This window comes from Halobacteriovorax sp., assembly GCF_048381875.1.
Classification (GTDB): Bacteria; Bdellovibrionota; Bacteriovoracia; order Bacteriovoracales; family Bacteriovoracaceae; genus Halobacteriovorax_A; species Halobacteriovorax_A vibrionivorans.
In genome coordinates, this window is record NZ_JBLXBP010000005.1 from 57672 (window position 1) to 115342 (window position 57671).

The 57671-nt window shown below is 36.2% G+C and carries 54 protein-coding genes (2 of these 54 cut by a window edge); 29 read left to right on the forward strand and 25 right to left on the reverse strand.

Annotation, left to right across the window (positions count from 1 at the left end):
• The 3 genes in view from ACN5L8_RS13780 to ACN5L8_RS13790 are tightly spaced (at most 11 nt apart) and all read left to right on the forward strand, a layout consistent with a single transcriptional unit that may run on beyond the window.
• Positions 1-539: the 3' portion of a L,D-transpeptidase family protein gene (locus ACN5L8_RS13780; protein ID WP_419173311.1), read on the forward strand. The gene continues 523 nt to the left of window position 1, outside the view; the window shows 539 of its 1062 coding nt (coding positions 524-1062); its start codon lies beyond the left edge, outside the window; the stop codon is at positions 537-539.
• An 11-nt stretch (positions 540-550) separates the two neighbouring features.
• Positions 551-1285 carry a hypothetical protein gene (locus ACN5L8_RS13785; protein ID WP_114706306.1) on the forward strand — a complete coding sequence of 245 codons (735 nt, stop codon included), beginning with the start codon at positions 551-553 and terminating at the stop codon, positions 1283-1285.
• Positions 1285-1629: a bactofilin family protein gene (locus ACN5L8_RS13790; RefSeq protein ID WP_114706307.1), complete on the forward strand. Its 345-nt coding sequence runs from the start codon at positions 1285-1287 to the stop codon at positions 1627-1629. Before ACN5L8_RS13785 ends, ACN5L8_RS13790 begins: the two co-directional genes overlap by 1 nt.
• 64 nt (positions 1630-1693) lie before the next feature.
• Here the strand turns inward: ACN5L8_RS13790 and ACN5L8_RS13795 are convergent, their stop codons facing one another.
• Together ACN5L8_RS13795 and ACN5L8_RS13800 are read right to left on the reverse strand one after the other, a co-directional pair.
• Entirely contained in the window at positions 1694-3082 is a 1389-nt protein-coding gene (locus ACN5L8_RS13795; RefSeq protein ID WP_419173312.1) for a M16 family metallopeptidase, read from the reverse strand.
• Positions 3083-3087: 5 nt separating this feature from the next.
• Positions 3088-4479 (reverse strand): M16 family metallopeptidase, encoded by a 1392-nt coding sequence (locus ACN5L8_RS13800; protein WP_158536814.1) that lies wholly within the window; start codon positions 4477-4479, stop codon positions 3088-3090.
• Between the two features lie 66 nt (positions 4480-4545).
• Here ACN5L8_RS13800 and ACN5L8_RS13805 point away from each other — a divergent pair, with 66 nt between their 5' ends.
• The 8 genes from ACN5L8_RS13805 (at position 4546) to ACN5L8_RS13840 (ending at position 13898) form a co-directional block, all read left to right on the forward strand.
• Positions 4546-5334, forward strand: coding sequence for an MBL fold metallo-hydrolase (locus ACN5L8_RS13805; RefSeq protein ID WP_419173313.1), 789 nt, complete (start codon positions 4546-4548; stop codon positions 5332-5334).
• 87 nt (positions 5335-5421) lie between these two features.
• Positions 5422-6531: an alanine dehydrogenase gene (ald, locus tag ACN5L8_RS13810; protein WP_334679201.1), complete on the forward strand. Its 1110-nt coding sequence runs from the start codon at positions 5422-5424 to the stop codon at positions 6529-6531.
• Between the two features lie 357 nt (positions 6532-6888).
• Positions 6889-8127: a hypothetical protein gene (locus ACN5L8_RS13815; RefSeq protein ID WP_419173314.1), complete on the forward strand. Its 1239-nt coding sequence runs from the start codon at positions 6889-6891 to the stop codon at positions 8125-8127.
• Between the two features lie 286 nt (positions 8128-8413).
• Positions 8414-10015 (forward strand): ABC transporter substrate-binding protein, encoded by a 1602-nt coding sequence (locus ACN5L8_RS13820; RefSeq protein ID WP_419173315.1) that lies wholly within the window; start codon positions 8414-8416, stop codon positions 10013-10015.
• A 13-nt stretch (positions 10016-10028) separates the two neighbouring features.
• Complete coding sequence (locus ACN5L8_RS13825) at positions 10029-11054, forward strand: ABC transporter permease (protein WP_419173316.1); 1026 nt, start codon at positions 10029-10031, stop codon at positions 11052-11054.
• Positions 11054-11953: an ABC transporter permease gene (locus tag ACN5L8_RS13830; RefSeq protein WP_412474407.1), complete on the forward strand. Its 900-nt coding sequence runs from the start codon at positions 11054-11056 to the stop codon at positions 11951-11953. The genes ACN5L8_RS13825 and ACN5L8_RS13830 overlap by 1 nt, the downstream gene beginning before the upstream one ends.
• A gap of 18 nt (positions 11954-11971) precedes the next feature.
• Positions 11972-12937 carry an ABC transporter ATP-binding protein gene (locus tag ACN5L8_RS13835; RefSeq protein WP_419173317.1) on the forward strand — a complete coding sequence of 322 codons (966 nt, stop codon included), beginning with the start codon at positions 11972-11974 and terminating at the stop codon, positions 12935-12937.
• A gap of 19 nt (positions 12938-12956) precedes the next feature.
• Positions 12957-13898 carry an ABC transporter ATP-binding protein gene (locus ACN5L8_RS13840; RefSeq protein WP_419173318.1) on the forward strand — a complete coding sequence of 314 codons (942 nt, stop codon included), beginning with the start codon at positions 12957-12959 and terminating at the stop codon, positions 13896-13898.
• Between the two features lie 52 nt (positions 13899-13950).
• Here the strand turns inward: ACN5L8_RS13840 and rpmG are convergent, their stop codons facing one another.
• Positions 13951-14127, reverse strand: a complete 177-nt coding sequence (gene rpmG / locus ACN5L8_RS13845) for a 50S ribosomal protein L33 (RefSeq protein WP_120404605.1) — start codon at positions 14125-14127, stop codon at positions 13951-13953.
• Between the two features lie 115 nt (positions 14128-14242).
• Between rpmG and ACN5L8_RS13850 the strand changes: the two genes are divergently transcribed.
• From ACN5L8_RS13850 to ACN5L8_RS13865, 4 genes are all read left to right on the forward strand, one after another.
• A complete protein-coding gene (locus ACN5L8_RS13850) occupies positions 14243-14539 on the forward strand; it encodes a hypothetical protein (RefSeq protein WP_120404604.1) in 297 nt (98 codons plus the stop codon).
• 131 nt (positions 14540-14670) lie between these two features.
• Positions 14671-14940: a type B 50S ribosomal protein L31 gene (locus ACN5L8_RS13855; protein WP_120404603.1), complete on the forward strand. Its 270-nt coding sequence runs from the start codon at positions 14671-14673 to the stop codon at positions 14938-14940.
• Positions 14941-15007: 67 nt separating this feature from the next.
• Positions 15008-15427 carry a hypothetical protein gene (locus ACN5L8_RS13860; RefSeq protein ID WP_120404602.1) on the forward strand — a complete coding sequence of 140 codons (420 nt, stop codon included), beginning with the start codon at positions 15008-15010 and terminating at the stop codon, positions 15425-15427.
• Between the two features lie 193 nt (positions 15428-15620).
• Positions 15621-16130, forward strand: a complete 510-nt coding sequence (locus ACN5L8_RS13865; protein ID WP_419173319.1) for a hypothetical protein — start codon at positions 15621-15623, stop codon at positions 16128-16130.
• A 65-nt stretch (positions 16131-16195) separates the two neighbouring features.
• On the opposite strand, the gene ACN5L8_RS13870 is transcribed toward ACN5L8_RS13865, so the two are convergent.
• The 3 genes from ACN5L8_RS13870 to pyrE all read right to left on the reverse strand — a co-directional run bounded on the left by ACN5L8_RS13870 (position 16196) and on the right by pyrE (position 19338).
• A complete protein-coding gene (locus tag ACN5L8_RS13870) occupies positions 16196-17224 on the reverse strand; it encodes a small ribosomal subunit Rsm22 family protein (RefSeq protein WP_419173320.1) in 1029 nt (342 codons plus the stop codon).
• A gap of 70 nt (positions 17225-17294) precedes the next feature.
• Positions 17295-18566, reverse strand: coding sequence for a citrate synthase (locus ACN5L8_RS13875; RefSeq protein ID WP_120404599.1), 1272 nt, complete (start codon positions 18564-18566; stop codon positions 17295-17297).
• A gap of 139 nt (positions 18567-18705) precedes the next feature.
• On the reverse strand, positions 18706-19338 hold the full coding sequence (gene pyrE, locus ACN5L8_RS13880) for an orotate phosphoribosyltransferase (RefSeq protein WP_412474401.1): 633 nt from the start codon (positions 19336-19338) through the stop codon (positions 18706-18708).
• 178 nt (positions 19339-19516) lie between these two features.
• Here pyrE and ACN5L8_RS13885 point away from each other — a divergent pair, with 178 nt between their 5' ends.
• The 3 genes from ACN5L8_RS13885 (at position 19517) to ACN5L8_RS13895 (ending at position 23370) form a co-directional block, all read left to right on the forward strand.
• Positions 19517-20884, forward strand: coding sequence for a hypothetical protein (locus ACN5L8_RS13885; protein ID WP_419173321.1), 1368 nt, complete (start codon positions 19517-19519; stop codon positions 20882-20884).
• A gap of 128 nt (positions 20885-21012) precedes the next feature.
• Positions 21013-21444 carry a DUF3015 family protein gene (locus ACN5L8_RS13890; RefSeq protein ID WP_419173322.1) on the forward strand — a complete coding sequence of 144 codons (432 nt, stop codon included), beginning with the start codon at positions 21013-21015 and terminating at the stop codon, positions 21442-21444.
• A 63-nt stretch (positions 21445-21507) separates the two neighbouring features.
• On the forward strand, positions 21508-23370 hold the full coding sequence (locus tag ACN5L8_RS13895) for a DUF4105 domain-containing protein (protein WP_419173323.1): 1863 nt from the start codon (positions 21508-21510) through the stop codon (positions 23368-23370).
• Positions 23371-23409: 39 nt separating this feature from the next.
• Here the strand turns inward: ACN5L8_RS13895 and ACN5L8_RS13900 are convergent, their stop codons facing one another.
• Positions 23410-24762, reverse strand: a complete 1353-nt coding sequence (locus ACN5L8_RS13900) for a hypothetical protein (protein WP_419173324.1) — start codon at positions 24760-24762, stop codon at positions 23410-23412.
• 83 nt (positions 24763-24845) lie between these two features.
• Between ACN5L8_RS13900 and sfsA the strand changes: the two genes are divergently transcribed.
• Positions 24846-25598, forward strand: a complete 753-nt coding sequence (gene sfsA, locus ACN5L8_RS13905) for a DNA/RNA nuclease SfsA (protein ID WP_419173325.1) — start codon at positions 24846-24848, stop codon at positions 25596-25598.
• Here the strand turns inward: sfsA and ACN5L8_RS13910 are convergent.
• The 6 genes from ACN5L8_RS13910 to ACN5L8_RS13935 all read right to left on the reverse strand — a co-directional run bounded on the left by ACN5L8_RS13910 (position 25593) and on the right by ACN5L8_RS13935 (position 34090).
• The gene (locus tag ACN5L8_RS13910) at positions 25593-26414 is read right to left on the reverse strand and encodes a hypothetical protein (RefSeq protein ID WP_419173326.1); all 822 of its coding nucleotides are present in this window, start codon (positions 26412-26414) and stop codon (positions 25593-25595) included. The two genes, sfsA and ACN5L8_RS13910, sit on opposite strands and share 6 nt — an antisense overlap.
• A gap of 95 nt (positions 26415-26509) precedes the next feature.
• Entirely contained in the window at positions 26510-27556 is a 1047-nt protein-coding gene (locus ACN5L8_RS13915) for a quinone-dependent dihydroorotate dehydrogenase (RefSeq protein WP_419173327.1), read from the reverse strand.
• Positions 27556-28479 carry a hypothetical protein gene (locus tag ACN5L8_RS13920; RefSeq protein ID WP_114706339.1) on the reverse strand — a complete coding sequence of 308 codons (924 nt, stop codon included), beginning with the start codon at positions 28477-28479 and terminating at the stop codon, positions 27556-27558. The genes ACN5L8_RS13915 and ACN5L8_RS13920 overlap by 1 nt, the downstream gene beginning before the upstream one ends.
• 15 nt (positions 28480-28494) lie before the next feature.
• Positions 28495-29886, reverse strand: a complete 1392-nt coding sequence (locus ACN5L8_RS13925; RefSeq protein WP_419173328.1) for a hypothetical protein — start codon at positions 29884-29886, stop codon at positions 28495-28497.
• 47 nt (positions 29887-29933) lie between these two features.
• Entirely contained in the window at positions 29934-33575 is a 3642-nt protein-coding gene (gene dnaE / locus ACN5L8_RS13930; protein ID WP_114706341.1) for a DNA polymerase III subunit alpha, read from the reverse strand.
• Between the two features lie 77 nt (positions 33576-33652).
• Positions 33653-34090 carry a YqaA family protein gene (locus tag ACN5L8_RS13935; RefSeq protein WP_120404590.1) on the reverse strand — a complete coding sequence of 146 codons (438 nt, stop codon included), beginning with the start codon at positions 34088-34090 and terminating at the stop codon, positions 33653-33655.
• Positions 34091-34197: 107 nt separating this feature from the next.
• On the opposite strand from ACN5L8_RS13935, the gene ACN5L8_RS13940 reads away from it, so the two are divergent.
• The 3 genes from ACN5L8_RS13940 to ACN5L8_RS13950 all read left to right on the forward strand — a co-directional run bounded on the left by ACN5L8_RS13940 (position 34198) and on the right by ACN5L8_RS13950 (position 36358).
• Complete coding sequence (locus ACN5L8_RS13940; RefSeq protein WP_162929574.1) at positions 34198-34671, forward strand: CBS domain-containing protein; 474 nt, start codon at positions 34198-34200, stop codon at positions 34669-34671.
• A 111-nt stretch (positions 34672-34782) separates the two neighbouring features.
• Positions 34783-35703 (forward strand): hypothetical protein, encoded by a 921-nt coding sequence (locus tag ACN5L8_RS13945; protein ID WP_114706350.1) that lies wholly within the window; start codon positions 34783-34785, stop codon positions 35701-35703.
• Between the two features lie 307 nt (positions 35704-36010).
• Positions 36011-36358, forward strand: coding sequence for a hypothetical protein (locus ACN5L8_RS13950; protein ID WP_114706351.1), 348 nt, complete (start codon positions 36011-36013; stop codon positions 36356-36358).
• Here the strand turns inward: ACN5L8_RS13950 and soxR are convergent.
• Positions 36341-36790: a redox-sensitive transcriptional activator SoxR gene (gene soxR, locus ACN5L8_RS13955; protein WP_240406492.1), complete on the reverse strand. Its 450-nt coding sequence runs from the start codon at positions 36788-36790 to the stop codon at positions 36341-36343. The two genes, ACN5L8_RS13950 and soxR, sit on opposite strands and share 18 nt — an antisense overlap.
• A 92-nt stretch (positions 36791-36882) precedes the next feature.
• Between soxR and ACN5L8_RS13960 the strand changes: the two genes are divergently transcribed.
• Complete coding sequence (locus ACN5L8_RS13960; RefSeq protein ID WP_419173329.1) at positions 36883-37623, forward strand: SDR family NAD(P)-dependent oxidoreductase; 741 nt, start codon at positions 36883-36885, stop codon at positions 37621-37623.
• 213 nt (positions 37624-37836) lie between these two features.
• On the opposite strand, the gene guaA is transcribed toward ACN5L8_RS13960, so the two are convergent.
• The 4 genes from guaA to ACN5L8_RS13980 form a co-directional block, all read right to left on the reverse strand.
• The gene (guaA, locus tag ACN5L8_RS13965; RefSeq protein ID WP_334679224.1) at positions 37837-39390 is read right to left on the reverse strand and encodes a glutamine-hydrolyzing GMP synthase; all 1554 of its coding nucleotides are present in this window, start codon (positions 39388-39390) and stop codon (positions 37837-37839) included.
• 14 nt (positions 39391-39404) lie between these two features.
• Positions 39405-40883 (reverse strand): IMP dehydrogenase, encoded by a 1479-nt coding sequence (gene guaB, locus ACN5L8_RS13970; protein WP_114706353.1) that lies wholly within the window; start codon positions 40881-40883, stop codon positions 39405-39407.
• Positions 40884-40974: 91 nt separating this feature from the next.
• Positions 40975-42288, reverse strand: coding sequence for a hypothetical protein (locus ACN5L8_RS13975; protein WP_419173330.1), 1314 nt, complete (start codon positions 42286-42288; stop codon positions 40975-40977).
• Positions 42254-42973: a hypothetical protein gene (locus tag ACN5L8_RS13980; RefSeq protein WP_120404584.1), complete on the reverse strand. Its 720-nt coding sequence runs from the start codon at positions 42971-42973 to the stop codon at positions 42254-42256. The genes ACN5L8_RS13975 and ACN5L8_RS13980 overlap by 35 nt, the downstream gene beginning before the upstream one ends.
• A 234-nt stretch (positions 42974-43207) precedes the next feature.
• Here ACN5L8_RS13980 and ACN5L8_RS13985 point away from each other — a divergent pair, with 234 nt between their 5' ends.
• Entirely contained in the window at positions 43208-45409 is a 2202-nt protein-coding gene (locus ACN5L8_RS13985) for a protein-disulfide reductase DsbD family protein (RefSeq protein ID WP_419173331.1), read from the forward strand.
• On the opposite strand, the gene ACN5L8_RS13990 is transcribed toward ACN5L8_RS13985, so the two are convergent.
• Complete coding sequence (locus ACN5L8_RS13990; protein WP_120404582.1) at positions 45406-46227, reverse strand: flagellin; 822 nt, start codon at positions 46225-46227, stop codon at positions 45406-45408. The genes ACN5L8_RS13985 and ACN5L8_RS13990 overlap by 4 nt on opposite strands.
• Positions 46228-46396: 169 nt before the next feature.
• The gene (locus tag ACN5L8_RS13995; RefSeq protein ID WP_120404581.1) at positions 46397-46675 is read right to left on the reverse strand and encodes an HPF/RaiA family ribosome-associated protein; all 279 of its coding nucleotides are present in this window, start codon (positions 46673-46675) and stop codon (positions 46397-46399) included.
• 217 nt (positions 46676-46892) lie between these two features.
• Here ACN5L8_RS13995 and ACN5L8_RS14000 point away from each other — a divergent pair, with 217 nt between their 5' ends.
• On the forward strand, positions 46893-47408 hold the full coding sequence (locus ACN5L8_RS14000) for a MotA/TolQ/ExbB proton channel family protein (RefSeq protein ID WP_114706359.1): 516 nt from the start codon (positions 46893-46895) through the stop codon (positions 47406-47408).
• Positions 47405-47806, forward strand: a complete 402-nt coding sequence (locus ACN5L8_RS14005; protein WP_114706360.1) for an ExbD/TolR family protein — start codon at positions 47405-47407, stop codon at positions 47804-47806. Before ACN5L8_RS14000 ends, ACN5L8_RS14005 begins: the two co-directional genes overlap by 4 nt.
• An 11-nt stretch (positions 47807-47817) precedes the next feature.
• Here the strand turns inward: ACN5L8_RS14005 and ACN5L8_RS14010 are convergent, their stop codons facing one another.
• The 3 genes from ACN5L8_RS14010 to ACN5L8_RS14020 all read right to left on the reverse strand — a co-directional run bounded on the left by ACN5L8_RS14010 (position 47818) and on the right by ACN5L8_RS14020 (position 51560).
• A complete protein-coding gene (locus tag ACN5L8_RS14010) occupies positions 47818-48948 on the reverse strand; it encodes a glycosyltransferase family 4 protein (protein ID WP_120404580.1) in 1131 nt (376 codons plus the stop codon).
• Between the two features lie 44 nt (positions 48949-48992).
• Entirely contained in the window at positions 48993-50465 is a 1473-nt protein-coding gene (locus tag ACN5L8_RS14015) for a lytic transglycosylase (RefSeq protein ID WP_114706362.1), read from the reverse strand.
• 96 nt (positions 50466-50561) lie between these two features.
• Entirely contained in the window at positions 50562-51560 is a 999-nt protein-coding gene (locus ACN5L8_RS14020; RefSeq protein WP_120404579.1) for an enolase C-terminal domain-like protein, read from the reverse strand.
• Positions 51561-51616: 56 nt separating this feature from the next.
• Between ACN5L8_RS14020 and ACN5L8_RS14025 the strand changes: the two genes are divergently transcribed.
• From ACN5L8_RS14025 to ACN5L8_RS14035, 3 genes are all read left to right on the forward strand, one after another.
• Complete coding sequence (locus ACN5L8_RS14025; RefSeq protein WP_419173332.1) at positions 51617-52549, forward strand: hypothetical protein; 933 nt, start codon at positions 51617-51619, stop codon at positions 52547-52549.
• Between the two features lie 14 nt (positions 52550-52563).
• A complete protein-coding gene (locus ACN5L8_RS14030) occupies positions 52564-54207 on the forward strand; it encodes a hypothetical protein (RefSeq protein ID WP_114706365.1) in 1644 nt (547 codons plus the stop codon).
• Positions 54208-54307: 100 nt separating this feature from the next.
• The gene (locus ACN5L8_RS14035; protein ID WP_114706366.1) at positions 54308-55408 is read left to right on the forward strand and encodes a type IV pilus twitching motility protein PilT; all 1101 of its coding nucleotides are present in this window, start codon (positions 54308-54310) and stop codon (positions 55406-55408) included.
• 234 nt (positions 55409-55642) lie between these two features.
• Here the strand turns inward: ACN5L8_RS14035 and ACN5L8_RS14040 are convergent, their stop codons facing one another.
• Positions 55643-55888 carry a hypothetical protein gene (locus ACN5L8_RS14040; RefSeq protein ID WP_114706367.1) on the reverse strand — a complete coding sequence of 82 codons (246 nt, stop codon included), beginning with the start codon at positions 55886-55888 and terminating at the stop codon, positions 55643-55645.
• A 20-nt stretch (positions 55889-55908) separates the two neighbouring features.
• Positions 55909-57671, reverse strand: the 3' portion of a protein-coding gene (locus ACN5L8_RS14045; protein ID WP_120404576.1) for a carboxy terminal-processing peptidase. The gene runs 436 nt beyond the window's last position; 1763 of the gene's 2199 nt are visible here — the last part of the coding sequence; its start codon lies off the right edge, out of view; its stop codon occupies positions 55909-55911.

Genomic DNA, 57671 nt, shown 5'->3' on the forward strand with positions numbered 1-57671 from the left:
TCAATAAAACGAATATCGTTGTTGTCCATAATTTAAAATTCTTCAGTGAAGAAACATGGAAAAGAGAAAAGAACGAAGTCATTGATACTTTTAATAGTTGGCTAGATGCTTGGTCTAAGGAAGATACTGATAAGTACCTTTCTCACTACTCTCGTACAGACTTTGAGGACCCATTTAGAGGTCGCTACAATACATTCGCTCAATATAAGAGAGCAGTCTTTTCTAATCCAGGAAAGCCAGAGATTAAAATCTCAAACCTTACAGTATTAAAAGCTGATGACTATGTTGTTGTTACATTTAAGCAAGACTATAAGAGTAACACTGTAAACGATATAGGAAAGAAGACTCTCTATCTAAAGCGTGATCCATATTATAAGTGGAAAATCGTCGCTGAGAGATGGCAGAGAATTCCAATGGATATTACAAATGAGAGGGAGCACTTAAGTTTTGAGCCATCACAAAGGTTCTTTACTTCACAAGACCCAAAACAAATTTTCACATTGAACCTAACTCTAACTAGGCCATATAGCGAAAATTAAAAGGGAAACGGATGTCTTCAAATACCAAGGAAGCGGCAAAGAATAATCTTTCATTTATTCTTTATGAAAATAATAAGGTGCCAAGATACCTTCAATTAACACCTCGAGAATATAAGGCCATTCTTTATGTGCCTGTTGTCTTAACAGTATTTTCAATCTTTGCTTTGGCCGGTTCATACTTTTATACAAAGAATATCGAAAACCTAATTAAGGCAAAAGAGCCGTTAATTATCAAAAATCTTCGCGACGAGAATTCTGGGCTTACTCAAAAGAACTCAGAACTTACAACACTAAACCTTGATCTAACAAACCGACTTGCCAATGAAACGATTAGTGGAGCTTCTGCAAGTTCACTTAATATCATTGCCCCAGTAAAGGGACAAAAAGACTTAACAAGTCCTGCAAGTATCAAGATTGAAGATATTAAGGTTAACAAAGGAAATGAGAAGGTTGAGTTAAGCTTTAATCTTATCAATATTACACAAGATAATAATCGCGTTTCTGGCTATATTCACATCTTCTTATTTGATGGGAATAATTACTTTCACTACCCTGAAGGTGGAGATTCAATCAGAAACTTCTCTCTTAATTACACAAAGGGTGAGTCATTTGCCACTTCACGCTTTCGTCCTGTAACAGCTAAGTTTGATCTTCCAAAGACCAGTACAGCAATGTTTAAGGTTTTTATCTTTAATCGTCTTGGTGATATAGTTCATCAACAATTATTCAGAGAAGAGATCAAATAATGGACTTAAGAGATCAAAACTTCACATTTGTAGGAATTGGATCCGTTATAAAGGGCGATATTGTTCTTAAAGGGCCATCACATATTTGCTCAACAATTGAAGGCGATATTCAAATTGATGAGAGCTTTACTCTCACAATTGAGCCACAGGGAATTGTGGAAGGTCGAATTCGCTGCGGAGACCTTAATATCTATGGAGAAGTCTCAGGAGATATCACGGCCCAAGGTAAGGTAAAGGTTTTCCCTACAGGTGTGGTTAAAGGTCAGATCGTTGCTAAGAATATTAATATTGCTCCAGGAGCAACTGTTAATATGCAAGGGCATACTCTCGAATCACAATCATAAATTTAATATCTTAAATATTTAGAAAAATATTAAGGGTAGGAAGCGAAGTCCTACCCTTTTTTATTTATAGAAAGTTTTTGTAGTTATAGACTTTAACCTTACCAATCTTACGTAAGGCCTTCTTCATTGACTTGTCACCAAGAACAACAATCTTAACTTTATCATATGGGAAAGCTGCATATACTGTTTTTGCGACATCTTCTTGAGAGATTTTATCAACAGAGCTTGTGTATTCAAGAAAGCGCTTAATATCGACATTTGCATTATCAAGGTTAACTAATTGTCTCATAAAGCTTGATGGCTTTTGGAATTGAAAAGCAAAACCACCCTTTACGGCCTTTCTTACCTTTTCAATTTCACTCATTGCTATATTCTTTGCTTCAGAATTATCTTTAAGAATCTTTATTACTTCTTGAACCATCTGCCCTACTGTTTCTTCTTTTGTAAAAGTAGAAAGAATTGAGCGTCCATAGTCTTTTTGCATGCCAGCAGTTGCCCAAGCAGAATAAGTTAAGCCTCTTTTTGTTCTAAGCTCTTTAACAAGAATAGAAGTGAATCCGCCACCAAGATATTGGGACATAAATTCAAGGTTCTCAAATCCTGGATCTTTATCTTTTGCCATAAAGATTCCGGCCCTAACTTGTGCTTGATTAGCCTTAGGTACTTCAACAAAATGGATAACAGGCTTTTGTGGGTCAAATGGCCTAAGCTCCTTAACTTTTGAATCAAGAGTTCTTGTGAAGCTTGCTTTTGAATTAAATCCACATTCATTTGTAATAATATTTTTAATATTTAAAACTGTTCTTGGCCCAGTTATATAGACTTTCTTTTTCACATCTTCTCTAAAGTACTTTAGACGATCTAGAAGGTAGCTTCTTTTCATGCGCTTAAGATCACTAAGTCTTCCTTTTACATCAGAGACGTAAGGAGTTCCTCTTAAGCTAATATCGCGAAAAGCCGTTGAAGCAAGGGCCCCAGGATTTGAAACTAAGTTTTGTCTTTGAGCACGTAATAGCTTCTTTGCCTTTGCAAGTTCCTTTTTTGGATAAACAGCATCTCTAAAAATATGACAGATCTTCTTTGTTGTAGGAATGATATCTTTAGTTAGGCCATTATACGAATAACTTGAATACTCATGAGTAACATTTGAAGATGTTGAAACACCATAGAATTCGAGATTATCTGCGATCTCATTTAAGCTAAATCGATTAGTACCACTCTCCAAAAGATCAAACATCATATTTGTTACACCTTTTGTGCGGCCATCTTTCATTGCTCCATCTGCAAAGAAAATTGTTACATTATAAGTTGGAAACTTATCATCTTGAATATAAGTGACATCGATATTTTCCCACTTCATTTTCTCAATGCGATCAACTAACTCATTTGCATAGAGTTGCCCTGCCCCAAAAAGAAGAGATGTGATTAGAACTTTATTTAAAATATTTTTCATATAAATTACCTTTTATTACGATCCCAAATTGATAAGAAGGCATAGTTATTACCCGAGATATAACGCTTACATACGTCTCTCACCTTCTCCACAGTCATTTCATCATAGCTCTTTAGTTGTTTCTTATACTCACGATAATCACCAAAGTAGAATTCAGTTGAGCCTAAGAAGCTTGCAAGGCCATCATTTGTAGAAATTGCTTGGAAGTATTGCTTTAATAGTAAGTTCTTAGTTTTTTGTACTGAACGAGGTGTAATGGCCTTTGAGCATGAACGACGTAAACTTTTTAAAAGCTTATTACGACTTGTGCGAATACTAAATTTTGGAAGAATCTCTCCTCCAATAACAAAAACACCACCATTCTTTAGGCCGTAATTGAAAGCATAAACGCTTGAAAGACGAGGTCTTTTAGAAACGACAAAGTTTTTAACAAGATAAGAGCTTGTACCAGTTCCTAAAATATCAGCTAAGAAGTCCAGGGCAAGTGCATCTTCATGAGTTATTGAAACAGCAGGAAATGCTAAACGAAACATTGGATTCTTTGCCTGTCCATTAAGGCCTTTAATATAAGGAAGCTTTGAAGTGCGCTTATAATTATCAACGTTATCAAGCTTCTCTTTTTTCTTATCAAGGTCACTATTTGTTTTAATCTTTCCAATTGTATCCTTAACTTTATCTAGTACCGAAGAAGGATCGATATCACCAACAATGATCATCGTCGCATTATTTGGTGCGTAGAAGTTATGATAAAACTCCATCATCTGATCTCTTTTAAGTGCCTTTACGTCTTTTGCATCGCCAATAACAGAGCCTCCATATGGAGTTCCTTTAAAGATCGCCTTCATCATTGCAAGATGAATTTTTCCATTTGGCTTATTTTCATAACGCATTTTTCTTTCTTCAAGAACGACTTGTCTTTCTTTTTCAAAAGGAACTTCTTCAAGAACAAGATTTTGCATTCTCTCCGCTTCAAGCTCAATCATCTTCTCAACAGTAGAGGCCGCAATATTTTCATAATAAACAGTGTTATCAAATGTCGTATATGCGTTTGAATCACCACCGTAAGTTTCAATATAATCTGAGAAATACTCCGCTGGATAATTCTTCGTCTTCTTAAACATCATATGCTCTAGAAAGTGAGTCGCACCAGTCGTGCCTACTTTCTCATATCTTCCACCAACATCGTAGAATGTATAAATTGATGCAATAGGAAGTTTAGAGTCCCGTACTAGAAGTAACTTCAGTCCATTATCTAACGTATGTTTTTGAATATCGATATTTAACTCTAAGTCACCAAGTCCAATATCTTTATGATTTGTGCCCTGATCCTGCGTCGATGAACACGAGACAAGAAATAAAAATACCAGGCAGGCAAAGTACTTTGTCGTTTTAAACATTAAATCTCCAATAAAAGTTAACATAAGTAGTTTAAAAGCTTATAATTTTCATGGCAATATATACTTATGAATTTATCAATCACATTTCTAGGAACAGGAACAAGTACAGGCATCCCAATGTTAGGATGTAATTGCAAAGTATGTACAAGTTCAAATCCATTTAATAAGCGTCTTCGCACTTCTTTTCTCTTGCAAACGAAAAAGACGACTATCGTCTTTGACACTGGTCCCGACCTAAGGACTCAACTATTAAGAGAGAACGTCCAAGATGTTAATGGTGTTATTATATCTCACCCTCATGCTGATCACCTCAACGGGATTGATGATATAAGGCCATTCACATTCAATCATCCAATTAACCTCTACACATCAAGTGATTGTGCAAGAGTTATCCATGAACGATTTGGCTATATCTTTGGAAGTAATAAGGGGCATATCGGCTCAAGTCCCAGACTCTTAATGAATGAGATCAATATTAATGAAAAGTTGAAAATTTGTGAGCTAGAATGTGAATTCCTTCAGCTTCCCCACGGAAATGGAACTTCATTAGGTTTATTAACGGATAAGCTTGCTATAATTTCAGATTGTCATGAGATTGCGGACCAGACACTTTTAAAGCTTAAAAACTCAAACCTTGATGCGCTTATTATAGATTGTGTTCGAGAAGAGCCTCACCGCAGCCACCTAAACGTGGACAAGTGCTTTTCATATATCAAAGAAATTGGCGCAAAGCAGAGTTTTCTTACACATATGGGCCACGAATTGGAACATGACTCGTTGCAATCTAAGTGCAATGAGCACTTTCCTGCTAAAAATGTCAAAGTCGCTTATGACGGCATGAAATTCGATGTTTAAATTATTGTAATTGCACGTTAAAAACATTATATATTCTTAACAATTTTAAGATATTTTATTACGCCTTTAGCTTTGATGGAGTTTAGTATGATTATTGGTGTTCCAAAGGAAATTAAAAATAATGAAAATCGCGTTGGTCTAGTTCCAGGCGGTGTTAGACAACTAGTTCACGACGGTCACGAAGTGTATGTAGAAACAAATGCTGGTTATGGAATTGGTATTAGCGATGAAGACTTCATCCAAGCAGGTGCTAAGATTCTTGGCTCACTTGAAGAAGTTTTTGAAAAGTCGACAATGATCATCAAAGTAAAAGAGCCACAAGCTAGAGAGATTGCTCTTTTAAAGCCACACCATATTCTTTATACATACCTTCACCTTGCAGCAGATGAGCCGCAAACAACTGGTTTAATGGAGTCTGGATCAACTTCTATTGCATACGAGACAATCCAACCAGCAGATGGTTCACTACCTCTTCTAACTCCTATGTCAGAAGTTGCAGGAAGAATGGCAACTCAAATTGGTGCTTCTTACCTACAAATTGACCACGGTGGAAAAGGTGTTCTTCTAGGTGGTGTACCAGGAACAAGAAGAGCAAAAGTAACAGTTATTGGTTGTGGTGTTGCAGGTACTAACGCAATAAAAATGGCCATGGGTATGGGTGCTGACGTAACAGCAATTGACCTATCGACTAAGCGTCTTGCTGAGCTTGATGACCTATTTGATAACAGAATCACGACTCTATTTTCAAATATTGAAAATATCGAAAAGTCTGTTCAAGAATCAGATCTTGTTATTGGTGCGGTACTTGTACCAGGTGCTAAAGCTCCAAAGCTTGTAACAAGAGAGATGATTTCTAAAATGGAAAAGGGATCTGTCGTAGTTGATATCGCAGTTGACCAAGGTGGTTGTATTGAAACATGTAAGCCAACAACTCACCAAAACCCTACTTTCCTAGTAGATGGTGTTGTTCACTACTGTGTTGCTAATATGCCAGGTGCTGTTGCTCAAACTTCAACTTTTGCACTTACTAACGTAACTCTTAAGTATGCTCGTATGATTGCAAAATATGGTGTTGAAGAAGCAGCGAGAATGGATGCAGCATTCAAAAAAGGTATCAATATCTACAAAGGTAAACTCGTTTACAAGCAAGTAGCTGATGACCTTAACCTTGAATACACTCCACTAAATATTGATTAATATAAGAAAAGGGCCTACAAAGGCCCTTTTTATTATTTTCTAGATAAGTTTGAACAAGAGTTCTGACCTAAAATAATAAAGTGATCACCAAAGAAAAGCATGATATTAAATTCTTAATCACTTAGCTTCGTAATTCAACTCACCCCATCATTCCTCTCAAGATAACCTATCAAATTTACAACTGGGGTCATTTTTTAACCAAAATGCTCAACTTTCTCGATAATTCAATGATTTAAAGTGTTAGTTTTCTCAAAATATCTTACATTTAGGGAGTTAACATAAATTAACTTCAATATATTTTTCATTTTTACCTCAATCTCGCTAAAAGTTATTCATTAATTCTTTTAAGGGGGAGAAATGTCTAAGTTTATTAAGAGCATAATACTTGTTCTAATCACTCTCACTGCTTTTGCCAGTGATAACCAATTAAACTTCTCATTCAATGGTGGACAAAATGATGTTCAAATTCTTGCCAAAGAAATTGAGGTAACAAAGTACAAACAAGAAGAATACGAAGGTACTTGTTACAATCAAATTCCATACCAAGACGAAGAATGTGGATACGAAACGAAGTATCGTCAATCTTGTCGCTACCGCTCAGGAAGAAATGTTTGCCACACAGACTACGAGCGTCAGTGTCGCTATGAAACAAAATATCGTGAAAGATGTACAACTGGCCCATCAAGACAAGTTTGTCGAAATGTACCAGGGCAAAGAATATGTCGTGATGTTAATGGACGTCGCGAATGTAAGCAAAGACCAGGTCGTCGTGTTTGTGAAACAAAGCCAGGTCGTCGTACATGTAGCCGTGAACCATACCAAGACCGTGTTTGTCGCTCACGCCCAGTTCAACGTTGTCACTGGGAGCCAGGAAGAAATATTTGTACAGATGAGCCATACCAAGACTACGTTTGTCGTACAGTAACAAAGTATCGTTCAGAGCCATACGCTTGTACAAAGACACGTACAGTACCTTACAAAGATACTGAAAAAGTAACTCACAAAGTAAAAGTTGAATATATTGGTGCAATCGAGAAAGCCGATGCAAACTTCACGCTAAACTTTGCAAACGAAATGAAGAGTTTCCAAACTGAAGTTGAAAACTTAAATGAAGAATCAACTCAGATTAACTTCCAAGTTGCAGACTTTAACGAGGTTCAAGATTATAACTATGAATCGACTCTAAAAGTTGAATTCTTTGACCTAGATAAAGCACGTGCTCCTATTCAAGTAACTCCTGCTAAAGTTGATATTAGTAAGCGAGGAAAGTTTGAATTAGAAGTATCTAATCTAGAAGGTGTTGAAGCGCTAAAGACAGAAATCGTAATCTACGATCGTGAAAAGAAGAGACTTCACTTTAAGAAGACTATTGATCTTTTAACTTTCAACAAAACTCTTCTTGATAATGGAAACGTTCTTCTTACAGGAGAACTAAAAGAGCACGGTTTTGAAAAAATCAAAAAAGGCTTCTTTGGTCCATTTGAAAAAGAGCGTAAGCTTAAAGTTACTCTTACTTTCTTTCCACTGGATTCAACTGTTCCAGGGCAAGAGCTAAAGCCAGTAACACATACGCTAAAAGCAGAAGCTGAACTTTAGAAAAAAGACCTTAAGCACACACTTAAGGTCTTCATTCAATTTTAGGGAATTGTTTGAAGGCCATGAAAATATAAATTGAACAAGAAGGCCTCTGTTTAGTTACAGGGGCCTTCTTTTCTCACTTCATTTCTACCTTTATCAATTGTGGTCATCACAATCTCTAGTACTTGAATAGTTAAGAAATTAAAGATTAAGCAATGCAACGCGTGGTGCTATTTACGTTATAGCAAATGCTACGTACCATTTTATAAATAAAAAATAAATAAATCATTAAGGGAGCTTAGTAATGATTAAAAACCTAATGGCCATTTTAATTGTGGCCCTACTCGTTGTGTCTTGTTCAGGAAAGAACGGAGCAAATAAGAGTACTTTTGTATACTGTTCAGAAGGTTCACCTTCAGGATTTAATCCTCAATTTCTAACTGATGGCCCATCTCACAATGCGGCAGCTTACCCACTCTTTAATCGACTTGTAAGTTTTCAAACTGGAAGCACTAATATCATTCCTTCCATTGCTGAGAGTTGGACTGTATCTCAAGACCAACTAACTTATACGTTTAATATAAGAAAAGGTGTTAAATTTCATACAACAAAATATTTCAAACCAACAAGACAGCTTGATGCAAGTGATGTTGTGTGGTCCCTAAACCGTATGTTTAAAAAGGACCATCCATATAATAAAGTAAGTGGTGGTATCTATGAATATTGGGATGGAATGGGAATGTCTAATATTATCAAAGATATTAAACAAACTGATAAGTACCAAGTTCAAATTGAACTTCATCATCCAGAAGCTCCCCTACTTGCAAACTTTGCAATGGCCTTCACAAGTATCCTTTCGCGTGAGTATGGTGAAAAAATGCTAGCGGCCAAAACTCCTGAAGATTTTGATCGTAAACCAGTTGGAACAGGCCCATTTATTTTTGGATCATATCAGAAAGATACAATGATCCGTTATACAGCTAATAAAGACTATTTTAAAGGTGCTCCAAAAATTAAGAGAATGGTTTTTTCTATTATTCCTGATCCTTCAGTTAGAACGCAGAAACTTGTTGCAGGAGAATGCCACCTTGCGACTCAGCCTGCACCAACAGATATTGCAGCACTAAAAGCAAATAAAGATATAACAGTATTAGATGGTGCCGGTCTCAATGTTGCATACCTTGCTATGAACACTGAAAAGAAGCCTTTTGATAATATCCACGTAAGACGAGCAATAAACTATGCCCTAAATCGTGACTCTTATATTGATCCTATCTATCTTGGGTTTGCAAATGTTGCAAAGAACCCAATGCCACCAACAATCTGGGGTTATAACGACAATATCACTCCATATGAATATAATATTCAAAAGGCAAAAGAAGAATTAAAAAAAGCAGGTCTTCCAAATGGTTTTGAAACAACAATTTGGACTCTTCCGGTATCTCGTCCATATAATCCAAATGGAAAGAAAATGGGTGAATTAATGCAAGAAGATCTTGCAAAAATTGGTATCAAGGTTGAGCTTGTGACATATGATTGGCCTACATACTTAAAGAAGGCACACGCTGGTGAGCATTCAATGATTCAAATGGGATGGACTGGTGACAATGGAGACCCTGATAACTTCTTATATATGTTATTAAGCTGTGAAGGAGCTAAGGCCGGCTCTAATTATGCAAATTGGTGTAATAAGGATTATGACCGTCAGGTTATAATGGCAAAGAGGCTAAACGATCCAAAGAAAAGAGCTAACTACTATCTTGAGGCCCAAGAAGTATTTAAAAAAGAGGTTCCATGGATAACACTCTTTCACTCAACAGTTCACCGTGCCATGAGAAATAATGTAAAGGGATTCAAAATTCATCCTCTTGGAAATGACATCTTTACTGATATCTCTATCGAATAAGTAATTAAATTATATGAAAAACTTCTTAAAACAACGTTTTCTTCAGCTAATCCCAACAGTAATTGGGATTAGCTTATTTTCCTTTATCATTGTTCGCTTAGTTCCAGGTGACCCCGTTCTTCTTCTTTTAGGTGAACGTGGTGCTGATCCTAAAGTCTATGCGGCCATGCAAAAAACACTAGGACTCGATCGTCCAATTCTAGAGCAGTACTTTCTCTACATACAAAATATCTTCTCAGGAGATTTTGGCCAATCCATTGTGACGAAGCAAACAGTAGTTAATGAGTTCTTCTCTCGCTTTCCGGCCACTTTAGAGCTTGGAGTATGTGCGATGGTATTTGCCATCCTAATAGGAATCCCTGCTGGAGTCTATGCAGCTTTAAAGCGTAATTCTTTTATAGACTATCTATTAATGGGTACATCACTAGTGGGATATTCAATGCCAATATTTTGGTGGGGATTAATTCTCATTATTGTCTTTTCAGTTAATATGGGAATCACACCTGTTTCAGGAAGGTTAGATGTCTTCTATGAAGTACCAAGTATTACAGGTTTCATGCTAATTGATACGCTTAATCCTGAGGTCATTGAATTTGATGGTTTAGCACCATTTTTCTCGGCCCTAAAACACCTTATCCTGCCAACAATTGCTATGGGGACAATTCCACTTGCTGTTATTTCTCGAATGACAAGATCAAGTGTACTTGAGGTCTTAAAAGCACCATATATCCAAACAGCTAAAGCAAAAGGCCAAAGTTATCAAAAGATTGTATGGAAACACGCTGTAAGGAATGCACTTATACCAATCGTAACTGTTATTGGACTGCTTTTTGGAAGTATCATTACAGGAGCAATTCTTACAGAGACCATCTTTTCGTGGCCAGGTATCGGCCGTTGGCTAGTAGCAAGTATTCACGCTAGAGACTACCCTGTAATACAAGGAGGTATTCTCTTCATTGCCCTGATGGTTATCTTCATCAATACATGCGTGGATATAATCTACTCGATTGTTAACCCTAAAATTTCAGGTTCAAAATAATGAGTGACCAAGTAATTAAACAAGATTCAAACATAACAAATATTCAGTTATTAAAAGACTTTTGGGATCATTTTAGTGATAACAAAGGTGCAGTTTTTGGACTGGCCTTAGTTATAGGATTTATTCTTATAGCACTACTCGCTCCTATTATTGCTCCTCATGGGCAAAGTGAAATCTTTGAAGGACAACTTCGTATCCCACCAATTTGGGCAGAAGGTGGAAATATGTCTTTCTTACTAGGAACAGATGATCTTGGACGTGATGTTTTAAGCCGACTTATTTACGGTGCTCAAGTCTCACTCTTTGTTGGGATATCAATTGTATGTATATCAGCTGTAATTGGAACTATTCTTGGACTTCTTGCAGGCTACTTTGGTGGAAAGACGGATGCTGTGATTATGCGATTTATTGACATTCTCATGGCCTACCCAAGTATTCTTCTCGCTATTATAGTTGTCTCTGTAATTGGCCCAGGACTTATGAATGCGGTCTTTGCTGTTTCACTTGTAAGTGTTCCATCTTTTACACGTTTAATTCGTGCCAATGTTATGGAAATCAAAGACCTACAATTCGTTCAAGCTGCTAAAACTTTTGGGGCCTCTCCTATTCGCATCATGCTAAAGGAAATTCTTCCAAATTGTATGGCAACATTAATTGTTCAAATTACTCTAGGACTATCAGAAGGGATTCTCTCCACTGCGGCCCTTGGCTTCTTAGGACTAGGTGTTCAAGCTCCAACTCCTGAATGGGGGATTATGCTAAGTGATGCTAGGCCTTATATACAAAGTGCTCCATGGCTTGTCACGCTACCAGGACTTTGCATTCTAGCAGTCGTACTTGGCCTAAACTTATTTGGTGATGGGCTTAGAGATGCACTTGATCCAAAACTTAAGAGATAAGAAAAGAGAAATATTGCTATGAATTTATTAAAAGTTAAAAATTTAAATATCCACTTCAAGACAAAAAAAGGTCTTGTTCACGCGGTTAGAAATGTTTCCTTTGACGTTGAAAAAAGTGAGACTTTAGGAATTGTTGGAGAATCCGGATGTGGTAAGAGTATTACAAGTATGGCCATTATGGGACTCCTCGATGACAACGCCGTAGTCACTGCTGATGAATTAAGCTTTGATGGAGCTGATCTTCAAGGCCTTAACGAAAAATCATGGCAAAAGATTCGCGGTGGTGAGATTAGTATGATCTTCCAAGATGCCATGAGTAGCTTAAATCCTTGCTACACAGTAGAAAATCAGATTGAAGAAGTTTTAAAAATTCATAATCCAACAATGGCTAAGCCCGATAGAAAGAATCGAGTCGAAAAGCTTTTAACACTCGTTGGTATTCCGGCTCCAAAAGAGAGAATGAAATCATATCCTCACGAACTTTCAGGAGGAATGGCACAAAGAGTGATGATTGCCATGGCCATTGCATCAGATCCTAAGCTTCTAATTGCAGATGAGCCAACAACAGCACTTGATGTAACTGTTCAACAACAGATTCTGGAGCTTTTAATCGAGATCCAGAAAGAGACAGGTATGGCCGTAATTTTCATCTCTCACGATCTTGCTGTTGTAAAAGACTTTACGAGAACATTAAAAGTTATGTACGCAGGTGAAGTAATTGAAAAAGGCCCAACAGAAGATGTCATTGCACACCCAAGGCATCCTTATACATTTGGACTTCTACAATCAATACCATCATTTGCAAACGATATAGACGCTCCCCTTTATTCAATCAAAGGAATGGTACCAGACCTTGCAGGTAGGCCCACAGGCTGCCAATTCAAGGAGCGCTGTGAATACTCTAGTAATGAATGTAATCATCTACCAAAACTAATCATTCATGATGATCGCTCTCTAAGATGTATTCACCCTTTAAACAACTAATCTAACGGATAATAAAATAATGATTGATACAATAAAAGTTACAAATTTAAAGAAGCATTACCCAGTGGGAGATAAAACTGTAAAGGCCGTTGATGGCCTGAGTTTTAATTTACAAGAAAGATCGACGCTAGGAATTGTAGGTGAATCAGGTTGCGGAAAATCCACTCTTGCAAAATGCCTCATGGGACTTGAATCTTTATCGGGTGGAAGTATCACAATAGCTGGAAAAGACTTTTCTCAAATGAGCTCTAAGGAGTTATATCATAATATTCAAATGGTTTTTCAAAACCCACTGGAATCCCTTAATCCTAGAAAAAAGGCCTGGGAGGTTATTGCAGACCCACTCTTAATAAATGAGAAAGTGACAAAGAAAGAAGCTTTTAAAAGGGCCTGTGATCTAATGGAAACAGTTGGACTAAGACACGAGCACGCCCATAAGTACCCACATATGTTTAGTGGTGGCCAGCGCCAGCGAATTGGTATTGCACGTGCCCTGATCTTAAAGCCAAAGGTTCTTATTTTGGATGAGCCTGTTTCAGCATTAGACGTCTCTGTTCAAGCACAAGTTTTAAATCTTTTAAGAGATCTTCAAAAAGAATTTAATCTAACATATATCTTTATCTCTCACGATCTCTCTGTTGTACGCTATATCGCAGATAAAGTTCTTGTCATGTATCTTGGAAAGGTATGTGAATATGGAAAGAGTGATGTGATATTTGAGACGCCTCACCATCCATATACAAAGACACTTTTAAAAAGTGCGCACGCTGTGGAAAATGAAGTGATAAAAGCCTTCCCTCCTCTTAAGGATGTGGAACTACCATCACCACTTGATCCTCCATCAGGATGTAACTTTCATACTCGTTGTCCGCTTGCTGTAGAAACTTGTAAGAGCAAAATTCCTGAATGTCGTGATATCGACCAAAGAAGTGTTTTCTGCCACGAAGTAATTGCCAATTAAAAAAGGCCCACTAAAAAGTGGGCCTTTTTTATATCTTAATTTAAATAATTAATTACTTAATTTCTTTGTGTACAGTGTGCTTTCTTAAGAAAGGGTTGTACTTTTTGATTTCTAATCTTTCTGGATTAGTCTTCTTGTTCTTAGTTGTTGTGTAACGAGATGGAGTTTGTCCATTCTTTCTCGCTTCTGTACACTCAAGTGTAATAATAACTCTTGGCCCCTTTGCCATAACTGCCTCCTAAAAATATATAAACCTAAAATTTCTCTTATAACTTAGTAATCGTAGGTAAGAAACTTACTAGAAATACATTGTCATGGCAAGGGCCAACTGTTAAAAATACTGCATGGAAATACAAAACTTAGTCAATTTGAAGAATTGGAACTTCGCCCACTACAATAGTGAGCATTTTAAGGCCTTTATTGGCATGACTGGCGATGTAGAAGAGACAAACGGAGCAATAAGAGAGGTCATACTCTACTCTGTAACAGTAGTCGATGGTGAGGATAAAGAAGTATTTCAACGTGATTTCAAGTCGTTAAAGTCAGCAATTTCATTAATAAATGAAAACTATGGACATTGGCAATTTAACGACCCGACAGATAAGTCTGGCGGAGGTTGTAGTTCTTGCAGTGCTCACTAGCCGCAAGGAGTAAAACTCTTGACAATTTCTGCTATATAAGCGAAATTGCTCAAATCTCAAACTTAAATGTAAGAACACTTAAACGTAGAAAATAGCATTGTAACAAGCAATGCGAGAAAAAGAGGTTTAAAATGAAAAAAGGTATCCACCCAGAGTACAGAGACGTTCTATTCCACGATATCTCTGCTGACTTAAAATTTATCACTAGATCAACAATCAAAGCAGATGCTGAGCTTGAGTTTGAAGGGAAAACTTACCCATACGTAAAACTTGATATCTCTAGTGCATCTCACCCATTCTATACTGGTAAGCAAAAAGTACTTGATACTGAAGGTCGTATCGACAAATTCAGAAAGAAATTTGGTACTTCTTACGCTTCACTTGGGAAGAAAAAGTCTTAATTTACTTTTTAAATTTAAGATATATAAAGGCCTCGCATCGCGAGGCTTTTTTGTTTATAATTAAGAAATGAAATTCTTAATCCTAATCCTTATTACTCAAGTAGCATTTGCTAAGCTTGAAAATAAAATTAACTATATTGCTGATATCTTGCTTAAAGAACAGTATTTAATTAATGACTCAAAAGAGCGTGCCGATTTCGTTAAAAGACAGCTTATTGAAAAGTCCGCTAAAAGCCTTGATAATAAAAAGCTTGAAAAGATTATTGACGAGAATACAGAGTTCATCGACCTGAAGAAAGAAATAGTCAAACGTATTAAAGACAAATACTCCGAAGAAGAAATAAATAAGCTCATGGCAATCCTTGAGACAAAGGAAATGAGAAAGCTTGCTAAAGATGTCTTATCCCCTATTCTATTGATGCCCCACTTTAAAATGAATAAAGAAAAAATCATTTATGAAGTAAAAGAATTAAAGAAGTCTCAGTAATATTAGAAAAAAATCCTATCCCAACATATATTTTTAAGCTTAAATATTCTAAGTACTTGAGAGTTATACTTATAGACCACCTAAAGAGAAGTTAATAATTTCAACAACTTAGAAAAGATTTCTTTAAAGAACTTATCAAAATTTACCGAAGTTATTATATCAAAAATAAGATTTTCTTTTCTAAGGGGGATGTGTGATCAAGAAATCAATTTCAAGAACAATAGCTATAGTTTCAATGGCCTTACTTGTTACAAGTTGTGCAAATATGAATTCGCAACAAAAAAGAGAGTTAGCAGAATGGGAAGCTGAAGGTATTGCAGTAAAAGAAAAAGATGAAGTAACTGCCGCAGTATTAAATGTACTTCCAGGTGTTGGTGACTTTTATAATGGCAATGTAGGTTATGGAATTACAAACCTATTATTTTGGCCGGCCTCAGTCCTTTGGGCCCCTTTCGGAGGTGTTGCTGGAGCACAGGAACAAAATTATTATGCAACAAAGAATTATGTAAGCTCTTTAGAAAATAATCGCAGAAGACTATTAGATGATCTTGATACGGCATTTATGACTCAAGAGATTTCAAAGAAAACTTATTATTACGGAAAGAATAAAATCAAAAAAATGAAAGTCACTGAGTTTAAAAATGAAATAGAACTTAGAGATATTATTCCAGTAAAACTACAAAGACTTCCAGCAAGTAATTAAAAAATAAAAGGCCTGTGAAAAACAGGCCTTTTTTATTTGTTAATTTTCATCATTAGATACTTATCTTAATCAATTTCAACTTCAATCTCTTTAACTCTAAAAGTAGAATTTTCAAGTTCCTTATCGATCGTATAAGAAAGCTTTATCCCAGAAGAGATAGCATCTAATTTTTTAAGCATTTTCTTTTTAAAGAGTTTTTTTGGAACTTCTAAGTTCACAATCTTATTCTCTATTGTACAAACTTCCCAAAGATAAGCATGTTTCACAATTCTCTTTAAACGTATTAAGCGCGCCTCATTCTCAACGACTGGCTTATTTTCATCACTTAAACTATAGAGATGAATTGTTGCAGGCATAACCTTACGATCAAGCTTTGCCACTTGTGATAGAGACTCAAGTTCATAGTCTAGACTTACTTTAATAGACTGATGACACCAATCATCAGTTTCTTGAAGAGGACAACTTCCCTGCCCCATGCATGGATAATTAACTTTATACTCAAGGTTTAATAGTTTTCTTCTAAGCTCTAAAACTTCTTTAAAGACCTCTTTGGTTCCCGGCTCAATACAGATGATAAACTTAGGCTTGAGGTTCTTTATTAGCTTAAAAGCTGCCTTCATTCCCATTTCATTTAAAGAGTTACCAAAGATTAGCGTTGAGTTTTCAATTTGAGGGACACGGTTTTTAAAGAAAACCCTATCTTCTTTAAAATATTCATCGTTAAGCTTCTTGGCCTGTTTAAGCATTAACTCACTTTCATCAACACCAATGAACTCTTTTACATTAGGCAAGAGATTGGCAGCAGCATAAGTATAAGTTCCAGGGCCACAACCAATATCAATAATCGTCGTTTCTGAGATTGCAGACAAACTCTCCTCACTTAATTGAGAAAAGAGAAAGTCTAATTTATATGCATTTGTTGGGAAATAGAATGCTGTGTAAGCACTGATTAAGTCTTCATTTGAGTAATTATCTTTTAAACGAGTGCGATCACTTGTGAATTGTTGTGACTGTAGCTGAATAAGCTTTGCTAATTGCTGCTTATTCAGGTTTGGATTTAAAAGTGCACTTAAAATTGATTCGTAATCAAACATCTTACCTTCCACAAAAAAGAAGGGCCTCTAATGAGGCCCTTATATTTATTAGATTAATTTTACACTAAAATTATCTTTTGATTACTGGCGTGTAATCTCTTTCATTCTCACCCATGTAAACCTGACGTGGACGTGAAATACGTACACCATCTTCTCTAAGCTCTTTCCACTGAGATAGCCAACCTGGAAGACGTCCTAATACGAACATTGCTGTAAACATATTAGTTGGAATACCAAGTGCCTTGTAGATGATACCAGAGTAGAAGTCTACGTTTGGATATAGGTTACGTTTAACAAAGTACTCATCTTTAAGAGCAACTTCTTCAAGACCTTTTGCAATGTCAAGAAGAGGGTCTTGAATATCAAGCTTTTCAAGAATTGTGTCACATGCTTTTTTAATGATTTTTGCACGTGGATCAAAATTCTTATAAACACGGTGACCAAATCCCATAAGACGGAATGGATCTTCCTTGTCTTTGGCTTTTTCGATGAATTTTTGGTAATCACCACCATCTTTTCTAATTTCTTCAAGCATCTCAAGTACAGCTTGGTTTGCTCCACCGTGTAATTGTCCCCAAAGAGCTGTAACACCAGCTGCAATTGAAGCAAATACGTTAGCATGAGATGAACCAACAACTCTTACAGTTGATGCTGAACAGTTTTGTTCGTGGTCTGCGTGTAGAATTAATAAAGTATCAAGAGCATCTGCTACATCTTTATCAACTTCACCATCAAACATTAAGTTTAAGAAGTCTGATGAGTAATCAAGCTTAGCGTTTGAAGCTAGAGGGCTTTTTCCCATCGTCTTGCGATAGAATTGCGCCATCATAACTTTAACTTGTCCCATCATTTGAGTAATTGCCTTATTCTTAATCTCCTCAGTTGCCTCAGGGTTTAGGAATTCAGGATAGAACCCACTTAATGATGAAATAGCAGCAGCTAAAACACCCATTGGGTGTGCTGAACCAGGGAATTGATCAATGATCTTCTCGACTCCACCAGGAAGCTTACTTGAAGCAGCAATATCCTTGTTGAATGCTTCTAATTGAGCAGCTGTTGGAAGCTCCCCGTTGTATAGAAGATAAGATACTTCAGCAAAGTTTGAAGATTCAGCAAGTTGTTCAATTGGGTAACCACGGTATCTTAGGATCCCCTTTTCTCCGTCAAGAAAAGTGATCTTTGACGTACATGATCCAGTGTTTACAAAACCGATATCTAGAGTAATTGCTCCAGTTTGTGCTCTAAGCTTTGAGATATCTAAAGCGAGCTCATTTTCAGTTCCTTTAAGAGTTGGAACTTCGATCGTTTGACCATTGATTTCTATTTTTGCACTTTCGGCCATTTGTTTCCTCCAAAATTTAAGTTGGAATAACTTAAAAACATATAGATGTTAAGGTAATACGAATAATATTAGTATGATACATATATTCTTTTGCAAGATATGTCGACACGTCTTGCGTCTAAAACATGCGTCGCACAATTTAGACCTGCCAATTATCAGGGTCTTGCTGCCATCTCATCAGTAATTGATGGCCTTCTTTATTAATAATATCTTCAGACAAACAGATATCGGCTAATTGATTTAAATTTATTAGTGAAAAGATATCAATCTCCAACTCTTTTGCCACCTTCTTCGCATTAGGTGTCTGGTAGTCCACCAAACACAAAACAGAGTCTACCACATGGCCTTGATCGCGAATAAGCCTTATGACTTTTTCAATACTTGAGCCTTGGTTTACCAGGTCTTCAACTAAAAGTAGTTTACTGTTTTCGCCAACTTTTCCTTCCACTATCTTACCTGTCCCGTGAGACTTAGGTTTAGAGCGAACATAATTCATTGGTTCTTTTCGAGCATATGCCAATGCGGCCGCATGTGAAATTCCAGCAGTGGCGACACCAGTTATAAAGTCATATTTAAGATTATTATTATTTATCGTCTCACTTAAGAGCTCTATTGCTAAGGCCCACATTTTTGGATCTGAAGACATGAGACGATTATCACAATAAATCGGCCCTTCTTTACCAGAAGCATATTTAAATGGATTTTGTGGTGAAATTTTAATTAAGCCAAATTTTATCATCTCTTTTACAAGATCTTGAATTTTAGAATGCATGCTAACCCCTTTAAATTAGTTTAATCAAAATTATCCATCTTAAAAAGAAGAATCATTGTATAATAATCAACTGATTTACAAATATTTAACTAACTAAATTTTATTATTTCAATAACTTACCGATGAGTGGGCAAAAGAAATACATAATTAAGATGAAATAATGAATTAAGGGGTTATTTTGAAGGCATTGTATATTTGTGATGAGAAAGATGAATGGGGATATATAAGAGACTCATTTTCTAACTGCTTTCCTGATATTCAACTACACTGTGCAATCAGTGGTGACGATGCAATCGATTTACTAAGCTTCGAAGGTCCATTTGCTATGATCTTAATAGAAGTGTCTCTTAAGAATGAGGACCCTTCACAACTTGCAGGAAAAATCTTATCCATTACAGGTCAAAGGCCATTTGTCTTCATTGGAATGGAAGCAATGATAAAAGAAAGAATTCCAGACGCACTATATGCTAGAAGTGAATCATCTTCGGCACTATTAAGGCCAATTGAAGAAGAAGATTTTATGACAGCTGTTAATAAAGCACTGGCGTGGGTTAAAAGCGAAGACTTTGGCTCAACTATTGAGGAATTTGAGGAAGATGACTTACTACCAATGAAAATTCGCGGTTTTTATCTTTTTGAAACACTGGCCTACGACGTCTATCTCGAGTTAACACAAACAAAGTATACTAAAATTATATCGGCAAATAAGAAATACTCTCATTCAACTATTCATTCATATGCAAGAAAGAATATAAAAGTACTCTATCTTAAAAAGAATGATTATCTAAAATTTCTTGAAGAGGGAATTGAGAATCTTTTAAAAGTTTTTGAAAGTAAAAAGAAGATTTCACAAGAAGAAGTGATCGAAAACCAAATTAAGGCCGTACTTCTGATACATCAATATGTGAAGACTGTTGGTGTATCAGAGAATGTGATTAACCTATGCGACAAGGTTATTCTTTGTAGTCGCGATATTGTTCTTGAGAATAAGAAGTATCGTAACGTACTCTCTTTATTTCCAAAGAGTGGGCCATTTGATATCGCCACTCAAGCAATTATGACTCTTTATTTATCACACTTTATCTTACAAGCGCTTGGCTGGGCATCTGAGACATCTAAGAAAAAACTTGGTCTTGCCTCTCTTTTATATGATTCAATGCTTGAGAATGAAGACCTTATTAGTATTCAATCATTAGAAGATCCACAGCTGAAAATGTTTAAAGAAGAAGAACAGGAAAATTATCGTATCCACCCTATTAAGGCAGCAGAAATAGCACAGTATTTTACAGGCTATCCTGAAGCAGACTTTGTTATCGCGCAACACCACGAAAAACCTAAAGGTGACGGTTTTCCTAATAACCTAAGTACCAATAAACTTACAGCACACTCATGTGCATTTATCTTAGCAAATAATTTCATCCTAAGACTTTGTACGAGTACTGGTGGAAAGAAGAATCTTCTCAATATCTTTAGAGAGATGAAAGAAGTTTACAACCAAGGAAACTTCAAAGATCCACTAAATGCATTACAAAGAACGATTGTGTAAATTAAATTTTTCTTAAAAACATACTTTTTATATCGGACAAAAACTTCTCTTTTTTAGTTTACATTCATTTTAACTAAGTTAAACTCTTTATATTGTAAATCAACAATTCAATATTAAGGAGTTTATTGATGAAAAAACTACTATGCGCAACTCTTTTTACAGTTGTAACTTCAACAGCATTTGCAGCTCACGGTCCAGCAGGTTGTGGTCTGGGTGCCGTTATCTTTGAAGGAAAATCAGGTCTTGCACTTAACGTTCTTGCAGCAACAACAAATGGTATCTTTGGTAACCAAACATTTGCTATGTCAACAGGTACTCTTGGATGTGAAGATGCAAAGTCAGCAAGAGTTTCGGCAGTATCATTTGTAGAAAACAATATGATTGCCTTATCAAGTGATATCGCTCGCGGTGAAGGTGAAAGCCTAAATGCTTATCTTGCACTTGTAAATGCACCAGAAGCAGACAAAACTAATCTAAAACAAAATTTTGATATGATCTTTGCAGACAATGCAGACGCTCAAACAATTCACAATAACATCCAATCAGTATTGGCAATGTAAGAATTTTGCCTACAGCCCAGCTGTAGGCACTTTTTTATACGCCAATGAATTAAATATTAAATAATGATAAAAACACTTACTGCAACAATTCTATCCATTCTGTTGGGGCAGACCATCTTTGCATCCTCAACAATAAAACAATTTGCATTTTCAGAGCCTTGGTTAAAGCTCATCCGTTATGAAAAAACTCTCTTTGGCCATAAGTCATTGGTAAAATCAAAAGAATACTTTCTATCTGATCATGGAATGACTTCTCCTCTTAAAGAATTAAAAAGAACAATTGAAAGACTTGAGTCTCCAAGAGTTGAAAATATGGACGAGCATCCAAAATGTCTTTTCCCTGCTCGATTCATTCTCCTTAAAGAAAATAACCTAATAAAACAGGCCCTAAACTTATTAGACTGTCCGGCCTACCAAAGTTATGTAAAAAAAATTGATATTTCATCTGTCTCAATTATTTTTTCTTCTTACTTTATTGAAAAGCCTGCTTCCACATTTGGACATACATTCTTTAGGTTACGTTCAAAATCTTCGGTCAAAGAGGATAATGACTTACTTGATTACGGCGTCGATTTCAGTGCAAAAGTAGATACTATTAATCCTCTTGTTTATGGATACAAAGGGATCTTTGGTGGATTTCGTGGAATGTATGCAATGATGCCTTATTACGTAAAGGTTAAAGAATATAATAATATGGAATCCCGCGACCTATGGGACTATGAATTAAATTTAACAAATAAAGACCTCATCTATTTTCAGGCCCATCTTTTTGAAATGAATAGGGCCTATTATGACTATCTTTATTTCACCAAGAATTGCTCCTATCATATTTTGGCCTTCGTCGATGCCATAAGGGTTGACTGGAATTTACTAGATCACATTAACACAGCAGTACCTCCTGTTGACACCATCTATGCGCTTTTTGAACAGGATAATATCGTTAAGAAGATAAAAACGAGACCTTCTTCTTATACAAAATTAAAAACTCGTTACAAAAAAATGACTACCAAACAAAAGCGCCTCTTTAAAACACTTATTGAGGATTACAAAGCAATTAATAAAATCAAAGATAACGAAGATGAGCTCTTTGTCTTAGATACATATAATCTCTATGTTGATTTTAAAAATGCTGATGTGGATGCAACAAAGTCATTGAAGTCTAGAGAGAAGAAAGAATATCGAATTAAAAAGTTTCAAATCAATAGTAAGCGGGCCAAGCTTAATTCAAAGTCTCAAATAGTCGACTATAACTTCTTAATGCCAAGCTCTCCGGAAAAAGGACATTACACAAATCGCTTTAGTTTAGGATCTAGCTTTGATTCTAAAGGTGAATACCTTAATTTTGAAATACGTGGAGCTCTTCACGATATTCTTGATCCACAAGTTGGTTTTTTACCAATGTCTACGACAGAACTCCTAAATCTAAAATTTGACTATAACCGTTACCAAGAAAACAAACTGCGCTTAGTTGATATAAAACTTGCACAAATTGAGGCATTAAGACCTGTAAATGCTTTTGCAAAGAAACTTAGCTGGCAATTTGATTTTGGATTTGCAGAAAGTTTCATCTATCAAAGTCGAAGCCTTAATCCCTACTTAGACTTTAACCTCGGTTATACATTTGGCAATGAAACCTTTGGACTAGCAGTATTTATGGCCACTCAAAACACTTATATTTACGAATCAGATTATAATTATGGACTAAGTTATGGGCCAAAACTTAAGGCCATTTCCATTCACAAATTAATCTCTATGCAAGCAACTTACCAATACCTCTTTGGCAACCATTCAGATATCAACAGGAGTCATGAATGGAGTTTTGAAGCAAGAATCCATCTCGGTAGAAATAGCAGCTTAAAATTTGGTTATGAATACTATGATGATATTTATCAAAGAGGCTTTGCAGGATTAAATATCTTCTACTAGATACCCCATTTATTTTTAATGTCACGCGGGGAGGAGGAGTTATATCTTGATATTAGCGAGGGTATTAATAATTTTCTTATATGTATGCTTAGTAAAACGCTCTTTAAGTTTATCCATAATCTCTTCAACATTGACTGCAGTCTTTGTTTCAATTTTTTGATAAATTTCTTCAGTGAAGGCCTCTGCAATAATAAGAACTTTTGCGAGAGGTGAAATGTCGTCTTTGTAGCTTGTAGCAAAACCTTGTCCATTCGGCGTTCCATGATGTTGCATGATAATAACATCAGCTCCAAGAGGACATCCTGGATAGCGCCTAATTGCATCTGCCGCTTCACTAGCATGGTTAATGATTATCTCTTTTTCTTCTTCCGTAATATTTGGATCAAAAATAAGTTTATCCTCATACATTAGATCAGGATGTTTCTTGTAGATTTGAACTAGATACATATCATGAAAATAAAGAACAAATTTTAACTTCTCTTTGTGCGCATCACCGCCCCATTCAACATTATCGAGAATATGAGTAGAAACGTAACCTGCAATAATTGAGTGACTATAGAGAAATCCAGACTTTAGTGCCGCAAGGTCTTTAAGCAGAGATTTAAGATCAGGAACATCCTCAATAACCTCTTCCATTGTATCCATACACATCTGCGATAGTTGAATGACTTCTTGAGTAACCTCTTGATTATCAAATAATTGTTCAGCAACAGCATCAATACTTTGTTCAACAAAGTCTAAAGATTCCTGTTGTGGAGTCTCTGGAGTTATTTGCTCCATACTTTCTATAAGTAGTTGAGTAACTTTTTTTGTGAAAGCAAAACGCTCTTTAGCTGGTATGAGTAAATTTGATACACCTTGATCAAGGAATTCTCTTACCTTTGGCCACACATCACTCTCTTTATCAAAGATTTTAGTTGGAGCAGATTGGCCATTATTTTCTAGCATATAATATGTGTCACAGAATGCTTTCTTAAATGGGAAGAAAAGTCGGATTGGCATCTCATATAAGTCTTCAGTAATAACTGCTAAGACCTCTTTTGGATTCATTCCAAGTGATTTGAAAATATTTTGAATAATTCCAGGAATATCAAATTGGTTTTTAACGATATGATTCTCATCTGGGATCAAGTCACCTTCACCAATTACAATAGAAGGAATATCTCGGTCGTTCTCAATGCAGTTATGATATGCCAATAATGCAGTATCCTCTCCATCAATACTTGCCATCGTAACTAATACATCAATTGCCACATCTGGATCTTCAATATGAATCAACGCCTTGTCTAAGCTCGATTCAAAAATAAGGTTCAACTCTGTATAGGTTTTCAAATTAACGCTATAAATTGAATTTAAGACCTCATTATCGCAGATAATTAATGCAGTTTTCACAAATTCCTCTTTAAATGATATTCTACAGATATTGTAGCATATACAATTACAGATAGTTAGCATTACAAACCAAAAGGAAAAAAATGCATTTGAATAAGAATGATTTAGTAATTGGAAAAATTGTTGAACGTTACAAGAGGTTTCTATTAGATTTCAAATTGACTAAGAAGTTCAAGGACTATGATAAAAAAGAAGTTCACACTGCCCACCTGGCAAACACAGGCAGTATGAAAAGCTGTTGGGAACCTAATTGGAAGGTTCTAATGACCCATAGTGATGATCCTAAAAGAAAGCTCAAATTTTCGGCCCACATGATTTCAAATGGCGACTCCTGGATTATGGTCAATACAGGACTAACAAATAAACTTGTTCAGGAAGCTTTGGAAGAAGGACTCATCAGCGAACTAACAAAATACCCTTACTTTAAAAGTGAAGTTAAGATTGGAAAGAGTCGTATCGACTTTCTTCTAAGTAACAAAGAAATTGATAAGAAAAATCTCGAACTAGAAAATGCAAAAGTTAAGTATAACTTTGTTGAAGTCAAAAATGTTACTCTAAAAGTTGACAATCAAGCACAGTTTCCGGATGCAGTTTCGACAAGAGGTCAAAAGCATCTTGAAGAATTGATGAAATTAAAAGAAGAAGGCCATGAAGCAACCATGCTCTACGTTGTTTCAAGGGAAGATATTAAAAGCTTTAATGTAAGCGATGTGGACAAAAGATATAAAGAGCTTCTCCATGAGGCCAAGAAAAAAGGAGTTAAAATCCTTGCCTATCAGCTTAGTATGAATGAAGAAGAAATAAAGTTAGCGAAGAAAATTCCAATCAAGCTATAGGTTTGTTGATTCAATCTTTTCAATCTGACCAACAATGCTAGAATAGACCTTACTCTCTGTTGGAATCTTTGTAAGAAGCTCGTTGAACTTTAAGTAATTCTCTTTTGTAATAAAACGAGACATTTGGGTTGCAAGAAGCGAACCAGTTGCAGCAGGAGAGGCTTGAATCTCACTAATAATTTGATCACTTACCTTATGCTGAAAGTTTTCGGACTTGGAATAACGATCTAGCTCATGAATTAGTAAATTAGTAAGCTCTCGACTTTGAGATTTCTTTGCAAGCTTAACGATAGCATTGAGAGATCTAATATCACTCTTTTGAGTACTTAATAATAAAACTGAATTCTTCTTTAGTTCATCATGTGGAATATCAATTAGATCAAGGGCCGTTGTAACAATAGAATGTGACCTAAAACCTCTTTTAAGTGTGAAATTATAAAGCTTATTAACCTTATCACTAATCTTTGAAGCAACTAATTGCTCATAACGATCATAGTTTTCAGAAACTTCATCACTTTTAAAATATTCATCACAGATAGTGCGCAAGCATGATTTTAACTGAGAAAGAGATTCTTCATATGACTTATAAATATGCATATCTTCAACTCTTCTCTTCTTTAACGCTCGTGTGTTAACATCATCAGAAATCGAAGCAATTGTTCTTTTAACGAAATCAGGTGAGCGATCCACATGCTTATACGGATTCGTTCCTTGACCAATTTCTTGCATAATTGTTGTTTCGATATCACTGCTTGTTAGAAAAACCGCCCCACATATAGAAGCGAGAACGACAGTGTTGATAAAGCTCTTTATCATTGCTTTCCTTTAATATTAACCAACCTAATCACTTGTCGGTCAAGATCAAGAAAATATTAAGCAATACTTTATCTCTCGCTCTAAAAATCAAGCACTTACAGCGCTTTTCTTTGATAATAATTTATGAGTTCATCAACAGACTTTAACTCAAGACGGGCCAAATCAATTTGAATTGATTCATTTATAGAAGAAAGTAATTTAGGTCCTTGAAAAATGAAAGCTGAATAAATTTGTAGTGCTCGCCCCCCAGCTCTCCAATACTCAACCACATCATTGTAGCTAGCAAAACCACCAACACCGATAAATTCAAGTGAGGGATAGTTTTTAATCTTTTCTAAACAGGCCTTACGAATATTATGTGCTTTCTTATAAAGAAGCTTTCCGGAAATGCCACCAACTCCCCTTTCTGGCATAATCGTTGTATTCGTAGCGATAATACCTGTTAGATGAAACTTAGCAGCTGTTTCTAGAATTGCATCGATCTCATCCATTTCAATATCTGGTGCTATTTTTAGATAGAGATCCACCTCTTCTTCTTTCCTATCTAAGGCCTTAAATAATTTCTCTAACGCATCTTTTGTTTGGTGAGAACGAAGGCCAGGAGTATTAGGAGAAGATACATTGATGACAATATAATCCGCTATATCCTTAAACTTTTGATAAAGAAGTCCATAATCCTTAGGAGCTTCTTCATCAGGTGTTGTTTTATTTTTGCCAATATTGACGCCTAGAGGAATACTTAGGCCTTTTGATTTTAGCTTTAATACTTGCTGATACATAAAGTCTGAGCCCAGATTATTAAAGCCCATACAATTTCTAATAGACTCTTCTTCTATGTAGCGAAAAAGCCTTGGCCTTTCATTTCCGATTTGTGGACGAGGTGTAACAGTTCCAACTTCAATAGCGCCAAAGCCAACTTGAGATAAGAATTCATAGGCCCTTGCATTCTTATCAAGCCCAGCAGCAAGTCCAACGGGAGACTTCCACGTTAGGTTCCCAACTTTTAAACATGTTTTGGGATCAATATGAGTATTAAATAAAGATGCAAAAAGAGGAAAGCTCTCCATTAACTTTATCGTTAAATCATGAGCATCCTCGGCATCGAGTTTAAAAAGAAGAGATTTTAAAGCTGAATAAACCATTAGTATAACTTTACAAAGTCACCTTCGTGAACAGAGCCCCCAGAATGGAGAATACCAATTGAAGCATCAGGTCCAACATAGTCAATGATCTCAATAGTTCCCTTCACTTCACCTTTAGAAACACCTATTAGTGCTCCAGTTTCAGGATCGTAAATATCAACACCTTCTGTTACTACTTTTAAGACGTCACCAATATTAAGTCCTGAATCTCGTCCAGCATTAACATAGATATTATTTCCTATAATCTTTGCAACACGACCAACCCATTCAAGCTTTGCGGCCGTATCTAGGATTCGAGGAATAGACCTTCTAACTGCAACCTTAACGACATACCTTAGAAGGTCTTGTCTATATTTTGATTTAGATTGTTGATCTGATTTAAAGAATCGATAACTCTTATCATCAGCATAACCATTTAAGGTGTCAGTATAGATTTCTTTATTTGAATTTACATCAAAGATGCGAATTTCGACTTTTGCCTCACTATAACTCTTTGTACTTCTGACAAAGCCAACCTCATCTGATTTTTCTCTGACTCGGGCCTCAATGATACGCCCAAAAATCACAAAGTTAATACCTTCACCTTTGGCCTTTCTTGTCATCTGTACAAGCTTAGATCCACCTTGTGAGTAAACCTGTTTTGAGGAACCAAAAAGTCTTGCAGACATTGGATCAACAATAAATTGACCTGTTCGATTTATTTCACGTCTAAGCTCTTCTGTTGCCACAACACCAAGGTCCTGGCCTCCAAACGGCGACTCATTGAAAAAAGTTAAAAGGGCAACTTTCTTCTTAACACCTGTAAAGTGTGTCCTCTCCATTGGTCTCGCTTGACGTCCACGATTATCTCTTCTTTGAGGTGGAGCAAGCAGTGAACAAGAAGTTGCTAAGATTAATAAAATTGGTAAAAAATACTTCCTCATAACTCTTATGCCTTATTACTGTCTCTTTGATTCAACTTTTTTTGTTAATGGACTTTCATTATTATGAATAACATTAAAAACAAATGGAAGAGTATCATCTCTTTTTACGATGGCCTCATCACCAAGCTTAACTGTTTTAAACTTTTCTAAGACTTCCATTGCCTTATCTTTATCACCAGAAAAAGTGATTGTTATATTAACAACATTACGAAGAGTTGCAGAAATTTGTGGATCAAAGAAATAAACAACACCTTCTTCTTTTAGCATTCCTGCAAAATCAAAAGCTTCATTAATATTTTTCGTATTTTTTAATACGATCTCAAATGAGTTCTTGATAGAGACTTTTTCTTTAACAGTTCTCTTTAATGACTTCATTTCACTAATTGGAAGCTGATAAACAAAACTTGCGATCTCAGAGCTTTGCTTATGAGGATCTTTTGTCGAATACTCCTGAGAAGCTGGAGCAAAATCAGTAAAAGTAACCACGGCACCATCACGTAAGTCAGTTAGAACAAAACCACCAAAGGTTTTGATATTAATGATCTGCTGCTTTTCGTCCTTGTACTCTTTAGATAATGTAATATCTAAGTTCATCATAAGGGAGTTTCTAAGTTCATTTTGGCGTGAGCCAAAAATAGCAGTGTCATTGCCCTCTCTTAGTTGAGCAAGGGGCTGTTTTAAATGCTCATAGATTTCTTGTCGAGTTGACGGGTTTACAACTTCAATACCATCTAGGAAAACACCACCAACGCTGGCAGAAAGCTCTTGCAACCAATGTTCTTCAACAACATCAGTAAATTTTGATTTTGAGCTTACACCTACTTCTTCCCAAGTCAGATCATTTAACTTGTAATTGATATTCAAATATAGTCTTGAGAATGTACGGTTCTTACCTGTACCAATAAATCGATAGTAGATCTCTGAAACAAGTTTACGATTAACTTTAGCGTTAATTGTAATGTAGTGAGTATCAGCTCGAGATAGAGACTTCGACATCTTCTTAATCGCATATGAAGTGATAATAGAATTGAACTTTCCATAAGAAGCTTGTGAAGTAAGTTTCTTATATCGAAGTCCTCGATCGTATCGATCTTTTTGGGCAGCACTTAATTGAACAGGATTCCCCTCTTCATCTACTGCACCAAATTTTTGATCATAATTTTCTTTTATAGGAGCAAAGTGCTCTTCAAACTTTGTTTCGTAATTTTGCCAAAATGTTTTTCGATCAAGGCCAAGTTTTTGAAGTTCTGAATCTAATACGTTACGAACTGTATTGGCATAAAGTTGCTTTTTTATGAAAGAGAGGGTGTCACCTGGCTTTGATGTGAATTGACCCTTCGCTGTTACACTGGCCGCATAAGTCGCACTTGTGCCTAAAAAAGCGAGTAAAATTATCAGTTTTCTCATATCCATCCCTAGATTTATTCTAATCTTTAATAACTTACGTGTTTATTTTACCTTACATCACTGATTTTTCCATCAATAATAAACTTCACCGCGTCTGCATCAAAAATCTCATTAATTTTCGCGGCCATCTGTGGCGTTGGGTTAACAAGATAATCACTTCCAAGTGGCATACGGGCCTTACCATTTTCATGTTCAAAAATAATATGAAGTGGAACAGTCCCTCTATGACCTAATATTGTTTGCTTAAGACGGTTTAGACGGCCTTCATTTAGTGAACCTGTATCAACATTTAGTCTAACTGATGACACTCGCTCCTCGGCCTGTTCTTTAAGTTTTTGTATCTTAGATGGGAAGAATTTTCGCGGTTCTTCTGCCAGGTTCACTTGTCCAGTCATAATGAGAGGATCATCTGTTGCCAGAATTTCTTCATACTGAACAAAGGTCTTTGGGAAAATGATACATTCAATCTTACCCGACAAATCTTCTAGGGTAGCAAAACACATGCGGTCCCCTTTCTTTGTCATGATATTCTTACGTTCAACAATCATCCCCGCAAGAACCATATCCCTTTTTGACTGCCCATCAATATCTTGAATCTTCCCAATTGGCATCGATGCCATTTGTTCAATAACACCTTGGTAGCGATCAAGCGGGTGACCTGAAACATAGACTCCGATTAGCTCTGCTTCTTGAAGGAGTTTATCTCGATCATCCCAGTCGCTAACATAATCAATATCTAATTTATTTGCACCTGTATCTTCTGCACCTTCTCCAAGATCAAAGAGATTCGTTTGTCCCATCTCTTTTTCTTTTTGACGCTTTTGAGCAAAGGCAACAACCATTTCCATATTCTCAACCATCGTTCGACGATTAAGTTCTTTTTCACAACCATCAAATCCACCAACGCGAATTAATGCTTCAATAGTTCTCTTATTAACTTGGCGTAAATTTACACGCTCACAGAAGTCAACAAAGCCAACGAATGGCCCATTTTCTGTACGCTCTCGAATAATTTCTTCGACAGCACCTTCACCAACACCCTTAATGGCACCCATACCAAAACGAAGGTTTCCATCAACAACGTTAAAGAGCCAAAGGGACTCATTAACACAAGGAGCAAGCACTTCAATATCATGCTTTCTAGCATCGTTAATAATTGTCGTGATCTTATCTGTATTAGAAAGTTCTGTACTTAGAAGTCCTGCATAGAACTCTGGTGGATAATAAGTTTTTAAGAATGCTGTTTGATATGCAATATATGAATAAGCAACAGCGTGTGATTTGTTAAAACCATATTCCGCAAACTTTGCCATTTGATCATAAAGAGTTTCTGCAATCTTTAGATCGTAATTTCTTTCTTTTGCACCATCTAAGAAGATTTGCTTATGGCGCTCCATCTCCTTAAGTTTCTTTTTCCCCATGGCCTTACGAAGCATATCCGCTTGTCCAAGAGAGTAACCAGCAACCTTACGAGCAATATTCATAACCTGCTCTTGGTAGATGATGATTCCGTAAGTATCGTTTAGAATTGGCTTAAGATCTTCAAATGGATAAGTCTCTTCTTTTCGGCCGTGTTTGATCTCAACGAATTCATCGTGCATTCCCGAGCCCATCGGACCTGGACGATAAAGGGCGTTAATGGCCGTAATATCATCGAGAGTATCTGGTGAAATACGACGACATAAATCCTGCATCCCTGAAGATTCCAGTTGGAAAACACCAATTGTATCCCCTTCAGAAATCAAGTCATAAACTTTCTTATCTTCGTAGTCGATTGCCTCGATATCAAAGTCAGGCATATAGTCACGCTTGATAAAGTCAGAAGCGTAGTCAATAACGGTTAGAGTTTTAAGCCCAAGGAAGTCAAATTTAACAAGTCCAATTAACTCAGAGAAGTCCTTATCAAATTGAACAACCTTCTCACCTTTTGCCCCTTTAAAAAGTGGACAATAGTTTACGAGTGGCTCACTCGTGATGATAACACCTGCGGCGTGAATACCAGCGTGGCGATAGAGTCCTTCAAGTCTTTTTGAGATGGTAAAGATTTGGCGAATCTTAGGATCAGTTTCAATTAACTCCTGAAGTTTTGGCTCCATCTCAATTGCTTTATCAAGTGTAATTCCAATCTCATCAGGAATAAGTTTTGAAATCATATTGGCTTCAGCAAATGTTAAGTCATATACACGAGCAACGTCTTTTACAACGGCCTTTGCTTGAAGCTTACCAAAGGTAATGATTTGTCCTACTTTATCTTCACCGTATTTTTGCGTTACATATTCAATTACACGCTGGCGTCCCGCTTGACAGAAATCGACGTCAAAGTCAGGCATGGAAATACGCTCAGGGTTAATGAAACGCTCAAATAGTAAATTATATGGAAGTGGATTAATATTGGTAATCGTTAAGGCATAAGCAACGAGAGAACCTGCTCCGGAACCACGTCCAGGGCCTACAGGAATTCCATTATCTTTTGACCATTGAATGAAGTCCGCAACGATAAGGAAGTATCCAACGAATCCCATTTGCATAATGAGATCCATCTCATACTGGAGACGCTCATAATACTTTGGTTTCTGCTCTTCCCAATCCGGTTGGTTAACAATATTTCTAAACTGAGGTCCATCAAAACGAGCTTGAAGTCCTTCTCTTACCTCTCTTATGAAATACTCATCAAGAGTTTCACCTGTATCAATTTCAAAATCAGGTAGATGATAAATTTGATTTCCATCATCATCATGCCAAGAAAGTTCAACATTACACTTATCTGCAATTTCCAGAGTATTGTCACAGGCCTCTGGGCAATAATGAAAAGCGGCACGCATCTCTTCTGGTGATTTGTAATAAAATGCATTTGAAGTCATGCGCATTCTATTCTCATCGGCGTAAGTCTTACCTGTTTGAATACAAAGTAGAACTTCTTGTGCAGTTGCATCCTCTGGCGTCATATAGTGAGAGTCATTAGTTGCAACTAATTTGATATTATTTTTCTTAGCAAAGTCGATAACCTTTTCGTTAACAATTTTTTGCTCAGGAATACCGTTTTCTTGAATTTCTAAATAGAAGTCTTCCGGTCCAAAAATATCGCTTAGTTTCTCAATTGCACGTATGGCCTTTTCATCTTGACCAGTAAAGAAGTTATAACCAACCTCACCTTTTAAACAAGCAGTCGTACAAATGAGACCTTCTGAATATTCACGAAGTAATTCTACATCCGCTCGAGGCTTATAGTAGAAACCTTCAAGGTAGGCTTTTGATAGAAGCTTACATAGGTTTTGGTAACCAGTATTATTTTTAGCAAGAAGAATTAAGTGGTGAATTTGTCTTGAAGACTCTTCAGCATCTTGAGAGCTAATATTAGCAGACTTCTTGGCAGCACGACGATCAAAACGAGAACCAGGAGTAAAATAAATTTCAGAACCAAGAATTGGTTTAATACCAGCATCTTTACAACGAGTGTAGAAATCAATAGCACCAAACATATTTCCGTGATCCGTTTGTGCGATTGCAGGAACACCAAGCTTTTGAGCTTCAGGTATTAAATCCTTTAAACGGATCGCTCCATCCAGTAGTGAATACTGTGTATGAAGGTGTAAATGGACAAAACTATCAGGGTGTGTTTCTTTTAATGATTTCTGAATTTCGTTGGCTTCGGTAGTGTCATTCGATTCGATGTTACTATCTTGTTCCATGGATTCCTCAAAATGTCTTATTTTATTAGTGTGTCGTGCATTTAATTATCCCATTTTCCAGGTGTTTTGTCATATTCTTATAATTCATTTGCTAACCAAATAACAAAGACATAACGCAACGCTTTACCGATGAACATCATGATAAAAGTAGGCGCGACGCGACATCGAAAGTATCCTAGTGCCACGGCCATGGGATCACCAATTATTGGCATCCATGTAAGTGAAGCAAGTAAGGCCCCAAAGCGTTGAATGTGGTGTTGTAAATTAAGAACTTTCTCTTTACTAATTTTAAAGAATTTTTCACACCAACTTAATTTCCCCAGATGGCCGAGGTAATAACAACTCACTCCACCGAGAAAATTACCAAAGCTTGCGGCCAAGAAAATTGAAGTCTTGGGAAGTCCTAGTTTTACGGCGCTAAAGAGAAATACTTCAGAACTAAAAGGCAGGATCGTCGCTGCTGCAAATGAGATTAAGAAGAGGCCAAAAACCCCATATTCTTGAATAAGGTCCATTGTTCATCATTATGATTATTTTCAAACAATTAAGCAAAATCTTTTAACAATTCCCCAATAAAATCAGCATAAAGCCAAATACAAATTTAATTCAAGGAATGATCATCATGGTAAATTATACTCCACCAATTGAAAGGGATAAGGCCCCAAGACAACGAGAAAAGGATGAGCACTTTACATCAAGCTACAATATTATAAGCCGAGTCATTAAAGAATCACTGCCACTTCATGCAGATATGGATATTCAGCAAGCTGGAGAATTCTTTATTAAGAATCAAATAACAGGACTTCCCGTTGTTGATGAACATGAGCGTCTTGTAGGATTTCTTTCTCAAAAAGACTGTCTCAAATACAGCCTTGATGCCAAGTACTATAATCATGCATCATCTAAGGTCGAACATTATATGAGCGAAAATGTTGTGACGATTCCAAAAGAATCAACTCTAACATTCATCGTGGAATTATTTCTTCACTACCCCTACCACACCTTTCCCGTTATTGAGAATGGGCAAGTCATTGGAATCGTTGAAAGGACAACCGTCTTTGAAGTGATTCACAACATGAAGGGAACCAACTGGTAAAAAATTCAACAACTTAGCATCTGTAAAAAATGCGCACTCCCCTCTCTTTTGTTGAACACGACCATCTATTCTGCGATTATGCAGCGATAAAGATAATAATGAGAGAGGGAAATGGTTTTTACCAGAAGACGCCATCGACATAAAGTCCCAAAGAATAAGGAACAGCTTGAGCTAAGTTTCGATTTGCCACGTGAGCAAGATCGTAACTTTCACTTAGGTGGAAAGTCTTTTTACTTCTTTGATTTTGATGACAATGTTGTCTTCCTTTCAACACCTATTATTATCTTTCATAATGAAACTGGCGAAGAGAAGCTTCTTTCTTCTCACGAATTCGCTGCTCACAACAAAATTATTGGTAAAGAAGGTTTATATAAAGATTATCATATGGACTTCGATGATGAGACGGGAACTTTCCGTAACTTTAGAGATTCAGATCTTTCGCTTACTCAACGACTAACCGGAAGAAAGCAGTCACTAATCACCGATATCCAGAATGCACTTGAAAGAAGTGATTCTACTTGGAAAGCTCCAAGCTGGAATCACTTCTATCATGCAACTTATAACAAAAGACCTGTTTCTATTATTACAGCTCGCGGCCACCGAGAAGATACCATCAAGCAAGGAATTGAGGTTATCTACAATGAAGGCCATCTTCCGAATATGCCAAATTTTCACACTGTCTACGCCGTTTCAAATCCTGAAACACGAGTACGTCTTGGTGGTGAAAGTGAAAACTACAATGTGCCAGAATTAAAGTACAAGGCCATTATTGAATCAGTTGAACTCGCTATAAAGCAATACGGATACTCTGATTATCACCGCTTTGGGATGAGTGATGACGATGCTGGAAATATTGATCTCATTACAGATGCGATGAAAGAGCTTAAAGCAAAATTTCCACGTATGTCATTCTTTGTCATCCAAACTTATGATAACGGTTTCGAAAAACGTGAAGTTCTTGAACACTCAGTTGAAACAATCTTTTCTAAGAGCGAATCTCGCCTTGATCAGCTTAACCTTTTTGCTCAGTAACGAAGTAAAATTCTGAACACTGCCTAGGCAATTATTAAAAAAGTATTTCCTATTGTTAAAGTTTAGTAAGATTTCTTTCATGGAAAAGAAATTTATCAAACAAGTATTGGCCACATTCTTTATATTCTTATTCTCAGCTCTACTGTCACGTGCTTTTAGTGGAGAACTCGTAAAACTTATCCAGTAAGTTCAAAATCCACTAAAACCGAGAAAAAGTCTTACACTTTCTAACTAGGCTTAGATTATCTTTGCTTAATAACCGTTCATTTCTTAGAATTTGAAGTCCCCAAATAAAAAGGAATTTCAAATGAAGAAAATGACACAAATCACACTCGCACTAATTCTTGCTTCTAGCACTTTTGCTATGGAATGCGTTGGATCAAAAACATTTAGAGATAATCTTGGGAATTCACAACGTAAAGAAGTGATGCTCGAGAAGGCATTTGATTACTCAGATGACAAGATTCATGCAGATATTGAAGAAGCATACTTTGTCTTCACTAAATACGATCAAGAAAAATACGTCGCTAAAATCACTTTTGGGCCAGATTATACAAAAGGCATTGCCTCAACAGCAACTTTTGACATGAATAATCGCTTTGAATTGGCCAGTGTAAATGGTGGTACTGTTTATAAGCTAGTCTGTCGAAAGTAAAATTTGTGGCCCGGGGCCTTTTTCTCCTAACTTATCGTTAGGGTTCCTTAATGGACAATCTTGAAGAGAAAGGCAGCCACACCCTATACATAGACCTAATTGAGACTTAACCCTCTGAATTAATTCAATTCTCTCAGTTAAAATACGATCCCAATTCTCACCAAGCTTCTTCCAATCATTGAGTGTTGGCCGCTCTTTATTTACTATAGACTTAAATGCATCTTTAATTTCTTCAAGAGAAAGACCTATCTTTTGTGCGACCTTAACATAACTCAATACTCTTAATTCATTTCGATGAAAGCGACGCTGATTTCCACTATTTCGATGAGACCTAATAAGACCTTTAGATTCATAGAAATGAATGGCCGATACGGCCACTCCACTTCGTTTTGCCATTTCACCAACTGATAAATATTCTTTTTCTTTATGCAAAATTTCCTCACTATTGACCTCAAGTTAACTTGAGGTTTTATAATTTAACTCAGAATTAAATTTATTTCAACATTCCAAATTGGAGGATAAGTATGACAAAAAGAAATGCCCTGGTAACAGGAGGAGCACGTGGAATTGGAGCTGCAACAGTTAAGGCCCTTGCAGCCGATGGTAATCGTGTGTTCATTAATTTTGTAAACAGTACACAAGCTGCAAATGATTTAGCAAAAGAGATAATCGATGCTGGTGGTGAAGCAATTCCTGTACAAGCTGATGTTAGAGATGATGCACAAGTTAAGGCGATGTTCGATAAAATTGACGAGTTTGGAGGCGTTGATATCTTAGTATCAAACGCCAATATGAACTTCACTCCTAAGCCATTTACAGAACAAACTTGGGAAGAATTTTCACAAAAGCTAAATGATGAAGTACATGCCTCATATGTAACTGCGCAACTTGCTGCAAGGAATATGAAACAGAAGAAGTTTGGAAGACTAATCTTTATTTCTAGTACACTTTCTGAAGACCCTGCTCCTAACTTTATTGCTCACGGATCAGCAAAAGGTGCACTTGATAGCATGAGTAAATATATTGCACAAGAATTAGGTCAATTTGGTATTACATCAAATATCGTAGCGCCAGGACTTGTACTTACAGATGCAACAAAAGGATCAGGCGAAGATTTCATTGAATTCATTAAGTCAATGACACCAACAGGTCGAGTTGCAATCCCTGAAGATGTAGCAAACACAGTTCGCTTCCTAGCAAGTGAAGGTGCATCTCATATCACAGGTACATATACACCAGTTTGTGGTGGAGCATACCTACCATAATTTCGTTAAATAAAAGGCCCAGTTCTAAACTGGGCCTCTACATTACTTAAAGTACGCGTTGCTAGTTTGGGGGGTGTTTCTTTGCGAGAGATTTCCCATACCGCCGGAAACAACACGACCGACATAAACGTCGGTCGGTTGAATTATTGTTTCATTTCAAGCCACGGGCGGTAGCACCGCATCCCATTTTGCGTATGCAAAATGATGCGGGTGCTACTCCCATTCAATAGTGCCAGGAGGTTTAGACGTAATGTCGTAGACAACTCTAGTGATGCCTTTGACCTCATTAGTGATACGAGATGAGACGCGAGATAAGAATGCATGAGGCATATCTGTCCAAGTAGCAGTCATTCCATCACTAGAATTAACCATACGAAGACAAATAACTTCTTCATAAGCACGGCCATCACCTTTTACACCAACAGTTTTAACTGGAAGTAAAACTGTTAAGGCCTGCCATGTTGATTGATATAAATTATTTGCGTGTAATTCTTCAAATAGAATTTGATCACTTTGTTGAACTTGTGCAATACGAGTCTCTGTGAGCTCACCTAGAACACGTATCCCAATACCTGGACCAGGAAACGGGTGGCGATGAACCCAGCCATGCTCAAGACCTAATTCCTCTCCCATTTTTCTTACTTCATCTTTGAAGAGATAACGAAGAGGCTCAAGAAGCTTTAAGTTCATTCTTTCAGGAAGTCCACCAACGTTGTGGTGAGACTTAATTGTTACTGACTTTCCATCTTCTTCATGTGGAGAAATTGACTCAATAACATCTGGATATAAAGTTCCTTGAAGAAGGTATTCAAAATTAATATCGTGTGAATCCTGATATTCTTTTACTTTCTTTTCAAAGACATCAATAAAAGTTTTACCAATGGCCTTACGCTTATCTTCTGGATCTGACTTCCCTTTTAGATTGGCCATAAACTCATCCTTAACATCGATAACTTCAATATTAAGATTTGTTTTTTCTTTTAATATTTCAATATGATTATAATCTTGTGGACGAAGAAGTCCGTGATCAACAAAGAAACAATAGAGGTTATCTCCAATAACTTCATGTGAGAGTTGAGCTGCAACGAGTGAGTCAACTCCGCCAGAAAATGCACAAAGAACCTTTGATTTTTCAATTCCGCGTACAAGATCTTTTGCTTCTTCAAGCATCTCTGTAGCATCCCAGTCTTTTTCAAGCTTTGCTACATCTTTAAAGAAATGATTTAAAATATCTTTTCCATGTTCACTATGTTCAACTTCTGGATGAAATTGAAGACCCATCATTGGACGCTCTTTATGCTCAATAGCTGAAACAAGCCCGTTTGCAGACTCCATGACCAAATCAAAGTCTTTTGGTAGCTTCGAGATATGATCAGAGTGTGACATCCAAACATTGACTTCATCAGGAACACCATCCATTTTAAATTCATTTAAAAGATGAATCTTAGCATGGCCATATTCACCGATTGTTCCCTTTTCAACAACGCCGCCAAAGTACTTCCCCATAAGTTGCATACCGTAGCAGACACCTAAAATTGGAAGGTCCTTATTATCAAAGACAAAGTCATAATTGGTATCATCTTCAAAAACAGATTGTGGCCCACCAGAAAGAACTAAAGCATTAGGTCTTTTGCCTTCTTTAAAGAACTCACGGGCCTTCTTTACTGTGATAATCTCACTTGAATAACCAAGTTCACGAGACTTTCTTGTAATTAATTGTGTGTATTGTGAACCAAAGTCCACGATCCATATTTGTCTTGCACTCATCTTTTTAAAACCTTTTATTTCTCAATTTGATAATTTGGTGCTTCTTTTGTAATCATGACATCATGTGGGTGACTTTCTTTTAAAGACGCCGCTGTGATTTTTACAAATTGTGCTTTTTCTTGCATTTGAACAATTGTTTCTGCACCGATATAGCCCATACCACTTCTGATACCACCATTTAATTGATAGATATTTGAAGCAAGGCTTCCACGATAAGGCACTTGTCCTTCAATTCCTTCTGGAACGAGTTTTTGATCATCAACATCACCTTGACCATAACGATCTTTAGAACCAAGTTTCATGGCACCAAGAGATCCCATTCCGCGGTAAACTTTATAAGTTCGTCCTTGATATAAAACCATTTCACCTGGAGTTTCATCACAGCCAGCAAACATTGAACCTAGCATGACACAACTTGCTCCAGCAGCAAGGGCCTTAACAATATCTCCAGAGTACTTGATTCCACCATCTGCGATAAATGGAATAGCTGCCTTATGACAAACTGTTGCACAGTCCATAATGGCCGAAAGTTGAGGAACCCCAATACCGGCAACAACACGAGTTGTACAAATTGATCCTGGACCAATTCCTACCTTTACTCCGTCTACTCCGGCATCAATTAGGGCCTGACAAGCTTCAGGTGTTGCAATATTTCCGGCGATAATATCAACATTTTGATCTTTTTTAATTAACGAGCGTACTGTTTTAACCATCTCAATGACACCTTTAGAATGTCCATGAGCAGTATCAATAATAATGCAATCAACATCTGCATTAATTAGGTGTTGAGCACGCATAACTTCTTTATCTCCCACTCCAATTGCAGCAGCAACACGAAGTCTTCCGAGACTATCTTTATTAGAATTTGGGAAATTAATTCTCTTTAAAATATCCTTAATCGTAATCAGCCCTTTAAGCTTACCTTCCTTACAAACGATAGGAAGCTTTTCAATGCGATTCTTATGAAGGATCTTTTGTGCTTCATCTAATTCAATTCCTTCAACAGCAGTAACAAGCTTATCTTTTGGCGTCATGATATCTTTAACTTTCTGATTGAGGTTTTGCTCAAATCTAATATCTCGACTTGTTAGGATTCCGATTAGATAGTCCTTATCATCAACAACTAGAACACCTGTAATTTTATTCTTACTTGTTAATCGAATGACATCCTCAAGATGCATATCTTCTTTAACTGTAATTGGATTTAAGACAACACCTGATTCAAATTTCTTTACTTTTTCCACTTCCCAGGCTTGGTCTTCTGGTCTCATATTCTTATGAATAACCCCTATTCCACCTTGTTGGGCCATAACAATTGCAGTTTTTGATTCTGTAACTGTATCCATTGCCGCAGATACAATTGGAATATTCAAATGAATATTTCGAGAAAATTTTGTGTTTAGATTTACATCCCCTGGTAGGACTTCAGAATAGCCTGGCTTAAGTAAGACATCATCATAAGTTAAGGCCTGTTCAATTGGTGTGTTTGACATTTTTTAATCCCAGCTAAATAGTTAAAATATAAGCAAAATAATTGCTTATATTTTAACTGAGATCATTTTTTTATAATAGCTGGATATTTTTTTAGTACGCTTGCTTATAATCCTGACTATAACTCTCAAGATCATTAATTAAGCTATTGATAGCATCGTTATGCTTCTTTTGATTGATATATTCACGACGCAAAGAACTCTCAAAGATATCGTTCTTTAGATCATCCCTAACAGGACTTGGAACAGATGCCGGATTACGAGATGAGCTCTTCTTTATTGAAGTTGGAGCCGCCTGTGGCGCAGGTTTCGCTGGACGAAACTTTCTTACTGGTGCCGGCTTTTCCGGAGCGATCTCAGGGGCCATTTGTGGCAGATCTGGAGTTGAAGAATCATCAGAGGCCGGAACTCGCAAATTCGAACGATGAATATTTACTTCTACATCAGATTTCTTTGTATAACTTGGCTTAAACTTCTTTTTTACAGGCTTTTTCGCAGGTGCCTGTGAAGCAAGTTTTCTCATTTTTTCTCTATAAATTCTCTCAAGTTTTTCACTTCTGCTGTTTTCTTCTACTGGAACAGAAGCAATATTACGTCTTGTTTGATCATAAGTTGAACGACGTACAACAATTTCACCAGGCTTATTAGATACTCTCATCTCCTCTCTTAAATGAACTGAGGCCGTAGAGCGCTTTGCCTTCTTTGAATAAAGCTCTTGTTTGATTTTATTATCTTTGTGTGTTGGTGCCTTTGCAGCAATTCGTCTCTCATCCATTGGCTTAACTGCTGGGAATAAAGATGTGACTGCCTGATATGCACTTGAAGAAATAGGCGTTGGAACTCTTGGCGCACCATTTTCATAATCTTCTTTTATAAATGAAAATCGTCCTGGCCCAACTTTTTCTTTCATAAATTCATAAACATTATTATTAAAAGTATGTGTTCCTTTAATACTTAGAATTTGAGTTTTTCCATTATCTGGATCATAAGAAGCAATGAACTCTCCATTATTGTAATTTATTGTCGAGTTTACTGTTTGTAATTGAAATGAATCATCAGTCTCTTCCATTGACTTAACCCAGATATATCCTGACTTAAGTTCAACAATCTTATTTAGAACTGAAATATAACTTGAACCAGAGACATGGTATTCGTGATCGAAGTAATCTCTAAAAACAAGCTCTGCTCCGACTTCTGTAAAGATATCATCGAAATCATAAAGATAACTTCCAGCATCGACCTTCTTTGTCTTATCGCCATTAGTAACAAAGACATTCCCTTGAACCTTGGCAACAACGGCACGAGGAGTTCTCTCAACTGAGGACTCAGGTGCGGCCATAACAAAAGAGCTTATTAATGTTAGAACGAGTAAACTAGTTCTTTTTATACTTCTGTACGATTTTCTCATAGTGCCCACTTAAAATATTCCATTCAGGAGTGTTTCTATATTTCTTTCTGAATTCTTCAACGACAGCAAAGAATTCATCTCTTCTATTTTGCTTTAGGTAACTCATTCCAAGCCAAAGCTTAGCACCTAAGTAATACTTTGAAGTTGGATACTTTTTCGTAAGATATGTGAAGTACTTCTCACTCCAATCATAATGCTTACCTGACTCGTAACTTGCGACACCAGCTTGAAAGAGGAAATCAGCATCGACATCTTTTGAGTTAGGAAAATTCTTTGTGTATGAGTTAAAGAACTGTGCACTCTTTTCATAATTTTTCGCATCAAATTCTTTTTGAGCAATAGAGATCATCTCTTTTGCATCCCACTTATACACATCATACTTAACAAGGTCGTTACTATTTACCTTTGCAACACTTGCTATCTCACGCTGCATATAAGTCTCTTTCTTTGGCGCTTTATCTTTCAATTGTGTTTCAAGATAGAAATTGCGACTTTCAAGAGTCTTAACCTTATAATTGGCCTGCATCAGCTTGTTCTTTAGATCCTGATTCTCTTTAGATAAAAGAAGAATTCGATCCTCTAGTCCGTTAATAACTTGAGCACGTTTTTCAAAATGCTCAACATAACTACAAGATGTTAGCGAAACCACGGCCATTGCAAAAAATAATTTATTCAAGGTTTTCACGTTTTTTTCCTCGTTTATTAGTACCTCTTCTATTATCTCTTCGGATATCAGACTAAAATATTTAGTAAAAATTAGTCCAACGTAATTTCAAGCACTTAATAAACTTAAGCTTTTAAATGTCTTTTCTCGGTTTTTAACGTCAAATCTTTGTCAAATCATGGATTTAGCGTGAATTTTTAGCGTATAATTACCGCTAAGGCTTTATCAGTTATTAAGAATCATTAAGGATAAAAGATGAATAAATTAAGACTTGTGCTCTCTATAGTATTTACGGGAGTACTCCTAAGCAGTTTTACAGCTAATGCTCAAAAAGAAGACTACTCTAATCTCCTAAAGGCACAAGTAACCTCAACTAAAATTAATGACTCCAACTTTCTTGTCATCAACCTACGCAATCAAGAAGGATGGCACACCTATTGGGAAAATCCTGGTGACTCTGGACTTGCCACAGAGTTTGAGTTTAAAGACCAAGGAGATAAGATTGTCCTTGAGATGGTTGAATGGCCTACTCCTCATAAGTTCATTGAAAAAGGAGATATTCAAACATTTGGTCATAAGAACGACTACTCGTACTTCTTCTATTTAAATAACCAATTTAAAAATAGTGATAACTTTCAAGTTCATCTTAAATATTTAATCTGTCGTGATATTTGTATCCCACAAGAAAAAATCATTAAAGGTACATTTAGCGATGGAAAATTTTCATCAAGCCAAAATGATATTACGATCTCTGAGAGTGAAATTGTAGAACGATTCAATAACCTTCCAAGAAAGAGAACTCTACCAACATATTTAAATATCACACTAACTCAACATGGTGATGATATGGCCCTTTTCTACAATATTACTGGAGAAGGACAAAAGCTTAAGAGAGCTCAAAATATTCTGACACCATATACAACGAGTCCATTCACTTTTAAGAGAGAAAAGATTTATAAAGATAAAAAGGGAAATCATTACGGCTCTTTCATGATGGACTGGGATGGTGCATATCTTGAGCCAGAATATCCCCTACCAGAAGATGGTAACTTTAAAGAGCCTATTACGTTCAAATTTGTCTTTAATGATCCAGTGACTAATGAAAGTTATAGAGTTGATTACGAAGTGGCATCTTTTGGAAAAAATGGTGAATCATTTTCTAGTTTCTATAAAACCTTAACACCAGTAGATAATACTCAAAAGAAAGTTGATTCAAAAGTAATGAATAACCAGTCAGGTTCTTCACTACCTTACTTTCTACTCATGGCCTTTATTGGTGGTTTAATCTTAAATATCATGCCGTGTGTTTTACCGGTAATTTCACTAAAGCTCTTTGGCTTAATTAAACACTCAAAAGAAAGTCGTGGGCGAATCTTTAAGCACAATCTCTTCTACTCTCTTGGTGTTATGGCCACATTTGTAGCATTAGCAGCTGCGATTGTTGGATTAAAGGCATCAGGTGAACAAGTTGGTTGGGGCTTCCAATTACAATCTCCACTCTTTGTTTCTTTAATGGTCTTTGTCATCTTTATTATGGCCCTTAACTTATTTGGACTATTTGAATTCAAAACTCCAGGAGGTTCAACCTTAGGAAATGTTGAAATTAGGAATACGTACTCAGGTGATTTTATCAGCGGTGTTCTTGCAACGATTCTCTCAACACCATGTTCGGCTCCTTTTTTAGGAACAGCACTAACTTTTGCATTTTCTGAATCGACGTTAAATATCTTTTTAATCTTTTTATTTATCGGTCTAGGACTAAGTGCTCCATTTTTATTAACAGGATTCTTTCCTGCTCTTATCCGTTTCTTACCTAAGCCAGGTATGTGGATGGAGCACGTTAAAAAGCTACTTGGCCTAACACTTATCCTTACAGTAGTTTGGCTACTAGACGTTTACTCAGCTCTTGTTGGTTCTGCTGTTGCCATGATGTATATAAAATCAGCGCTGGTATTTACTTTCTTCTTCTTTTACATGAGAAAGAAAATGACCAAGAAAGTCTATGCGACAATTCTCGTTCTAATCCCTACTTTATACTTAGGCTATACTTCTGTTACAACTCCACTTAATACTAGTGGAAGTGGGAACTCTCTTATTGAAGACAAAAAGCGTGAAGGCCTAGAGTGGGTTAAGTGGACAGAAGATGCTATGAACCAGCGAATTAATGAAAAGAAATTAACTTTTATCGATTTCACAGCACGTTGGTGTATCACATGTAAAGTTAATGAGAAGCTCGTTATAAATACAGATTCATTTAAAGAGATGGTTGATGAGAATAATGTCGACTTACTACTTGGAGACTGGACAAAGAAAGATGAGCATATCGGAAAATGGCTTAAGTCACAAGGAATGGTAGGAGTTCCGGCCTACTTTGTTATTGATGATAAAGGTAATCTTATTAAACTTGGTGAGACAATTTCATTAAGTGAAGTTAAGAAGGCACTTGGTGTAAACTAATCAAGTAACTTAGCAACTGCTGAAGGCCCAACATTTGCTTGTGCTAAAAAGGCAGTTGCTGACTCCATCTTTATTGACTCCAAGGCCTTTTTAGCAGCAGACTCTCCAAAGTCAGTATCTTCAATCTTTGATCTCGCAGACTCTGAGTTTTCATAATTAATTTGTAAGTTTGTTGTCGTACTCTCGATTCGCTTCATTGTTGAGCCAACCTTTGAGCGAGAGTGTGAAATCTTCTCAATCATATCATCGGCCGCTTGCATGGCATTTCTAGCACTCTCCTTAGTATTAACAGAGTGTGCACTAAGGTGGCGATTTGATGTCATAATTTCACTAATATTGTAGCGAACTCGATCATTCTTAGCATCATTTCGAATCCCCACCTGCATCTCAAGGTCTCGACCTGTGCCATCGAGAAGTCTTGTTCCATTGTATTGTGCATTTTCTTGGACTCGAATCATCTCATTAGTAAGCTGCTGAAATTCTCTATCAGCATTTCTTCTCTCACTTGGCGCATATGTGTCGGAGGCCATTTGGATTGAAAGTTCTTTTAGACGTATTGCAATATCATGCATCGTCCCCATCGTTGCATCAGCAATTTCTAGCATTGAGTAGCTATCGTTTGAATTTCTTTGGGCCTGGAGATTAGAGCGGTTCTGGGCCGTCATTTTAAGCGCAATAGCAGAACCTGCAGGATCTACTGCAGCTTCATAGATACGCTTAGCGCCTGATAGTTTGCGAGTCTCGCTCATATGGCGATCATTCACATTACCTAACATTCGCTTCGCTAATTGCGATGTGACGTTAGTACCTACTCTCATCCTTGATATTACCTAGTTAGTACTTGTTAAATTCACTCTAACCTTGAGTGAAACTGAATGTTATTGAATTTATCGGAAATTTTTGCCCAGAGCTTAAGAAAATTCCTTGAGCTCTGGGCGGTGTTTGGAAGTTAAAATGAAAAGATTATCTAATACCTAGTAATCTCAACTAACTGGCAGCTTTTTGATCTCGATACCAGTTTTTAAAGGCCACTAGAACATCTGCTGCGGCTTGGTAAACATTGTCTCCTTTAGCTTTTTTATGGAATTGATGCTTATGACCATTAACATTTGCAGAGAACATATATTCTGGACCTTTTTTGTCGGCCACGAATTGGATATGCCCCACATTTCTATGATCGTGTGAGATACCTTTTAATTTCTTTGCAACATAGTCTTCAAAAGCATCTGAGTGATCGACATTGTGAAAGCTTAAATTGTATTTCATAGGACCTCCGTTTGTTTTTTTCCTATTTATCTCTACAAATACATAATAGCACTCTCATCTTTTTTGAAATCTGTTTTATGTTAGGTTTTTGTCAAAAAGATTTAAAGTAATAAATTGTTTGAAAGGTGTATGAAATAGATCATATTTTAGTGTTCTCATGACACCATATTTATCATAAAATTAGATAGTTACATTTATTAAATTAGAAGGAGTTTTAATGCGCTTATACGAATATATCCAGCAAGGTGGATTGATTATGTACATTCTACTATTCATCAATATTGTTGGATGGGCAATTATGTTATCTAAGGCATACTTTCTCTCTGTGGAGATGAAGATGACTTCTCAAACATCAAGCGACATTCAAAAAAGAATTACTGATGTTGGAGAAAAGGATGCAACGTCAAAAATCGAAATTGCAAAGCAGTATCTAGCTGGTCACGTTATGGGTGCAGAAAAGGGTCTAAATACAGTTAAGATTATTGCAACAATCTCTCCACTACTTGGACTACTTGGTACCGTTGTTGGTGTATTAAAGGCCTTCCACGTAATGTCTCAAACAGGATTATCAAATCCAGCATCATTTGCTCAAGGTATCTCAATGGCCCTTATTACAACAGTTGGTGGGATGATTGTCGCAATTCCTCACTTTGTTGGTCACAACTACCTACTAGGAAGTGTGGATAAATTAGAATCAAAATTAGAACAAGAAATTATGGAAAAAATTCTATGAGTTCCAGAAGTAAAAAAAGAACAAGACAAGAAGCAAGCGCGGATATCACCCCCTTAATTGATGTTGTCTTCCTCCTTCTTATTTTCTTTATGACTTCAACTGTCTTTAAAAAGTCAGAATTAGCGCTACTGTTAAATCTACCTAAGACAGAGTCTGGGGAGAAAGCTTCTCAAGATTCTAAAGTTTTAACAATAGAATTATCAAAAGAAGAAGTGGCCATTGCTGGAAAGAAATTTACAGTGGATGAGCTTGACGAAAAACTAGCAGCAATTAAGGATAAGAATAAGCCTATTGATCTTCGAGTAGATAAAGAAGTTCAGTATGCAAGACTTGTAAAGATTCTTGATGTCTTAAAGAAGTACAGTCTTACAAATCTTTCACTTATTACTGAAAAGTAGATAATAAAGAATTATAGAGAATTATAAAGATCAACTAAGTTCTGGGCCGTTTGACGACGATGAAATTTTTCAACAAAGTTACGGCCCATTTCAACCATCTCAAAAGCAAGATCATGATTAGTTAACACATTGCTAATCTGCTCACTTAACTCTTGTTTGTTATTTGGATCAACATAAATCGTATTTGGGCCACCAGCTTCTGGAAAGACAGATCCTTTAGACGTAATAACTGGTGTCTTTGAAAATAATGCTTCAATAATTGGAATTCCAAATCCTTCAAAGAAAGATGGAAAACAAAAAAGATCACTACGTTGATAGAAGGCAGGAAGATCATCATTGGTCACATTTGAAAGGATAATAACTCTATCTTCAAGTCCCTTTGAATGAATATAGCTTTCAACCTGCTTCTTATACTTACCGCCATTTCCAACAATAACGAGTTTGTGATTAATTGATTTCTTAAGATCAGCGTAGGCCTTAACCAACGTCATGGTATTCTTATTTGGCTCAATTGCACCAACATAGAGAATGAATTTATCGTGGATTCCGTAGCGCTCCACTGTTGCCACTTGTTTTTCAACAGGTATTGGCGAATAAAAACGTGGATTACAAGTTTGGTAAACGACACGAATTTTTTCGGCCGGACAACCGAGATAATTAATTAAGTCCGTTTTAGTTTGTTCACAGATTGCAATTACCACATCTGCAACTTCTGTAGCATACTTAATTTTTTTAAAATAAACCTGGCGATCAAGCCATTTAAAGTTTTGAGGAAAACGTAAGAATAATAGATCATGTATTGTTACTACTGTCTTGATTCCTGTTTTCTCTATACCTTGAGGGAGTTCGTGACTTAAGCCGTGAAAGATATCTAATTCTAAATCCTTAGCCTCTTGGGCAACTTTAAATGAACGCCATGAAGCTGGAAACTTACGTGAAACAAAATCTTTAGGCCTAACAACATTAAGGTTATTGTATTGATCGAGCCAATGAATGGCCCTATCGTCATTAAAGTCTGGCGTAAATAAGTAATATGAATGTTCTGTGTGATAGCGACTTAAACTTGCAATTAAATCTCTAGAATAATTCCCTAGTCCACGAAAGTTATGAAATGCTCTTTTAGCATCGAATCCAATTTTCATCTTTACAGTATAAGGCCCGGCTTAAGGGAAGACAAGCTATTTGCCTATCCCTCACTTGGTACTTTAATAACCTGACCAGCATATAAAGCACTTCCTCTAATACTATTAACTTTCTTGATCTTTCTTATAGAAGTTTTAAATTTACGAGCAATTGCAGTTAGATTATCACCGCGTCTAACACGATACTTTTTAAGAGCAACTCTTTTTGCATTATTAGAAGCGATCTTAAGCTTTTGACCAATAAAGATCTTACTTGAACGAAGGCCATTTAGTGACTTAATACTTCTAACTGAAACACCGTAGCGTCTAGCGATCTCGATTAAGTTATCACCTCTTCTTACACGGTGAGTAACCATTTCACCACGAGTTGAATATTTAAGCCTTTGTCCAACAAGAATCTTAGATCCTCTAATTCCATTGATTCTCTTTAAATCAGAAACTCTAACTCCTAGACGGCTTGCAATCGTACTTAGGTTATCACCTCTTCTTACTCGGTAAACACCAGCTGTTTTAGATGAGCTTGATGCTGATCCCTTTAAATACTTACGAGTCTCATATTCAGCAAGTGACTTATAGTCTGTGAAGTTACTTGAAGGTAAGAAGATATCTTGAGCACGTCTACGATTTACTTTAATCCACTTTCTCTTAAGATCAGGATTTAATACTTTTAATGTTTTGGCCGAAATCCCGCGAGCTTTTGCAAATTTATAAAGGTTAAATGAACTCGATACACGATGGGCCTTTACTTTTTCAAACGGACTATCTTTCGACTCAGTAATCTTGATTCCATATTTTTCAGGATTATTATAAATTTCTCTTACGGCCGCAACTTTTGGAACATAATAAATTGTTTCAGTTGGAATTAACTTTCTTGAAACTAATTTCATATAATCACGAGTCTTTCCCTTTCTGATAGAGCGAATAATCCCGTACTCACCTTTATTATAAGCAACTAAGGCAAGTTCCCATGAACCAAAAATATTATAAAGGTCTTTAAAATATTGGGCAGCAGCTTCTGTTGATTTAATGATATGAGTTCTTTCATCAACATAGCTATCAACTCTTAGCTTATATCTTTTACCAGTGGCCTTAATAAATTGCCAAGGACCCACAGCAGCTGCTTTTGACTTGATAAAAGTATTATAACCTGATTCAATAAGTCCTACGAAGAATAAGTCTTCCGGTAGTCCATGTGAGCGCATAATCTTTTCGATAACATTTCTATACTTAGCTCCGTTATTTACATAACGAATAAAAAGATCTCTTTGTTTTTCAGTAAAATATTTTACCCAAAAGTCAAAGTGCTTCTTATGATAATGTAGCTCTAGCCTATCCATATTATTGATGGTGTAAGACTTAAGGCTTTCTAATTCTTTTTCTTTATATTTTACAACTTCTTTATAAACAACACTCGGTTGTTCTACTTTTTCGTGGTCAATACCTTTAGTGTATTTAGGTTTAACGTTCGCGCAAGATACAAGAATAATTAGTGGTAGTAAGATATTGATTTTTTTCATGGGCCCTCAAATTTCGTGCTCAAAAATGTGTTATAAAATAATAAAACAACTTGTCCTATTATTTTAAATGAACACCCTAATTTTTCGAGGGGGAATTTAATTCATATTAGACAAAAAGACTTTTCCATTTTCCCAAATTACCTGAGGATCTGACTCATCTTTAATTTTAGTGAAACCATCAAAATCATAGTAATCAAAACCATAGGCAATATTGAATAACGATGAAATTCCAACAGTTGACTCTACCATACAGCCAAGCATCGTTTTAAGCTCTAGCTTCTTTGCTTGTTGCAGCTGAGAAAAGCACTTCATAAGGCTATTTGCCTTTGAAACCTTTAAGACAACACCGTGACATAGGTCCTTAAATGAGTCGAGATAGCGATGATCTTCAATTCCTTCATCTAAGAAGATATCAATTGGAGATTCCTCTTTTAGCTTACGATAGCCAGCAAATTCAGAGCGATACAGCGGTTGCTCAATAAAGAGGACATTATCCCCTTTAATCAAAGCAAGATGTTCTAAAACAAGCTCTGCATCGGCTTCATAAGATTCATTTGCATCAAGAACAAAAGTTCTAGCAGACGTATTTATTAACTCGACTTGCGTAGGAAAAGTTTCTTTCGTTATTTTAAGTTTTAATACACCATCTGTTTGTGCTTCTTTTACAAGCTTCTCGCCTTCTTCAAGAGTTGAAAAAACAGGTAATGACTCAAGTGAGCTAACACTTTTTACAGTATTTGTTCCTAGGATCTTCCAAGGAGATAAGTCAGTGGCCCTAACAAGATAATCAAGGAAGGCCGTCTCAATTCCTAGTCTAAGTCTAGGCGTTTGAAAGTCGTACTGATCTAAATATAGGTTTAATTCATTAAATTGAACAACACTGTGATTTTCATAATCACGAGCAAATTCATCAAGTTCTAATCTTAATGAATCCACATCTATGTCTTCTTTAGATCCATAGCTAACTTCACCTCGACCAATGTATTGCCCATTTTTCAATGTGACATAAATAATTTGTTTTGCATTAACTTCTGCCCCTGAAATCTTCCAAGGTTTTGTTAGTGTTACGAGTTGAGTATCTATTGCCCATTCCATATTGTGACCTAAAGCTTTAAAATAATAAGTATATTGATAACTAATAAGACAAAAGTATGTTACCAAAAATAATTTCAAATATCACACTAGCATTTATTGCCATTGTTGTCCTATATACCCTGGCCCCACTTTTTAAAGATATTCTTGATAGTATCTTTAATTCAAATAGACCAAAAAAGAAGTCACATTCAAAAGAAGAATTTGATGAAATGGTTAAAAGAAAGATCGAAAGAATGTCCATGTCAGGTGGAGCACAAGGAGTTAAAGGACAATCAGGACAAGGCCCAAAGGAGAGATCATTCCTTTCATATTTTAAAGAAAAAGACTTATTTTCTTCACCAGAAGATGAGCAGTTCTTTGAGGGAATGAATTCTTCAATGCAATGGGGTGATTTTCAAGAAGCAAAGAAAATACTAAATCAAATTGAAAATGACTTTGAAATAATTGATAAAAGCGCAAGCGAAGGAATAAATCAATTTATCAAATCAATATATAATAAAGAAACTCTACTATCATTGAAAAAGTTAAATGGTGGAAAAATAGATAAACAAAGCTTTCTAAGCCTAGCATCAACTTTATTTGTTTTCAGGCATATTAATCAAATAAAGAGTAAGCGCTTTGCTGATCAAAACCAATTGCTTCTTATATTAAACTTAGCTGCAATCAAAGACACAAAGGCCAAGATCAAGTTAATAGAGAGTTATATCAGCGCTGAAGCAATCGATTCCATAAAAGAGTCCCCTATTTTGTACAGGGATTTGATTAGTGGCCTAAATAAAACGTTTGATCAATTATATCCACTACTTCCTCTAAAAACTGAGAAATTAGAAAAGGAATTTAATAATCTTAGTGAGAGTGACCGAAAAAAGAAATATAAGAAATTAGTGCAGATCTATCATCCAGATAAATGGCATGGAGATTTAAAATCACAGGCCATCGACGATAGGCTTAGAGAAAATTTTAATTTAATTCAAAAGCTTTATAAGTAATAAAAGAGAAGATTATGCAAAAGAAAAAAGAACAGATTATTAGCAGTATTGAAAAAGAGCTCATCAAGATTATCAGTGAGACAAATGGAATCTCATTAAGTGATACTCTTGAGCTATTAGCTCACTCTCCAAGTATTCGCGATAATCAGTTACTGGAAAAACCAGTTTTGGAATTCATGAAGCTTCTTTCTTCTTTTCAAATTGACGAAGTTGATATTGAAACAGTTTTGAATCATCCAGTATCTGATGCTGTCTTTAACTTCTTTAAAAAATTTCCACTGCCATATTATGAAGAACATATCCACTTAACAGGATCACTCAATGCAGAGTTCATATATCCTCGATTGAAAAAACTATTAAACGGTAAAAATAAGGCCATTTATGAAAAGAGGATTAAGGCCGTTTATGGAAAAGATGCTATCCCAATTGAGAGTGTTGAAGACGTTGATAATCTCATACGCCTAAAAGAAGGCGAGCAATTTGCGACATATCTAAGAATCCTATTTCTTGCAAAACTCATTCTAACAAATAAGAAGGCCCATAAAGATGCTGCCTATCACATGGCAAAAGAACTTTATGAAAATTATAATGTGGGAAGTATTCGACTTAAATTCACGCTTTCTCGTGCCTCAAAAATGGACTCAGAACAAATTCCAGGCATTAAAGAAGTAACAGAAGAGGATGTTGTTCTAGGACTTTATGAGGGCTTTAAGAAATTTCAACAAGAGGTTCCAAGCTTTAAATTTATCCTCTCACCTTCGTTTAGAAAGGAATTAAATTTCTTTGATAATGATAATTTTAAAACAAAGAAAGATCACTTTGAGCATCAAGTTGACGCCCTACTTGAGCTTTTAGAAAAGTATCCATACTTAAAAGAAAACTTGGTTGAAATTGATACCGTTGGTGATGAGAAGGCCCTTTATAGAAAGGCCCATTTCAAAGAGCTTAAAAGTGGTTTAAGAAAGCTACAATATCGTGGACTAAAGATTCGTTCTCACCATGGGGAGACATGGCTAACTCTTAAAAAAGGTATCCAGTCCGTTGATAATGCGATGAATATTTGGCATATCGATACACTTGAGCATGGACTAAGTCTTGGGATCAATCCTAATTACTACTATCATAGACTCTTTCAACGAATCATAGAGGTTAATAGCAAGCATCAGCCAATTGATGCGAAATCAATTCAAGGATTAGAACTTGAAGAGATGGAATGGGAACAAGATGCGGCCCATGTAAAAGAGAAGCTTTTAAAAGGAGAGCTTTTAAGTGAAGAAGATATCACGCTATTTTTAAAAACTAAATTTCATAACGCTCGTGAAGTTGAGCACTATCAACATGATATTCTAAACCGAATTATTCAAAAACGAGTCTCTCTCGTTGCACTTCCCTCTTCAAACTTAAAGCTTACTGGAGCTTTTCCAGATTTTAAGGACCACCCATTTTCTTGGTGGGAGAAGAAAGGTGTAAACTTAGGTGTTGGAACAGATAATTACATAACCTTATCCACTGACTTCATTAGAGAGATGCTTATTCTTCTCTACTCTGATGCAAATAACCTAAAAATCACCAAGCTTCTGATGCTCACAACAAAAGAGACCAGAAGGCCTTATATTAGTAACCTCCTGTGGGAGATGAGAAAAAGGTACGCTAGCTAAATCCACGCTAAACTACTGAAATGTTAAATGATACTAAACTTTTCTACGCGGTTTTCCGACAAGTGTTTAGATAGATTATTTAGACTTTAGGAAGAAAGCGATGGGTTTTGAATTCTCTCATTTTAAATCACTAGTAAATGTGGCAATTGATAATAATGCCAGTGATATTCATATCCGTGCTGAAGAAACACCTTGCTTTCGAATTAATGGCGATATGGTTTCAGTAAAGTCCAATAAGACTTTAACAACAGAAAGTGTTCTCGACATTCTAAGACTACTTACAAAAGATAATAAACAAATTGGAAATCTTGAAGATATAAAGGATCTTGATGGTGCAGTGGACTTTGAAGACATATGTCGATTGCGCTTTAATTACTTTCGCTACAATAATAAAAATGGAATCGTTTTAAGAGTTGTAAAAAAAGAAATTCCATCATTTAAAGAACTAGGACTTAGTGATTCTTTAAAACAAATTATAAGGGCCAAGCGTGGCCTAATTTTAGTAACTGGTGCAACAGGCTCCGGTAAGTCAACAACCCTGGCCAGTATGATTGATTATATTAATTCAAAAAGGGCCAAACATATCATTACCATTGAAGACCCAATTGAATTTATCCATACTCAAAAAAAATCTCGTATTACTCAAAGAGAAGTTGGAATCGACACAGAAAACTTTGAAGACGGTTTAAAATTTGCGCTCAGACAGGATCCAGATATTATCTTACTTGGTGAACTCAGGGATCAAAAGTCAGTTGAGATTGCTCTTAAGGCAGCTGAAACTGGACATCTCGTTCTAGCAACTGTTCACACGACAGATGCCATCTCAACAATAAGTCGTATTATTTCAATGTTCTCTTCAGATGAGCAAACAGAAGCAAGAAAGCGCCTATCTGACGCTCTTTATTCAACGATCTCACAGAGAATGATTAAATCAAAAAAATCACCAAATGGTGTCCGCGTTGCTCAAGAAATTATGGTAACAGGACCAGGTGTAAAAGAATGTATTCGAGGCGATGAGCCAATTGATCGAATTCTATCAATTATTGAAAATGGTGGAACAAACTCTGGTGACATTCCTTGTGAAAGTTTTGATCAAGCAATCTTCACTCTTTTGGAGCGTGGATATATCACTGAAGAAGATGCATCTAAAGAGGTTCGAAGCGCCGGTGACTTTATGAGAAAACTTATGCTTACAAAATAAGAAAGGCCCCGGTGGGGGCCAGGGCCAATCCGTCTAACAAAATTAGACTAACTTGATGTGAGGATAGTAAGAAAAGACTTACATGGTACTTATTATTCGTTACTTTTCGTTTTTTTTTAAGTGCGCAAAATTAGTGCTAATAAAAACTAAAAGGCCAAGTTACGAGAACTTGGCCTTAGTTAATTATAAATATATTTTTTTTTCGAAAGTTTTACTTTATTTAACCTGAAATAGTTATTTCTGATATGAAAATATTTCTTTTACGACTTCTTCTACGGCCTTTTTAGCGTCATCACACTGGGCCTTCCAATGTCCGTGATCAAGTTTTGGATCCTGATTCATAATCAACTCCCCTAACTCCTTGGTACGATCATTAAACTTTTTTAGAAGCTCAACTGAAAGTTGCTCATCTTCCATATTCTCGAGCACTTCCATTACCTTATTCATATCTTGATTATCTATTAAGTCCTTTAAGTTCATTTTTCTTCCTTAATCGATTCTTACTTCTTTAGCTGATCGATCATATCACGCATGATATGGATCGCCTCTTCAAGTCCAGCATCCTTACGAAGAGATGATACCCACTCTTCCTTACGTTGCTTAAAGTCGTCCTTCCACTGCTTCTCTTCACCTTTCTTAACAGTTTCATGAGACTTTAATGACTCTTCAAAGTGAGTGATTGTAAGCTTCGTATTTTCTTCATCTAATTTTAATTCTTCAAGTTTCTTCTTATTCGCTTCTTCTTCTTTCATCCACGAATCGATGTTTAGCTTAAGCTTTGTATCTTTACGTCTTTTTCTTAAATAATCAACACTTTCTTGTACTTTTTGTAAGCGATCATTCTTAGCAACACGCTTTTTAGAATTAGAAATTAGTTTCTTAAGATCATACTGATGCTTCGTCCACTTTTGAAACTTCTTAGGCTTAATTTGATCCCACTTAAGTGAATAAGTTAGATCTTGCTCACGATTTTCAGCGTAGGCCATTGGATCTGGTATTACGATATCAGGAGTTACACCCTTATATTGAGTTGAACCACCTGTTATACGATAGAACTTTTGGATTGTAAGCTTTAGAGCACCAAACTTCTCACCAAGCATTTTATCAAGGCCTTGATCAAGGTTGTAAACAACTTGTACTGTACCTTTACCGTGAGTAACTTCACCACCAACTACGACAGCTCTTTTATAATCTTGCATTGCTGCTGCTAGAATTTCAGATGCCGAAGCAGAGTAACGGTTAACCATAACAATTAATGGCCCATCATATTCAACCTCAGGATCTGTATCAGCAAGTGTTTCTACTTGGTGCATATAGTTCTTCGTTTGAACAATTGGACCTTTCTTAATAAATAGCCCAGACATTAATTGAGCATCAGTTAAAGCTCCACCACCATTATTTCTAAGATCAAGAATAATTCCATTAACCTTCTGTTTCTTAAGTCTCTTAATTTCGGCCCTAACATCGTCTGTACAATTAATTGTTCCATTGAATTCACGATAGAATTTTGGAACATTGATATAACCATACTTACCTTTAACACCATCAAGTTCAAGAACAGAAGACTTAGCAAATGAAGCACCGATCTTTACTACATCACGAGTAATACCAATTGTCTTTCTTGTTCCGTCTGCTTTTTTAACGTGTAGGCGAACAACAGTTCCTTTCTTACCTCTAATATAGCGAACAGCATCGTCAACTCTCATCCCTACGAGATCAACAGGCTCTTCTTTTGAATCACCTTCACTTACAGCAAGAATAAGATCATCAACTTCAAGTTCTTTTTGACGCCAAGCTGCTCCACCAGGAACGATCTCAACAACTTTGATATATCCTTCATCTTCAGATAAAACGGCACCAATCCCTTCAAGTTGACCTGACATATCAATATCAAAATCTTCTTTCTTCTTTGGAGCTAGGTAGGCCGTATGTGGATCAAATACAGCACCAATTGAGTTATAAAAGATTTCCATATAATCTTCACGTCTCTCTTTTAATAGTCTTTCAAAATAGAGACGGTATTTTTTATCAATTGCTTCATGTGCCTTAGCTAGAATTTCTTTTTCCGTTAAGATTTTTTCAGACTCTAGCTTCTTTTTTGATTTCTTTTCTTTTTTATCTTTATCTTTCTTATTTTTTCCATTTTTAAGATCTTCTTGATCTTCTTTGATAGAAATATAACGTGCCATTACCGACTGCTTGAAAGTTAAGCGCCAGTTCTTTTCAAACTCACTCTTATCCTTTGCAAAGTGTCTTTTTTCAG

What these genes read in the sequence shown, in the direction of transcription:
- ACN5L8_RS14005 (WP_114706360.1), top strand. Translation starts at nt 47,405, where the DNA reads ATGAGTTCCAGAAGTAAAAAAAGAACAAGACAAGAAGCAAGCGCGGAT.
- ACN5L8_RS13855 (WP_120404603.1), top strand. Translation starts at nt 14,671, where the DNA reads ATGAAAAAAGGTATCCACCCAGAGTACAGAGACGTTCTATTCCACGAT.
- ACN5L8_RS13805 (WP_419173313.1), top strand. Translation starts at nt 4,546, where the DNA reads ATGAATTTATCAATCACATTTCTAGGAACAGGAACAAGTACAGGCATC.
- rpmG (WP_120404605.1), bottom strand. Translation starts at nt 14,127, where the DNA reads ATGGCAAAGGGGCCAAGAGTTATTATTACACTTGAGTGTACAGAAGCG.
- dnaE (WP_114706341.1), bottom strand. Translation starts at nt 33,575, where the DNA reads ATGGAACAAGATAGTAACATCGAATCGAATGACACTACCGAAGCCAAC.
- sfsA (WP_419173325.1), top strand. Translation starts at nt 24,846, where the DNA reads ATGCATTTGAATAAGAATGATTTAGTAATTGGAAAAATTGTTGAACGT.
- ACN5L8_RS14015 (WP_114706362.1), bottom strand. Translation starts at nt 50,465, where the DNA reads ATGAAAAAAATCAATATCTTACTACCACTAATTATTCTTGTATCTTGC.
- ACN5L8_RS13895 (WP_419173323.1), top strand. Translation starts at nt 21,508, where the DNA reads ATGATAAAAACACTTACTGCAACAATTCTATCCATTCTGTTGGGGCAG.
- ACN5L8_RS13870 (WP_419173320.1), bottom strand. Translation starts at nt 17,224, where the DNA reads ATGTTTGATTACGAATCAATTTTAAGTGCACTTTTAAATCCAAACCTG.
- ACN5L8_RS13790 (WP_114706307.1), top strand. Translation starts at nt 1,285, where the DNA reads ATGGACTTAAGAGATCAAAACTTCACATTTGTAGGAATTGGATCCGTT.
- ACN5L8_RS13945 (WP_114706350.1), top strand. Translation starts at nt 34,783, where the DNA reads ATGGTTTTTACCAGAAGACGCCATCGACATAAAGTCCCAAAGAATAAG.
- ACN5L8_RS13830 (WP_412474407.1), top strand. Translation starts at nt 11,054, where the DNA reads ATGAGTGACCAAGTAATTAAACAAGATTCAAACATAACAAATATTCAG.
- ACN5L8_RS13825 (WP_419173316.1), top strand. Translation starts at nt 10,029, where the DNA reads ATGAAAAACTTCTTAAAACAACGTTTTCTTCAGCTAATCCCAACAGTA.
- ACN5L8_RS13975 (WP_419173330.1), bottom strand. Translation starts at nt 42,288, where the DNA reads ATGAGAAAATCGTACAGAAGTATAAAAAGAACTAGTTTACTCGTTCTA.
- ACN5L8_RS13850 (WP_120404604.1), top strand. Translation starts at nt 14,243, where the DNA reads ATGGAAATACAAAACTTAGTCAATTTGAAGAATTGGAACTTCGCCCAC.
- ACN5L8_RS14000 (WP_114706359.1), top strand. Translation starts at nt 46,893, where the DNA reads ATGCGCTTATACGAATATATCCAGCAAGGTGGATTGATTATGTACATT.
- ACN5L8_RS13815 (WP_419173314.1), top strand. Translation starts at nt 6,889, where the DNA reads ATGTCTAAGTTTATTAAGAGCATAATACTTGTTCTAATCACTCTCACT.
- ACN5L8_RS13820 (WP_419173315.1), top strand. Translation starts at nt 8,414, where the DNA reads ATGATTAAAAACCTAATGGCCATTTTAATTGTGGCCCTACTCGTTGTG.
- ACN5L8_RS13995 (WP_120404581.1), bottom strand. Translation starts at nt 46,675, where the DNA reads ATGAAATACAATTTAAGCTTTCACAATGTCGATCACTCAGATGCTTTT.
- ACN5L8_RS13860 (WP_120404602.1), top strand. Translation starts at nt 15,008, where the DNA reads ATGAAATTCTTAATCCTAATCCTTATTACTCAAGTAGCATTTGCTAAG.
- ACN5L8_RS13990 (WP_120404582.1), bottom strand. Translation starts at nt 46,227, where the DNA reads ATGAGAGTAGGTACTAACGTCACATCGCAATTAGCGAAGCGAATGTTA.
- ACN5L8_RS14010 (WP_120404580.1), bottom strand. Translation starts at nt 48,948, where the DNA reads ATGAAAATTGGATTCGATGCTAAAAGAGCATTTCATAACTTTCGTGGA.
- ACN5L8_RS13840 (WP_419173318.1), top strand. Translation starts at nt 12,957, where the DNA reads ATGATTGATACAATAAAAGTTACAAATTTAAAGAAGCATTACCCAGTG.
- ACN5L8_RS13925 (WP_419173328.1), bottom strand. Translation starts at nt 29,886, where the DNA reads ATGAGAAAACTGATAATTTTACTCGCTTTTTTAGGCACAAGTGCGACT.
- ACN5L8_RS13890 (WP_419173322.1), top strand. Translation starts at nt 21,013, where the DNA reads ATGAAAAAACTACTATGCGCAACTCTTTTTACAGTTGTAACTTCAACA.
- ACN5L8_RS14035 (WP_114706366.1), top strand. Translation starts at nt 54,308, where the DNA reads ATGGGTTTTGAATTCTCTCATTTTAAATCACTAGTAAATGTGGCAATT.
- ACN5L8_RS13950 (WP_114706351.1), top strand. Translation starts at nt 36,011, where the DNA reads ATGAAGAAAATGACACAAATCACACTCGCACTAATTCTTGCTTCTAGC.
- ACN5L8_RS13935 (WP_120404590.1), bottom strand. Translation starts at nt 34,090, where the DNA reads ATGGACCTTATTCAAGAATATGGGGTTTTTGGCCTCTTCTTAATCTCA.
- ACN5L8_RS14020 (WP_120404579.1), bottom strand. Translation starts at nt 51,560, where the DNA reads ATGGAATGGGCAATAGATACTCAACTCGTAACACTAACAAAACCTTGG.
- ACN5L8_RS13800 (WP_158536814.1), bottom strand. Translation starts at nt 4,479, where the DNA reads ATGTTTAAAACGACAAAGTACTTTGCCTGCCTGGTATTTTTATTTCTT.
- ACN5L8_RS13875 (WP_120404599.1), bottom strand. Translation starts at nt 18,566, where the DNA reads ATGGCCGAAAGTGCAAAAATAGAAATCAATGGTCAAACGATCGAAGTT.
- ACN5L8_RS14030 (WP_114706365.1), top strand. Translation starts at nt 52,564, where the DNA reads ATGCAAAAGAAAAAAGAACAGATTATTAGCAGTATTGAAAAAGAGCTC.
- ACN5L8_RS13940 (WP_162929574.1), top strand. Translation starts at nt 34,198, where the DNA reads ATGGTAAATTATACTCCACCAATTGAAAGGGATAAGGCCCCAAGACAA.
- ACN5L8_RS13920 (WP_114706339.1), bottom strand. Translation starts at nt 28,479, where the DNA reads ATGAGGAAGTATTTTTTACCAATTTTATTAATCTTAGCAACTTCTTGT.
- ACN5L8_RS13915 (WP_419173327.1), bottom strand. Translation starts at nt 27,556, where the DNA reads ATGGTTTATTCAGCTTTAAAATCTCTTCTTTTTAAACTCGATGCCGAG.
- ACN5L8_RS13835 (WP_419173317.1), top strand. Translation starts at nt 11,972, where the DNA reads ATGAATTTATTAAAAGTTAAAAATTTAAATATCCACTTCAAGACAAAA.
- ACN5L8_RS13795 (WP_419173312.1), bottom strand. Translation starts at nt 3,082, where the DNA reads ATGAAAAATATTTTAAATAAAGTTCTAATCACATCTCTTCTTTTTGGG.
- ald (WP_334679201.1), top strand. Translation starts at nt 5,422, where the DNA reads ATGATTATTGGTGTTCCAAAGGAAATTAAAAATAATGAAAATCGCGTT.
- pyrE (WP_412474401.1), bottom strand. Translation starts at nt 19,338, where the DNA reads ATGCATTCTAAAATTCAAGATCTTGTAAAAGAGATGATAAAATTTGGC.
- ACN5L8_RS13960 (WP_419173329.1), top strand. Translation starts at nt 36,883, where the DNA reads ATGACAAAAAGAAATGCCCTGGTAACAGGAGGAGCACGTGGAATTGGA.
- ACN5L8_RS14040 (WP_114706367.1), bottom strand. Translation starts at nt 55,888, where the DNA reads ATGAACTTAAAGGACTTAATAGATAATCAAGATATGAATAAGGTAATG.
- ACN5L8_RS13985 (WP_419173331.1), top strand. Translation starts at nt 43,208, where the DNA reads ATGAATAAATTAAGACTTGTGCTCTCTATAGTATTTACGGGAGTACTC.
- ACN5L8_RS14025 (WP_419173332.1), top strand. Translation starts at nt 51,617, where the DNA reads ATGTTACCAAAAATAATTTCAAATATCACACTAGCATTTATTGCCATT.
- guaB (WP_114706353.1), bottom strand. Translation starts at nt 40,883, where the DNA reads ATGTCAAACACACCAATTGAACAGGCCTTAACTTATGATGATGTCTTA.
- guaA (WP_334679224.1), bottom strand. Translation starts at nt 39,390, where the DNA reads ATGAGTGCAAGACAAATATGGATCGTGGACTTTGGTTCACAATACACA.
- ACN5L8_RS13785 (WP_114706306.1), top strand. Translation starts at nt 551, where the DNA reads ATGTCTTCAAATACCAAGGAAGCGGCAAAGAATAATCTTTCATTTATT.
- ACN5L8_RS13910 (WP_419173326.1), bottom strand. Translation starts at nt 26,414, where the DNA reads ATGATAAAGAGCTTTATCAACACTGTCGTTCTCGCTTCTATATGTGGG.